We start from the raw sequence: 57,671 nt of genomic DNA, 5'->3' as shown, positions 1-57,671 counted from the left end.
GCGAAGAGATCGCGGAGTCGATGATCCCGATCATCGGGAAGCTGCACCGCGAGCGGGACGTGACGATCCTGCTGCACAGCCGCTCCCTGGTGAACAAGTCGGTGGTCAGCATCCTCAAGACCCACCGCTTCGCCCGGCAGATCGCCGGTGGGGAGCTGTCGGTCACCGAGACGCTGCCGTTCCTCCTGGCGCTCACCACGCTGGACCTGGGCCCCTCCCAGATCGACATCGGCATGCTCGCCTCGGAGTACAAGGCCGACGACCGCGGCCTGTCGGTCGAGGCCTTCACCGCCGAGGCCGTCGCCGGTGCCACCGGTGAGAACAAGATCGAGCGCGGCGCCGGCCGCGACGTCGTCCTCTACGGCTTCGGCCGCATCGGCCGCCTCGTCGCCCGCCTGCTGATCGAGAAGGCCGGCTCCGGCAACGGCCTGCGCCTGCGCGCCATCGTCGTGCGCGGCGGTGGCGAGGCGGACCTCGTCAAGCGCGCCTCGCTGCTGCGCCGCGACTCCATCCACGGCCAGTTCCAGGGCACCATCACCGTGGACGAGGCGACGAGCACGATCGTCGCCAACGGCAACACCATCAAGGTGATCTACGCCAACGACCCGTCCGAGGTCGACTACACGGCGTACGGCATCAAGGACGCCATCCTCATCGACAACACCGGCAAGTGGCGCGACCGCGAGGGGCTCTCCAAGCACCTGCGCCCCGGTATCGACAAGGTCGTCCTGACCGCTCCGGGCAAGGGCGACGTCCCGAACATCGTCCACGGCGTCAACCACGACACCATCAAGCCGGACGAGCAGATCCTGTCCTGCGCCTCCTGCACCACCAACGCGATCGTTCCGCCGCTGAAGGCCATGGACGACGAGTACGGCGTGCTGCGCGGCCACGTGGAGACCGTCCACTCGTTCACCAACGACCAGAACCTGCTGGACAACTACCACAAGGCCGACCGCCGTGGCCGCTCCGCGCCGCTGAACATGGTCATCACCGAGACCGGTGCCGCCTCGGCCGTCGCCAAGGCGCTGCCGGACCTCAAGGCGCCGATCACCGGCAGCTCGATCCGCGTCCCCGTCCCGGACGTCTCGATCGCCATCCTCAGCCTGCGCCTGGGCCGCGAGACCACCCGCGAGGAGGTCCTCGACTACCTCCGCGAGGTCTCGCTGCACTCGCCGCTCAAGCGCCAGATCGACTTCACCACGGCCCCCGACGCCGTCTCCATGGACTTCGTCGGCTCGCGCCACTCCTCGATCGTCGACGCCGGTGCCACCAAGGTCGACGGCGACAACGCCATCCTCTACCTCTGGTACGACAACGAGTTCGGCTACTCCTGCCAGGTCATCCGGGTCGTCCAGCACGTCTCGGGCGTCGAGTACCCGACCTACCCGGTCCCGGTCGTCTGATCGGATCCGCCCCGCACGAAAAAGGCGCCCGCCCGAGCTTCCCGCTCGGGCGGGCGCCCTTTCGTATGCGTGAGAACCGTTACATGTTGTCCAGAAATCACCCATTTCGGTCAATCATGAGGGTTCGGAATCGTCATCTACGGGCCGCTGCCGCGGCCCAGCGCCGACCGCCTGCCGGTCGGCGCCCCAGGGAGTGACATGGCACGCGCGGGCAACAGGACGGGCAACTGGCGGATCGCTCTGCCGCTGGTGGGCGGAGCCGCCGTACTCGGATTGGGCGGCCTCTACGTCACCGGACTCGTGACCGGCGGCGACATCGACCAGGGGACCCGGGTGCGGGGCGTGGACATCGGCGGCATGAGCCGCGCCGAGGCCCGCCAGGCGCTCGACCGTGCGCTCGGACCCGGCGCGGCGGCACCCGTGGCCATGAAGATCGGCGACCGCGTGGAGAAGGCCGACCCGGCCGCGCTGGGCCTCTCCCTCAACACCGGGGCGACCGTCGACCACGCCGCCCGCACCGGCCACGACCCGGTCGCCGTCATCGGCAGGCTCTTCACCTCGGGCGACCGCGACATCGAGCCCGTGATCCGGGTCGACGAGCCCACCGCCCGGGCCGCCCTCGGACGACTGGACGAGAGCACCCGCCAGCAGGTCCGCGACGGGTCGATCACCTTCGACAAGGGCGCGGTCAAGGCCGTCCCCGCGCGGCCGGGCATCGACCTGATCGAGGACCGGGCCCTCGACACCCTCCGCGCGGCCTACCTCGCCGGCTCCACCGACCCCGTCGTGATGCCGGTCGAGCGCCGCGAGCCGCACGTCGGGGCCGAGGAGACGGACCGGGCCCTGGAGGCCTTCGCGCGGCCCGCGATGTCCGGGCCGGTGACGGTCTCCGTCGCCGGGAAGCGGATACCCATCACCCCCGCCGTCCTCGGCGAGCACCTCACGATGAACCCGGACACCCGGGGCCGCCTCGTACCGGCCCTCGACTCCAAGGGCCTGCTCGCCGACCCGGCCGTGGCCCGGCCCGTGGAGCGGGCCGTACAGGCCCCGCGCGACGCCGTGCTCGGCCTGGACGCCGCCGGCCGCGTGGCCGTGGACGCCGACGGCCGCCCGGGCCACCAGGTCACCCAGGCGGCCCTCGGACGCGCCGTACTGCCCCTGCTGACCGCCGAGGGCGCGGGCCGCAGCGGGGAGGTCGCCACCGAGGAGGTCCAGCCCGACCTCACGAGCGCCGAGGCCCGGCGGCTCGGGATCAAGGAGAAGGTCTCCTCCTTCACCGTCCAGTTCCCCGCCGCCCCCTACCGCACCACCAACATCGGCCGCGCCGTGGAGCTCATCAACGGCTCCGTCGTCCTCCCGGGCGAGGAGTGGAGCTTCAACCGGACCGTCGGCGAGCGCACGAAGGAGAACGGCTTCGTCGACGGCATCATGATCAACGACGGCCGGTTCGTGAAATCGCCCGGCGGCGGGGTCTCCGCCGTCGCCACCACCATGTACAACGCCGCCTTCTTCGGCGGCGTCAAGCTCGTCGAACACGGCGCGCACTCGTTCTACATCGAGCGCTACCCCGAGGGCCGCGAGGCCACCGTCGCCTGGGGCACCCTCGACCTGCGCTGGGTCAACGACACCGGGCACGCCCTCTACGTGCAGGCCCACTCCACCGACACCTCGCTGACCATCACCCTGCTCGGCACGAAGAAGTACGACGAGATCAAGGCGACCAAGGGGCCGCGCACCCAGGTCACCCCGCCCACCAAGATCACGGGCAGCGGGCCGGCCTGCGAGGTCCAGACCCCCCTGGAGGGCTTCGACGTCCAGGTCGGACGCGACTTCGTCCAGGGCGGCCGCACGGTCCGGCACGAGGACTTCACGACCCACTACACCCCGCGCGACGAGGTCACCTGCGACCCGCAGACCACCCCGGCCACCCCGGCCCCGCAGACCTCGCAGGCGCCGACCGCCCCGGCCCTCGACGCCGCCTCCGCCCGGCGGTAGCGGCCCTGCCCGCCCGCACGCGCCGCGACACGGCGCGTGACCGGCGGGACGCATTTCGCGTCCGTCGGGGGCCGTGGCCATCCGGAAGTGCTACAACTGGGTTCGTGACCCTTCCTCGCCGCCACCCGCGCCGGGCACGTCGGTGCGGTCACCCGTAGGCAAGCGCTTCCGGAGCGTCGCCGGACAGGTATTCGTCCTTCAGGTGGCGATCGTGGTGTTGCTCGCGACCGGAGCGCTCATCGCCCTGCTGCTGCAGTCGCGCCACGACGTCGACCGGGAAGCGCGCAACCGCTCGGTGGCCGTCGCGGAAACCTTTGCCCACTCCCTCGGGCTCCAGGGGGCCCTGAAGACCCCCCACCCGGCCACGATCCTGCAGCCCCTCGCGGAGTCGACGCGCAAGGACGCCGGCGTCGACTTCATCGTGGTGATGGACACCAACGGCATCCGCTACTCCCACCCCAAGCCGGACCGCATCGGCAAACGTTTCGTCGGCACCATCGCGCCCTCCCTCGCCGGGCACACCTACACCGAGAGCGTCAACGGCCCGCTCGGCCGGGAGATCCAGGCGGTGGTCCCGGTCAAGGCCGCCGACGGCAAGGTCGTGGGCCTGGTGTCGGCGGGCCTGACCGTCAAGAACGTGAGCGGGGTCGTCGACCGCCAGCTCCCCGTCATCCTCCTCGCCATCGCGACCGGCCTGGCCCTGGCCACCGGCGGTACGGCCCTGATCAGCAGACGGCTGCGCCGCCAGACCCACGGCCTCGGCACGCACGAGATGACCCGGATGTACGAACACCACGACGCGGTGCTCCACGCCGTCCGCGAGGGTGTCGTCATCACCGACGGTGACGGGCGGCTGCTGTTGGCCAACGACGAGGCCAAACGGCTCCTGGGGCTGCCCGAGGGTGCCGAGGGACGCTACATCGGCGACGTCCCGGGTCTGGACCGCCGGATGTCCGACCTGCTGCTGTCCGGCCGCGTGGCCACCGACGAGGTACTGGAGGCGGGGGACCGGCTGCTCGTCGTCAACCAGCGCCCCACCCACACCCGCGGCCGGGCCGAGGGCAGCGCGGTCACCATCCGCGACTCCACCGAGATGCGGATCCTCACCAGCCGGGCCGAGACCGCCCGCAGGCGCCTCAAGCTGCTCTACGACGCGGGCGTCGACATCGGCACCACCCTCGACGTGGTCCGCACGGCCGAGGAACTCGCCGCCGTCGCCGTCCCCCGGTTCGCGGACTACGTCACGGTCGACCTCGCCGACTCCGTGCTCGACGGGGAGGAACCCGGCCCGGGGGCCGACATGCGGCGCACGGCGGTCAGCGGCATCCGCTCCGACCACCCCCTCTACCCCTGCGGCCGGCTGATCGACTTCCTGCCCTCCACCCCCCAGGCGCGCGGCTACGGCACCGGCGAGGCGGAGCTCGTGCCGGACCTCTCCGACGCGCCCGGCTGGCACGCCCAGGACCCGCCCCGCGCCCAGGCCATCGTCGACTTCGGGATCCACTCGCTGATCGCGGCCCCCCTCACCGCCCGGGGCGTCGTCCTGGGAGTGGTCAACTTCTGGCGCTCCCAGAAGCCCGAGCCCTTCGACGAGGACGAGCTGTCCCTGGCCGAGGAACTCGTCGCCCGCGCGGCCGTCAGCATGGACAACGCCCGCCGCTACACCCGCGAACACGCCCTCGCCGTGACCCTCCAGACCAGCCTGCTGCCCCGCGCCCTGCCCGAGCAGAGCGCCGTCGACGTGGCGCACTTCTACCTGCCGGCGCAGTCGGGGGTGGGCGGGGACTGGTTCGACGTGATCCCGCTGTCCGGCAGCCGGGTCGCCCTCGTCGTCGGGGACGTCGTCGGCCACGGCCTGCACGCCGCGGCCACCATGGGCCGCCTGCGCACGGCGGTCCACAACTTCTCCTCCCTCGACCTGCCGCCCGAGGAGATCCTCGCCCGCCTGGACGACCTCGTGCAGCGCATCGACCACGACGCGGACGACGCCGCCGACCCGGGCGGCGGCGTACTCGGCGCGACCTGCCTGTACGCCGTCTACGACCCGGTCTCCCGGCTGTGCACGGTGGCGCGGGCCGGGCACCTGCCGCCCCTCCTGGTCGCCCCCGACGGCCGGACCGAGTTCGTGGAGCTGCCGGCCGGGCCCCCGCTCGGCCTGGGCGGGATGCCCTTCGAGACCGCCGAGCTGCACCTCGCGGAGGGCAGCCAGCTGGTCCTGTACACCGACGGGCTCGTCGAGGAGCGGACCAGGGACATCGGCGAGGGGCTGGAGCTGCTGCGCGCCGCCCTCAGCCATCCGGACCGGGACCCGCAGGAGAGCTGCCGGGCCGTCCTCGACCGGCTGCTGCCGGCCCGCCCGACCGACGACGTGGCCCTGCTCATCGCGCGCACGCGCACCCTCGGAGCCGACCGCGTCGCCCAGTGGGAGGTGCCGCTGGAACCGAGCGAGGTCGGCACCGTACGCAACGCCGCCGCCCGCCAGCTCGACGCGTGGGGCCTGTCCGAGCTGGGCTTCGCCACGGAACTGATCCTCAGCGAGCTGATCACCAACGCCCTGCGGCACGGCTCCGGGCCGGTGCGCGTCCGGCTCCTGTACGACCACGCCCTGACCTGCGAGGTGTGGGACGGCAGCAGCACCGCCCCGCACCTGCGCTACGCCGCCACCACCGACGAGGGCGGACGAGGACTCTTCCTCGTGGCCCAGCTCAGCGAGCACTGGGGGACCCGCTACACCCCGGAGGGCAAGGTCATCTGGGCGGAACAGTCCCTCCCCGGCGCCCCTGCAAACCCGCCCGACACCGCGGAATCCGCGCTCGCCGCCTTCCTGGACGTCGAACCGCTCTGAAACCGGACGGGTCCGAAACCGGTGGGATCGCAATCGATGGGTAGACGCCGGGAGTCACACCCCGGCGGATCGCGCAGTGCGCCGCCTCCCTACCGGAAGACGAGGGACACCATGATCGTCATCGGATTGATTCTCCTGATCATCGGCTTCCTGACCGGCATCTCCATCCTGTGGACCCTGGGGATCATCCTGCTCGTGGTGGGTGCGGTGCTGTGGATCCTGGGTTCGGTCGGACACGCCGTCGGCGGTCGGCGCCACTACTGGTGACCTGCCGAGAGACCCGCCGTGTCCAGGGCCGCCCCGGCCTGCGCGGCCAGCGCGACCGCCACCAGGCGGTCCTGTTCCGCAGGCAGCCGGCGGCCCGGCGGCGGGTCGAGGAGGAAGCGCCCGTAGTAGTGGCCGCCGCCGACCACCCGCAGCTCGGTCTCGCCGTCCGGCCACTGCGCGTACTCCGTCACCCGGTTCCCGCGGCGCCACCAGACGCCGCCGTCGTGTTCCAGCCGCGGCAGGTGCCCCATCAGGGTCCCGTACTCGAAGCGGCAGCCGCGCAGCCCCAGCAGGCCGGTCAGCTCCCGGCCCACGTACTCGACCGCCGTGTCCGGGAAACCACCGAACTCGGCCAGGCGGGCGGACCTCCGCAGGCTGGACAGCTGTGCGGCGTCCGTCGCCACGGCCGAGCGCAGCCGGCGCCCGCGCACCGCAAGCTGCGAGACGATCAGGCCGACGGCCAGCAGCAGCGCCGCCGTCACGACGTCGCCGTGGCCCGTGATGACGAACCGCCCGTAGGGCGCGGTGAGGAAGAAGTCGAACCAGGCGGCCGCCGAGAGGGCGGCCACCGCCCCCGCCGCCCGCGTCCCGGCGGCGGCGACCGCGACCACCGCGACGACGAGCACCAGAGCCGCGTTCGTCGCCGACAGGTCGCTGCGGAACGGCGTGAGCGCCAGCGCGGCGAGGAAGGGGACCACGAGCGCCGCGAGCAGGGCGGCGGGGTCGCGGAGTCGGTACCGGGACATGTCGTGCCTCCTGTTCGCCCGCCCTCCCCGTCCCCCCTTCCATCCTGCCCTCCGCGGCGCGGCGGGCCACCCGCACCGCCGTCAAGGGCGCGTGAAGACGGGCGGCGCGGCCGTAAGGAACGCGCCAAGAGCCCCGGCCCCCGGTTGTCCACAGGCTCCCGCCGGTGGGGCCGGGGTGTCGGCGGCTGCCGATAGGCTTCGTGGATGGCCCTTACGGACGCTTCCCCCGAGACCTCCCCTGCACTGGAGGTGCTGCACCGCGTCTTCGGATACGGCTCCTTCCGCGGTGAGCAGCAGGAGATCATCGAGCAGGTCGTCGGCGGCGGTGACGCACTCGTGCTGATGCCGACYGGCGGCGGCAAGTCGCTCTGCTACCAGATCCCGGCGCTCGTCAGAGAAGGCACGGGCGTCGTGATCTCGCCGCTCATCGCCCTGATGCAGGACCAGGTGAACGCGCTCACCGCACTCGGGGTACGGGCCGGATTCCTCAACTCGACGCAGGACCCCTACGAGCGGCAGGCCGTCGAGCAGGCCTTCCTCGCCGACGAGCTGGACCTGCTGTACCTGGCTCCCGAGCGGCTGCGCACCGAGGGCACCCAGCGGCTCCTGGACCGGGGCAGGGTCTCCCTCTTCGCGATCGACGAGGCCCACTGCGTCGCCCAGTGGGGGCACGACTTCCGGCCCGACTACCTTGCGCTGTCGATGCTGCACGAGCGGTGGCCGAAGGTGCCCCGGATCGCGCTCACCGCGACGGCCACCCGGGCCACCCACGCCGAGATCGTGGCCCGCCTCGGCCTGGACGAGGCCCGGCACTTCGTCGCCAGCTTCGACCGGCCGAACATCCAGTACCGCATCGCCCCGAAGAACAACCCGCTCAAGCAGCTGCTGGACCTGATCAGGACGGAGCACGAGGGGGACGCGGGAGTCGTCTACTGCCTCTCCCGGGCGTCGGTGGAGAAGACGGCGGCCTTCCTGGTGGAGCAGGGCGTCGAGGCCGTCGCCTACCACGCGGGCATGGACTCCCGGGCGCGCGCCGCGAACCAGGCGCGCTTCCTGCGGGAGGACGGGATCGTGGTCGTGGCGACGATCGCCTTCGGCATGGGCATCGACAAGCCCGACGTGCGCTTCGTGGCCCACCTCGACCTGCCGAAGTCCGTCGAGGGCTACTACCAGGAGACCGGCCGCGCCGGCCGTGACGGGGAACCGGCCACGGCGTGGCTGGCGTACGGCCTCCAGGACGTGGTCCAGCAGCGCAAGCTGATCGAGGGCTCCGAGGGCGACGAGGCGCACCGCCGTTCGCTCGGCATGCACCTGGACGCCATGCTCGCCCTGTGCGAGACGGCCGACTGCCGGCGCGTGCGGCTGCTGGAGTACTTCGGGCAGCCGGGCGAGCCCTGCGGCAACTGCGACACCTGCCTGACGCCCGCAGAGTCCTGGGACGGGACGGTCGCGGCGCAGAAACTGCTGTCCACGGTGTGGCGGCTGGCGAAGGAACGGCGCCAGAAGTTCGGCGCCGGGCAGATCATCGACATCCTCCAGGGCAAGAAGACGGCCAAGGTCATCCAGTTCGACCACGACGGGCTGTCGGTGTTCGGCATCGGGGCCGACCTGAGCACCGCCGAGTGGCGCGGCGTGGTCCGCCAGCTCCTGGCGCAGCGCCTGCTGGCCGTCGAGGGCGACTACGGCACGCTGGTCCTCACGGACGAGAGCGGGGAGGTCCTGGGCGGCCGACGCAGCGTCCCGCTGCGGAAGGAGAAGGCGGCCGCAGCCCCTTCCCGCAAGGAGTCCGGCGCGCGCTCCGGGAAGGGCGCCCGCGTACCGGTCGACCTGCCCGCCGAGGCCGAACCGGTGTTCCTGGCCCTGCGGACCTGGCGGGCCGCGACGGCGCGCGAGCAGGGCGTACCGGCGTACGTGGTCTTCCACGACGCGACCCTGCGCGAGATCGCGACGCGGCTGCCCACCACCCTGGAGGAACTGGGCACCGTCGGCGGAGTCGGCGAGGCCAAGCTCACCAAGTACGCGGAGGGGGTCCTCGCCACCCTCGCGGAATGCGCCGGCGCTGGCACAGCCACAACCACAGCCCCCGCCGCGGCCCCGGCCGACCCGGCACCCGCGCCCGCACCGGCGCCGCGGTCGTCGGCACCCGAGGCCGACGAGCCGCCCTTCGACCTGGACGAGATGGACCCGCCCTGGGACGAGGACTGGCAGTAGGGGCCGGCCGACCTCGTCGGGGCCCGGCGCGACCGCCCGCCGCCCCGCCACGGACGTGCCGCGCACGGTGGCCGCCCGTACGCTGAAGTGGATCCCGCTGACGTCCGCGTCCGCGGGATACCGGCCCGCCCGGGTCGCACCGGCCGGGTATCCGGGCGGTGCGCGGCGGAGCGGTGGGAGGTAGCCCCATGAACAGGCGCTGGGCGGCCCGTCTGGCCCTGGCGGCGGGCGTGGCCGCCGTCGCGGTGCTGGTCGTCTTCGCCGGGTTCGCGAGCCTCCTGCTCATGGGGGCCGCGTGGGCGGGTCTGGTGCTGACCGCCGCCGGAGCCTGGTGGATGCTCACCCACACCGGCTGGATCAGGGCACTGGCCTTGGTGCTCATGGTCGCCGCGCCGCTCACCGTCCTGGTCCTGTACGCCTCCGCCGGACTGCTGTGGGTCGTGCCGGTCTCGCTCGGCCTGTGGGCGCTGGCCCTCCTCGCCGGCCGGACCGCGCTCACCGAGGACTCCCCGCCGGGCATGCCGGAGCGGTCCGTCGGCCCGGCCGGGCGCCCGTTCCTCATCATGAATCCGCGCTCGGGCGGCGGGAAGGTCGAGAAGTTCCGCCTCGCGGAGCGGGCCAGGGCCCTGGGCGCCGAGGTCGTCGTCCTGGATCCGGACCGGTACGAGGACGTGGCCGAGCTCGCCCGGCGGGCCGTCGCGGGCGGGGCCGACCTCCTCGGCGTCGCGGGCGGCGACGGTACGCAGGCCCTGGTCGCCGCCGTGGCCGCGGAGCACGACCTCCCCTTCGTGGTGATCAGCGCCGGCACCCGCAACCACTTCGCGATGGACCTGGGCCTGGACCGGCAGGACCCGTCCACCTGCCTGGAGGCCCTGACCGACGCAGTGGAACTGCGCATCGACCTCGGACGCCTCCACGCCGGAGAGCCCGTGGACGGGAGTCCGGGGCGCGTCTTCATCAACAACGCCTCGTTCGGCGTGTACGCGGAAGTCGTCCAGAGTCCCGCCTACCGCGACGACAAGGCCCGCACCATCCTGGAGATGCTGCCCGACCTGCTGACCCACCAGAGCGGTGCCCGGCTGAGCGTCCGTGCCGGTCCGCTGACCACGCAGGCACCCCAGGCCGTACTGGTGAGCAACAACCCCTACGAGAGGGGCGACCCGGCGGGTCTGGGACGTCGGGAGCGGCTGGACTCCGGCGAGCTCGGCGTGTTGTGCGTGGGCGTCGACAACACCGCCGAGGCCACGGAACTCCTGCTGCGCGGCGGCCAGAGCCGCGGGCTGACCGAGGCCACCGCCCGCGAGGTGGTCGTGGACGCCGACGCTCCCGTCGTCGCGGTCGGCGTCGACGGCGAGGCCCTCTCGCTGCCCACCCCCGTGCGCTGTCGCATCGAACCCGGCGCCCTGCGCGTGCGGGTGCCCCGCAACCGGCCCGGCGTGCCGCGCGCCGCACCGCCGATGGACTGGCGGCGGGTGCGGCGGCTGGCCCTGACGATGGGGCGCGCCGCGGTGGGACGGGACGGCGCCTGATCCACCCGGGGAGCGGTCACCGCCCGTCGGCGGGGGGTTCCCACTCGGCTCCGGTCTCCCGACGGAAGGCCTCGACGGCGGCCTCCACGGTGGGGAAGAAGTGCCGGGGATCGATGGTGCGGGTGAGCTCGTACCGTTCGATCTTGCGCCGTACGGGGTCCTTGAGCTCGGCGAAGACGAGGTGCACGCGGTTCGCGTTGAGCGTCTCGTCGAGCTCCTCCAGGACGTCGGCCGCGGTGGTGTCCACATCGGTCATGGGCTCCGCCGCGACCACGATCCAGCTCGGCCGCGGATCGGTCTCGGCCAGCCGCCTGATCTCGTCGCGGAAGGCCTTGGCGTTGGCGAAGAGGAGCGGCGCGTCGAAGCGGTAGATCACCAGGCCCGGCAGCCGCCGGGCCTCGGGGTAGGAGCGGATGTCGTGGAACCCCTCCAGATCCGGCACCCGGCCCAGCACGGTGTGGTACGGCCACCACGTCTGCCGGAAGACGTTCAGGACGGACAGGGCCACGGCGATCGCGATGCCGGGCAGCACACCGAGCAGGGCCACGCCGACGAACGCCGCGCAGCACAGCATGAAGTCCGTCCGGCGCTGCCGCCACAGCCTCACGGCCCCGGGGACGTCGGCCAGGGACAGCGACGCGGTGATGACCACGGCGGCCAGGGCCGGCTGGGGGAGGTTGCGGAACAGGCCCGGGGCCAGCACCAGCATGAGGACGATGAGCACCGCCCCGACGACCCCGGTGAGCTGGCTCCTGGCCCCCGCGCGCTCCGCCACCGCCGTACGGGAGCCGCTCGTGCTGACGGGGAAGCCCTGGAAGAGACCGGCCGCGAGGTTGGCGACACCGATCCCCACCATCTCCTGGTTGCCGCGGACCTCCTCGCCCGAGCGGGCCGCGAACGCCGACGCGTTGGAGATCGTGTCGGCCAGCGACACCAGGGCGATGCCCAGCGCACCGCCGAGCAGCAGCGTCAGGTCGGTGAGCCGCACGTCCGGGATCGTGAACGGGGGGAAGCCCTCGGGCAGTACCCCGACCAGACCGACGCCGCGCCCGCCCAGGTCGAGGGCGGTGGCGGCGACGATCGCCAGGACCACCATCACGAGCACCGCGGGGACCTTCGGCAGCAGACGCTGCAGGACCAGGATCACGACGATCCCGCCGCAGCCGACCGCCGCGGCGGCCGGCACCACGTCCCCGCCGACGACTCCCTGCACGAAGCCGGCGAACTCGCCGAGCAGGTCGTCCGCCTCGACCTTGAAGCCGAGCAGCTTGGGCAGTTGACCGATCAGAATGGTCAGCGCCAGTCCGTTCATGTAGCCGATCATCGTCGGCTTGGAGATCAGGTCGGCGATGAAGCCGAGCTTCGCCACCGAGGCCAGGATCATGATGGCCGCCACCATGAGCGCGAGCACCGACGCCAGGGCGACGGCCCGCGCGGGATCCCCGTCCGCCGCCACCAGGGGCAGCACGGTCGCCGCGATCATCGGCCCCAGCGAGGAGTCCGGGCCCAGCACCAGGATCCGGGACGGCCCGCACACCGCGTACCCGAGCAGGCACAGGACCGTCGTGTAGAGGCCGGTGATCGGCGGCAGGCCCGCCAGCTCCGCGTACGCCATGCCCTGCGGCACCAGCAGCGTGGTCAGGACGACCCCGGCCACCAGGTCCTTGACCAGCCACTCCCTTCGGTAGGACGCCGCCGCGCGCACCCCGGGAACGGCCCGCAGCCGACCGGCGGGCCATCCGCGCATCAGGTCCCCCGGGTCGTCCGGCGGGCCAGGAGCTTGCCCAGCTCCCACAGGAGCAGGAGCGCGAGGGCGGCCAGCAGCGCACTGCCGAACTGCCGTGCGTCGATCTCGGTCGTGCCGAGGAGGCGGCGGAAGCCGTCCATCTGCGTCACCAGCACCGCGAGCACGAACTGGGCCAGTGCCACCCAGTTCATCTGCTTGCTGTCGAAGGTGGACGGGGTCAGCACCGATTCCGTCTCGCTGCGGCACTCGAACGCCGCCACGATCAGACACAGGGCGAAGGCGGTGAACGCGACGGACTGGCCGGTCCCGGCACCGTCGGAGGCGCTCCGGCCGAGCTGGATGAGCCCGAGCAGGACGATGGTGAGCGCCAGACCGCCCAGTCCCACCGTCACCAGTACGGGCCGGGTCAGCACCGACTCCCCGCGCGGACGCGGCCTGCGGAGCATCAGCCCGGGGCTCTCCCGGTCGAAGCCCAGCGCGAAGCCGAAGGAGGCGTTGACCACGAAGTGGATCCACAGCACCTGCGGGGGAGTGAAGGGCTCACCGGCGGCGATGTTGAAGACGGTGGCCCCGAGGAAGGTCAGCACGAACGTGACCAGCAGGAGCAGCACGAACCGGATGTACTTCGTGAGGTTGTCGTAGATCCTGCGGCCCTGCTCCACGGCGTAGACGATCGTGGCGAAGTTGTCGTCGGAGAGGATCATGCGTCCGGCGTTCTTCGCCACGTCCGTGCCGCTGCCCATGGCGATGCCGATGTCGGCGGCCTTGATGGCCGGGGCGTCGTTGACCCCGTCCCCGGTCATCGCCACGACCTCGCCCTTCTTCTTGAGCGTGGCGGCGAGCAGCACCTTGTGCTCCGGGGCCACGCGCCCCACCACACCGATGCCGTCGATCCGGGCGAGCTGCTCCTCCTCGCTCATGGCCGCGAAGTCGGCGCCGAGGACCGCCTCGCCGGGGATGCCGAGCTGCCGGGCGATCGCCGCGCCGGTGGTGACGTCGTCACCGGTCACCATGCGGACCCGGATGTGCCCGGCCTGGGCGCCGGCCACGGCCGCCCTGGCCTCCTCACGGGGCGGGTCGACCATGGCGACGAGGCTGGTCATCCGCAGCTCGGTGACGTACGCGAGCAGGTCGCCCTCCGGGTCGAAGCCGGCCGGGTCCAGATCACGGGTGGCCCCGGCCATCACCCGGTACCCCTCGGCGCCCATCCGCCCGGTCTGCGCCTCGGCGCGCGCCGCCAGTTCGGCGTCCCACGGCCTGGACCCGTCCGCCGCGAGCGCGGTGGCGGCCCGTGCCACCATCGCGGGGACGGCACCCTTGACGAAGCACCGGACGACCCCCCGCCCGGAGGCGTCGACCGCCGCGTTGAAGGTGGCCATCAGTTTGTAGCCGGGGTCGAACGGCAGCGTGGCCAGCCGGGGGAGCCGCTCCCTGGTGCCCTCGATGTCCAGCCCGGCCTTGTGCGCGAGCACCAGCAGCGCGCCCTCGGTGGGGTCGCCCACCACCCGGCCATCCACCAGTTTCGCGTCGCTGGCCACCAGGTAGGGCAGGATCGCGTCCTCGATGTCCGGGGCGGAGCCCGCGGCGTGGTGGATCTTCCCGGCGAGTTCGTAGCCCGTGCCCGAGACCGTGTACCGGTCGGTGGGGGTCACCACCTCCACGGCGGTCATCTGGTTCATCGTCAGAGTGCCGGTCTTGTCCGAGTTGATCGCCGACGTGAACGCCAGCGTCTCGACCGACGGCAGTTCCCTGACGATGGCGTTCCGCTCCGCCAGGTTGAGGCTGCCGACCGACAGGATGGCCTGGGTCACGGTGGGCAGGGCCTCGGGGATGGCGGCGATGGCCAGCGAGACCGCGCTGACGAACAGGGCGTCCCAGGCCTGGTCCCGCTGCCGTCCCAGGGCGAACATCACGATCATGGTGAGGCCCGCGGCCGCCGTGATCCACAGGGTCAGGGTGTCGAGCTCCCTGGTGAGCGGCGGCACCTCCTTCTCGGTGGTGGACAGCATCCCGGAGATCTTGCCGAGCTCGGTACCGGCACCGGTCGCCGTGACCACGACCACGCCGCTGCCGTGGGTGACCGGGGTGTTCATGAAGGCCATGTTGGTCTGGTCGCCGGGCGCCGGAAGGGGGCCCGCCAGCGGACCGACGTCCTTCGCGGCGGGAACGCTCTCGCCGGTCAGCGCCGACTCGTCGATCTGCAGGGCGCTGGCCCTGATGATGCGTCCGTCCGCCGCCACCTGGTCTCCCGCGGCGATGAGCACGACGTCCCCGACGACGAGCTGCTCGGCGGGGATCTCGGCCTCCGTGCCGTCCCTGCGCACCCTCGCCGTCGCCTTCATCATCGACTGCAGCGCGTTCATCGCGCTCTCGGCCTTGCCCTCCTGGCGCAGGCCGATGACCGCGTTCAGCAGGGTCAGGAAGATCAGCAGGGCGGCGGTGGTCCACTCCTGGATGAGGAGCGAGACGACCGCGGCGGCCACGAGGACGATCTGCATGTAACTGCGGTACTGCCGCAGGAACCGGAGCCAGGCCGGGGTGCGCTTCTCCTCGGGCAGCGCGTTCGGGCCGTGGGCGGCCAGCAGGTCCGCCGCCCGTGCGCTGGAGAGACCGACCGCGGGGTCGACGTCGAACGCCGCCGCGACCTCCTCGGGGGCCCGCGTGTACCAGAGATCCCGCGGAGCGCTGGGCTCTCGTCCCACGGGATCCGACCGCACTGTCATCGTCGCCTCCGATTAGTGGCCGGGGATGCGTCGCGTCCTGGCACGTCGCGTGCCGGTCCGACGGGTCCTAGCCGCGTTTCCCCTTCTTTCCCTTCCTCCCCTTCCTCCCCTTCCTCTCCTTCTTCCGCCGCCCGCCGCTCCGCCCGCCGCTCCGGCCGGCCGGCGGGTGGCCGGCGGTGTACGGATCGGCCGGAACACCGGCCGGGGCCTCCTGCGCCAGCTCCCGTCTGGTGACGAGCAGCTCCTTGCGCGCCTCCTCCCCCACATCGGGGAACCGGGGGGCGATGTCCATCAGAGTGTGGGCGAGGACCGCCGCCGCGCAGATCCGCGCGAACCACTTCCGGTCCGCCGGTACGACGTACCAGGGCGCCCACTTCGTACTCGTGGCCGACAGCATCTCGGAGAACGCCTCCTGGTACTCGTCCCAGTGACGGCGCTCCCGCACATCCGCCGCGGAGAACTTCCAGTTCTTCTCCGGCAGGTCGATCCGCTTCAGGAAGCGGGTGCGCTGCTCCTCCTTGGACAGGTTCAGGAAGATCTTCACCACTTTGAACCCGTTGTCGGTGAGGTAGCGCTCCCACCGGTTGATCTCCCGGTAGCGCCGCTCCCACAGGTCCGGCCCGCACTGTTCGCCCGGCAGTTTCTGCCGGGCGAGGACCTCGGGGTGGACCCGGACCACGAGGACCTCCTCGTAGTGGGAACGGTTGAAGATGCCGATCTCGCCGCGACCGGGCAGCCGCCGGGCGTAGCGCCACAGGTAGTCGTGGTCGAGTTCCTCGCTGGAGGGCACCTTGAAGCTGCTGACGCTCACGCCCTGGGGGTTGACGCCGCTCATCACGTGGCGGATCGTTCCGTCCTTGCCGCCGGCGTCCAGCGCCTGGAGGCAGAGCAGTACGCCGAACGTGTCCTGGGCGGCCAGCCGCTCCTGGTACTCGGCCAGCAGCGACACGCCGGTCCGCAGCAGTTCGATCCCCTCCTGCTTCTTCAGACCGGCCTTGTACCGGGGATCGAAGTCCCGGTCCAGACGTACCTTCGATCCCGGTTTCACCCTCAGGGGCGCGATGAAACCGGCGATGCGTTCGGCTCTGTCGTCAGCCATCGGCTACCACCCCTTCGCTGGTCCTGGGCCGATCGCCCCGCCGCCGTCTGCGGGCCCGTCGGGGGCGGCGCGGCGCGCGGCGTCGAGTGCCCTCCGGGACCGGCGTTCGACCAGGATCGGGATGTAGGCCCGGACCCTGGCCCGGTGGAACGAGTCGTACGCGGCCCTGACCGCCGCCTCGACGGTGACCGCGTCCACCGTCGGGTACGAGGCCTTCAAGCGTGCCGCCAGGTTCCGTACGGCCATCGGTTCGTCCGGCGGGCCGGGCCGGGGACGACCCGGCGGGCCCCCGGGGCCGGCGCTCTCCACCGGCCCGGAAAGACGGCTCCGGTCCTCGGCGGGACGGCACGCGCCGGCTCGGGGAGCCCGTTCTTCGACCATCATGGCCGCTGCACCGCTTCCATGGCCCCTGACCTCCCGACCGCGGAAGCACGCGTCCCGCCATCGACACGAGGAGGATCCTCAGCGCTCATTGTGTGCTCCCCCCGACAAGATCGCCCCCCGGGCGGGGAGCCCCGCCCGGGGGGCGGCCACGGGTGGTCGCGGGTCACTGCTGTGCGAAGTGTTTCCTGAGCCGGGTGAGCAGGGCCGCGAACGCGGGGGTCATGGCGCCGTCCGACTGTTCGAGGGTGGTCGCGCGGTCGCCCTCCTCCACCGTGATCGTGTAGCTCATCGCGTCCCGGGCGCGGCCGTCAGGTTCCTCCGGGGGCGTCGAGATGGCCGCCGCCACCAGCCGGGCCAGCTCGGCCGCGGCGTCCTCGGGCAGGGCGACCGTGTCCAGTACCAGGGGCGGGCGGCGGAGGTTGGTCACCGCCGCCAGCCCGCCGTATGTCTCCAGGGACACCTTCACCTGGTGCTCTTCATCGCGTTTACCTCTTTCGCCAGCCCCGTGACCTTGTCGGTCAGTGCCCCGATCTGCCGGTTGAGGGATGCCAGGCCGCCGTCCCGGCCCGCTCCGCCGTGTCCGTTGCCGTTCGAGTGGCCGTAGCCGCTGACCGCGAAGCTGCGCACCCGGGCCACTCCGGTCGGGACGCCCCTGATCTGGACTTCCACTTCCTGCCATGCAGAGAGCACCGCCGACTGCTCGGGGCTGCCGGCGCCGAACAGTTCTCCGGCCTTCTGGAAGGTGGTGGTCGCGAAGTCCTCGAACTGGTCCTTGGCGCTGGACGCCTTGAGCGACTCGTACCAGATGGTTCCGGCGGACTGCCAGGCGAATCCGCCGATGCGCACGGCCGTCAGGAAGAACGCCTTGTTCGGGATGCCGGAGTTGAAGTGCACCCCGCCGTTGTCGCCGTTCCTGGTGTCGGGCAGGTGGACGAACTTGCTCATGCGGTCGGGTTGGGGGTCCTTCCCGAACTGGGGATTGTCGTACGCGTGCCCCGGGTCCTTCATCGACCGCAGGGCGTCGCCGGCGATTCCCGGGGTCCAGACTTCGGCCCCGATCAGCCAGTCCGCCTCGTCGGCCGTCTGCTTCAGCGACCACTGGCTGGCCAGTGACCCGAAGACATCCGATATCGACTCGTTCAGGGCTCCGGACTGATTGTGGTATTCCAATCTCGCGGTGCGATCGGTGACCCCGTGCGTCCATTCGTGGGCGGCCACCGTGAAGGATCCGGTGAGGTTGCCGARCTCCCTGCCGTCCCCGTCGCCGAATACCATCTGATGGCCGTCCCAGAACGCGTTGTTGAACTGGAAACCGAAGTGGACGTAGCCGTCCAGGCGCATGCCCCCGTCGTCGATCGAATCGCGGTGGAACACTTCCTTGTAGAAATCGCGTGTCAACCCGAGTGCGTCGAAAGCCTGGTTGACAGCCGGGTCCGCGGACTCCGGGCCGTCTTCCGTCCTGGCCAGGGAGGCGTTGTCGAGGATTTCCTCCTGCGCGCAGTCGAAGATGGTGCGCCGGCCGTTGGCGGGGGCCGCCGCGCCCGCGAAGGACGCCCGCACCGTTCGCTCACCGTGCAGGCGGGCACTGAGCAGCAAGGTGTCCAAGGCGGCTTGGCGTACCTCCCTGTCCTTGCTGTCCAGGAGCTTGTTGAGAATGTACGGGGGGATGATGCAGTTGATGGGTCGGGTCCTGCTCATAGGACACCTCCGAAGAGAGAGGACCGACGGTTGAGCCTTCATCAATGCGACTGCGTGCCCGGCCGATCACGGGTCGCCGGTCGTCATGGACCGGGGGTGCCGAGAGCCTCCGCCGGATTCGGGGCCACGGAAGGGATCGAGGGACGTCCCTGTCGACGTTCAACCATCAACCCGTCAACATGTGGACGGTACTTCGACGTTCAACATGGCCGGTCGCGGTCGGACCGCGGATATCCGCTGGTGCGGAAGCAGCGGGAGGAGCGTCGGCGCCGACCAACCCGGATTGCGGCGGCGCAGTCACGCTGACACCACCAGTCTCCTGCCGTCCGTAGCGACCGGCAAACGCAACCCGGGGGCCGGGCCCCGCTCCGCACGGCAGCCGGGAACGGGCGGTCGCAGGCCGGGTGGTCAGGCCGCGGGCCTGCCGGGCTGGTCGTGGGTGGAGCAGTGGATGCCGCCGCCGCCCGAGGCGATGGTGTCGATCGGGATCGGCACGACGTCCCGCCGGGGGAAGTGCTCCCGCAGGATGCCGCGGGCCCGGTCGTCGGCCCGGCGGTCACCGAACTCGGACATGAACACCGCGTCGTTGGCGATGTAGAAATTGGCGTAGGTGGAGACGAAGTCGTCGCCCCGGCCCGTGATCCGGTCCAGATCGGGCTGCACCAGGACGAGGACGCCCTCGCGGTCATCGCCTCCGCCTACCCCGGCCGCAAGGTCGTCGGGGTGCGGGCGCTCGCCATCGCGTTCGGCGGCGGCGGGGTGCACTGCATCAGGCAGCAGATCCCCGCGCCCCGGCGCCCGGCCACCGCGGCCTGACCAGGCGCCGAACGCTCCCGGCGGACCGCCCCGGGGGTCCGCCCGCTCCTCCCCCCGCCTCCCCCGCCCCCTCACGGACCAGAGAGCGTGACGATGACCACCTCCCCACCCCGCGCGAGCAGACGCCCGTACCGTCTGCCCTCACGCCGCCCGGCGGCCCTCCCCGCCGCGGCCGCCGTCCTGGCCTCCCTCGCCCTGCTCGCGGCCTGTGCGGGGCCGCCCAAGGGCGCAGGCGCCGTCACGGACGCCCACCTCTCCGCGTCCACCCCGCCGGCCCGGGGCGAGATCGACTCGTTCAGCTGGGCCGTGTACGCGGAGCCGCCCACCCTCGACCACACGGTGGCCTTCGACTACCCGCAGAACACCATCCTGTCCAACGTGTGCGAGAGCCTGATGCGCTGGACCCCGGCCCTCACCACCGAACCGGGCCTCGCCGAGAAGGCGACCAACCCCGACCCCACCACCTGGGTGTACGACCTGCGCCCCGGCGTGCGCTTCCACGACGGCCAGGAGATGACCGCCGACGACGTGGTGTTCAGCCCCGGCCGTCAGATGGACCCCGACAACGCCGCCGCCTGGGCCCAGGTCTTCCAGAACGTCTCCGCGATCACCAAGACCGGCCCGCTCCAGGTCACCGTCACCCTCAAGAAGCCCGACTCCCAGTTCCCCCAGTACATGGCCTCGGCCGCCGCAGTGGTCGCCTCCAAGGCCGGCGTCGAGGCGGCGGGCAAGGACTACGGCACCACCGGCGGCCTCGCCTGCACCGGCCCCTTCCGGCTCGGCACCTGGAACAAGGGCCAGTCGATCGAACTCGACCGCTTCGACGGGTACTGGGGCACCAAGGCCAAGGCCAAGGCGAAGAAGGCCGTCTTCCGCATCCTCACCGACCCCTCCGCCCGCACCAACGCGATGCTCAGCGGCGAGGTCGACGGCGGCTACCTGATCCCGACCGAGAGCTACGCCCGGCTGCGCGGCAGCGGCGCCGCCACCCTCTACTTCGGCGAGGGCCTCAGCACCGTCAACGTCAACATCACCCACATGAACGGCCCCCTCGGCGACGTCCGCGTACGCCAGGCGCTGTCCCTGGCACTCGACCGCACCGGGTTCGTCAAGGCCGGACTCGCCGGCGCCGGCACGGTCACCGGCTCCCTCACCACCCGGGCCGCCTGGGCCGCCGCGTCCGGGTCCACGCGGAAGACCGCCTTCGACGGACTGCCGCCGACCGGCCAGGACATCGAGCGGGCCAAGGCCCTGGTCAAGGAGGCCGGAGCCACCGGCAGGACACTGACCATGGCCACCAGCTCCATAGGCCAGGACGTCTCCCTCCTCGCCACCGCGGTCCGGGCGGCGGGCAGCCGGATCGGCCTGGACGTCCGCCTGAAGACCATCGCGCCCAACGCCTTCACCGCGCTGTTCACCGACCCCGGGGCGCGCGAGGGCATCGACATGTTCCCGCTCACCTACTACGACTCGATCACCGACCCCCTCGACCTGCTGTCGAACTTCAAGACCGGCGCCTCCATGAACTTCGCCGGCTACAGCGACCCCGAGTACGACCGGCTCGTCGAACAGGCAGTCGGCACCTACCCCGTCGAGGAGCGGATGGCCGTCGAGGCCGCTCCACCAACCGGGACTTCCTCGCCTCCTACGCCAACTACTACGTGTGCAACGGCGCCGTCATCAGCGGCCAGTTCGGCGACACCCGGGCCGACGCGGCGGCGCGGGCCACGCTGACGCGCCTGTTCCCGGGCCGCGTCGTCGAACGGCTCAACATCGACCGCCTCGGCACCGGTGGCGGCGGCATCCACTGCGTCACCCAGCAGCAGCCGGTGCCGTAACGGCCCCACCGCCCGATGACCGCCCCCGGGGGCGCCGTTCAGTGCGGGCGCGCTCCGCGGGCGGGTGGATGGGGGAGTACCCGCGCGATGACGAGGGCGACGTCGTCGGCCGCGTCACGGTGACGCAGGGCGGCCAGGAGCCGGTCGCACGTCGCCTCCGGCGGGAGATCCGGATCGGCGAGGAGGCGCAGGAGCAGGTCGAGGCGGTCGTCCAGGGCGTCGTCACGGGTTTCGACGAGACCGTCGGTGTAGAGGACCAGCCGGTCGCCGGGCAGCAGGTCGAGGACGGTGGACGTGAACCCGGCGTCGCCGAGGCCGCCCGTGCCGAGCGGCACGCCGGCCGGAAGGTCGGCCAGCGCGGGGGCCTGCCCCGACCTGACGACGACCGGGGGCGGGTGGCCGGCGAGGGCGACGCGGCAGCGCGAGCGGTGCGGGTCCCAGGTGGCGTAGACGCAGGTGGCCATGGTCCCGTCCAGTTCGGCGGTGATGTGGTCGAGGTGGCGCAGGACCTGTGCCGGGTCGAGACCGAGGTCCGCCAGGGTGCGGGTGGCCGTGCGCAGTTGACCCATGGTGGCGGCGGCGTGGAGACCGTGTCCCATCACGTCGCCGACCACGAGGGCGGTCTTGTCCCGGGGCTGAGGGATCGCGTCGAACCAGTCGCCGCCGATCCCGCTCGCGGCCGCCGCGGGCTGGTAGCGGTAGGCGATCTGGAGGCCGGCCGCCCGCGGCGGGGGGTGGGGCAGGAGGTGGCGCTGCAGGGTCAGGGCGGTGCCGGTGGCGTGCTGGTACCAGCGGGCGTTGTCGATGGCGATGGCGGCGCGGGTGGCCAGCTCGCCCGCCAGGGTGACGTCGTCGTGGTCGAAGGGGAGCGGATTGCGGGTGCGCAGGAGGCCCAGGGCGCCGAGGACCTGGCCGCGGGCGGTCAGCGGTACGGCCAGGTAGGAGTGCGCGCCCTCCCGGTGGAGGAGGTCCGCGGCGGCCTCGTCGCGCGCGATGTGCGCCAGGTCCGCGCCGGTGACCTGCGACACCAGGACGGGACGCCCGGTGCTCACGCAGCGGGTGACCAGGCGCTCGGCCGGATACCTGGTGCGCTCGCCGACCGGGTCCGAGGCTCGGACGGCGTCCGTCCCGTAGGACGCCGCCACCGCGAGGGCCATGAAGAGCGCCTGCCCCGTCCGGGGTCCGGGCGCCGTCGCCACGCTGCCCTCCAGGACGGAGTCGAGGACGTCGACCGAGGCGAGGTCGGCCAGGTCGGCCACGACGAGGTCGGCGAGCTCGCGGGCCGTGCGCTCCACGTCCAGGGTGGTGCCGACGGTCACCGACGCCCGGGCGATGAGGTCGAGGCGCCTGCGGGCCTCGGTGGCCTCCCTGGCCGCGCGGTAGCTGTCGGTGACGTCCACGACCACCAGGGCGACACCGATCACCCGCCCGCCCGGGTCCTCCAGCCGGTAGTACGACCCCGACCAGGCATGCTCGTGGTCCGGGTCCGCGGGTGTGCGCCCGGTGCCGTACTGGTCCAGCAGCGGTACGCCGGTGTCCAGGACCCGGCGCATGGAGGCTTCGATCGTGTCGGTGTCCAGGAACGGCAGGGCCTCGCGGGGCCTACGGCCCAGAAGCTCCTCGGAGGGCAGGCCGTTGATCCGCTCCAGCGTCGGATTGACCAGGACGTACCGCAGGTCCGTGTCCAGCACCGCCAGCCCGAGCGGGGACTGCGCCACCAGCGGCACCGACAGCGCCAGGTCGCGCTCCACGCCCCGCAGAACGGTCTCGTCGCAGGCGATCCCCAGCGCGTACACGTCGCCGTGTTCGTCCTGCAGCCGCATGTTGCGGAACTCCACCAGTCGCGAGGAGCCGTCCTTGTGCCGCACGGGGAAGACGCCCGCCCAGGCGCCGCCACCCGCCATGACCTTGGCGAACAGCTCCAGCACCAGGYCGACGTGCTCGTCGGCGACCAGCAGCTCGGCCGCGTGGCTGCCCAGCGCGTCCTCGGCCGACCAGCCGAAGAGGTCCTGTGCCTGGGGGCTCCACAGCGTGATCCGCCCCTGGGCGTCCAGGACCACCGCGGCCACGCTCAGCACGTCCAGCAGGCCGCCGGCCTCGGAGGGAACCACTCCCACGGGGCCGGGCTCGGCCCGCAACGCCTCGGGCGTGACCATGACCGGACCTCCTTCGCCCGCTGCGGCAGGTCTCGGACCCGACGATCCGGTCCCCACTCGCCCGTCGGCCCCATCCTCCTCCCGCCTACCCCGGACGACGGCCTTTACCGGCGGCTGCCCGGCGGTCGGGCCCCGACCTCTCGGCGAGGAGGCGGATCGCGCACGCCGGATCGCTCGTCATCGTGCGCGCGACCCCGTAACGGTATGGCCTACGTCACATCACATGGGTGTCACATTCGGCGCGACCGCCCTGTCCCCCCTGCAGAAGCCGGAGAAGGGATGGACAGGATGAAGGCAGTCATCGTGTGTGCCTCCGTGTCACACGGCAATACGCGTCGTGTCGCCGACACCATGGCCCGGGTGCTGGGCGCGAAGGTCGTCTCCCCCGAGGAGGCCGGCCCGGCCGAGCTGACGGGGGCCGACCTCGTGGGATTCGGCTCGGGCGTCTTCCGCGGCAGCCTCCACCCCCGGCTGACCGACTTCGTCGAGGCGCTTCCCGCCGGGCGGGGCCGGGCGTTCGTGTTCGCCACCAGCGGGCTCCCCGAGATGCCGTTCGCGCCCTTCACCCGCCCCCTGGTCCGGCTCCTCGAAGGCAAGGGCTTCGCGGTGGACGGGAACTTCTCCTGCCGGGCGTTCGACACGTGGACGCCCTTCAGGCTCGTCGGCGGCATCAACAAACAGCGGCCGAACGCGGAGGACCTGGCCGCCGCGCGCGCCTTCGCCGAACGGCTGCGGGGCGGGACCCGGGGGTGAGGTCCTCGATCCGGATCATCGACGTACGTCCGGACCCGTATGCGGGACGCGGACCCGGCGAGGTCACAGGTCCTTGGCGGGCCAGTCGAGGAGGCGGGCGCCGATGACAGCGGTCTGGAGCGTGTAGCGGTGGGCCGGGTCGGTCGGGTCGGCACCGGTGAACTGGTGGATCCGCTCCAGGCGGTAGGTGAACGCCCGCACGCTCAGGCTCAGCCGCCGCGCCGCTTCGCTCGCGTTGCAGCCGGAGTCGAAATAGGCGATCAGCGTGTCCAGCATCGGACCGGCCCCGCCCCGCGCCCGCGTCAACGGCCCGAGCGTGCTCAGCACCAGATCGGCCATCGCCTGCCGGTCCCGCGTCAGGACCGGGTACACCAGCAGCTCGGAGGCGCGCAGCACCGGGTCGTCGAGGTTCATGCGGCCGGCCAGTTCGAGCGCGTTCAGCGCCTCCTCGTAGGAGTGGACGACCCCGCCCGCGCCCGCGTGCGGGCGGCCGATGGCCACCCGGCCGCCGTCGGTCCCCGCGTGCGCCTGTTCGGCGAAGTACATGAGGACGTCGTCCTGGTCGGCCGGAGCCACGCAGATGAGGCGGCTTTCCTTGGTGGTGAGCAGGATGCGCCGGTTCCCGAAGCGTCCCACCAGCGCCCGCTCGACCCGCTGGACCGCCGGGTGGACGTCGTCGTACGCCTGCGGGCCTTCGGCGACCGCGACCGCGTGCGTGTGGGAGAGCAGCAGCCCGAACCGCTCCGCGCGTTCGGAGAGACGCCCGGGATCGCTGCGGCCGTACAGGAGGTCTTCGATGAACTCCCTCCGGGCCGCCTCCTCCTTCCGTACGGCCGCCAACTGCGCCCGCTCGTGCCCTTCGGCGAGCGCGTCGACCACCTGCTCGACGGCGGCGAGTACGCGGTCGACGGGTGCGCGGGGCAGGTCGGGACAGGCGGTACGGGTCGTCGAGAGGTACTGGCGGACCAGGGGCCGAAGCCCGAACCCGGCCTCGGCGGCACGCTGGCCCACCGCCCGGCGCGACTCCAGCTCTTCGCGCGTGAGCCGACGGCCGGTCCCGCAGACCTCGGTGAGGATCCCGACGAAGCCGTCGAGATAGTCCTCGGGTATGTCCCGCCCTGCCACTGGATCTCCCGCATCTTGATGCGCCGCTTGCGCCTTCTTGACGTACAGCGGTCAAGGTTGGCAGACCGTCACCGTCAGCCTGCATTCGGCATCAAGATGCCGTAAAGACTGCTGGCGTCCGGCAATGCCGGGGGCCGTGCCCTCTTGCCAGGATGAGTGCGGGGGGACACGGGGGACGGTCCCGGTGCCGGGGGCGCGAACGCGCCCGGTGCCGGGTCCCGCCCCGCACCCGGCCCGACGGGCAGCCGAGAACGAAGGGGCGGGACCAGTGGATGAGTTCATCGACGCCGCCCTGGGATTCCCCGCGGGGATCTTCACCGTCGCGCTGGCCGTCGTCGTCGTGTACTGGCTGCTCGTCCTGTTCGGGGTCGTCGAGCACGACGCGTGGGAATCCGACGCCGGGTCCTGCGCCCTGGGAACGCCGGGTGTCCCGGTCGCCGTCTCCGCCTCGGTGCTGATCACCGTCGCCTGGTTCACCGGCCTCGTCGGCACCGTCCTGGCCGACCGTCTGGGGCTCGGCGGCGGCTCCGCCCTCCTCCTGCTCGCTCTCGCCCCGCTCGTCGCCCGCGGCGCGACGGGTCTGCTGCTCCGACCGCTGCGCCGCGTGTTCCGGCCCGACGACCCGCCGCCCTCGCGCCAGGACTTCATCGGCCGGATCGCCGTGATCCGGACCGGCCGGGTGGACACCCGCTTCGGGCAGGCCGAGGTGGCCGCCGCCGACGGCTCGACCGCCATCGTGCAGGTCCGCCAATATGCCGCGGACCCGCTGACCCGCGGCAGCATCGCCCTGCTCTACGCGTACGACGAACCGGGCGAGTTCTTCTGGGCCGCGCCGTACGACACGGCACTGGACCCCCGCACCACCGGCTGAGCCCTCGTCGGCTCCTGCCCGCCACCGCACCTTCACCGCAAGGACTTCACCATGGATGCCATCTCCCTGGGCATCGGCGTGCTCATCGCCGTTGTCCTGCTCGTCGCGGTCGCGTTGCTCGTCATCGTCAGCCGGCTCTTCCGCAAGGTCGAGCAGGGCAAGGCGCTGATCGTCTCGAAGATGCGGAAGGTCGACGTGACCTTCACGGGGCAGGTCGTGCTGCCCGTGCTGCACAAGGCCGAGTACATGGACATCTCGGTGAAGACGATCGAGATCCGTCGCACCGGACGGGAGGGGCTGATCTGCCAGGACAACATCCGCGCCGACATCCACATCAACTTCTTCGTGCGGGTCAACAAGACGGTCGAGGACGTCATCAAGGTCGCCCAGGCCATCGGCACGCAGCGGGCCAGCGACAACGCGGCCATCCAGGACTTCTTCGCCGCCAAGTTCTCCGAGGCCCTCAAGACGGTCGGCAAGCAGCTCGACTTCGTCGACCTCTACACCCAGCGCGAGGAGTTCCGGGACCGCATCATCCAGGTCATCGGCACCGATCTGAACGGCTACCACCTCGACGACGCGGCCATCGACTTCCTTGAGCAGACCCCGATGACACAACTGGACGCGGCCAACATCCTGGACGCACAGGGCATCCGCAAGATCACGGAACTGACGGCCGTCGAGCACGTGCGCACGAACGAGTTCCAGCGCACGGAGGAGAAGGAGATCACCCGGCAGAACGTCGACGCCCGGGAGACCATCCTGGAGCTGGAGCGGCGGCAGTCCGAGGCGGAGATCAGGCAGCGGCGCGAGGTGGAGACCCTGCGGGCCCGGGAAGAGGCCGCCACGGCCAAGGTGCAGGAGGAGGAACGCCTCGGAGCCCAGGGCGCGTTCCTGAGGACCGAGGAGCTCCTCGGGGTGCAGCGCGAGAACCAGGCGCGCGAGATCACCGTCGCCCAGAAGAACCGCGAGCGGGTCATCGCCGTCGAGAACGAGCGGATCGAGAAGGACCGCATGCTCGAAGTCATCGCGCGCGAGCGGGAGACCGCGCTCTCGTCGATCTCCAAGGACAAGGAGGTGGAGGCGGAGCGCCGTGAGGTGGCCGACGTGGTCCGGGAGCGGATCGCGGTGGACCGTACGGTCGCCGAGCAGGAGGAGTCCATCAAGAAGCTGCGGATGGTCGAGGAGGCCGAGCGCACGCGGCAGGCGATCGTCATCGGTGCCGAGGCGGAGGCACAGGAGCGGCTGGTCAAGGACATCAAGGCGGCGGAAGCCGCGGAGGCTGCCGCCAGGCACCACGCCGCGGAACAGCTGACGCTCGCCGAGGCCCGGCTGAAGTCCGCCGACTTCGACGCCCGCGCCAAACTGCGGCTGGCCGAGGCCGTCCAGGCCGAGACGGCGGCGGCCGGGCTGGCGGCGGTGCAGGTACGGGAGAAGGAGGCCGACGCGATCGAGAAGACCGGCCGCGCGGAGGCGCACGCGACCCAGGCACGGCTGACGGCACAGGCCGAGGGGACGAAGGCGCAGGCGGGCGCCGAGGCCGCGATGATCGGGGAGAAGCTGAAGGCCGAAGCGGCCGGGCTCACCGAGAAGGCCGCCGCGATGGCCGCGCTGGACGAGGCATCGCGCGGGCACGAGGAGTACCGGCTGCGGCTGGCGGCCGAGAAGGAGATCCGGCTGGCCGGGCTCGACGTGCAGCGCCAGGTCGCCGAGGCGCAGGCCATGGTGGTCGCGGCCGGACTGGAGAAGGCGGACATCGACATCGTCGGCGGCGACTCGGTCTTCTTCGACCGTCTCGTCTCATCGATCTCCCTCGGCAAGGGCGTGGACGCCTTCGTCCGGAACTCCGACACCGCGCAGCGCCTGGCGGGGCCCTGGCTGGACGGTACGTCCGACTTCACCCAGGACATCACGCGCGTGCTCGGCTCCCTCTCGACCGCCGACGTCCAGAACCTGACCGTGTCGGCGCTGCTGATGAAGCTCATGCAGGGGGCGGGAGCGCAGTCCGGACAGCTCGGGGAGCTGCTGGAGAAGGCCAACCAGTTGGGAATCGCCGAAATGCCGCTCACGAAGCCGGGCGCCGGCCTCAACGGGACGGCCAAGGCCTGACCCGGCCCCGGCCGACGCCCCATCCGCCGCCGGGACGGGCCGATACCGCAGACACCGTACGCACCCGCAGGGAGCCAGACCATGACCAGCGCGATGTCCTCCATGGACGCGGGCACCTACGAGGTGCTGCGGGACCGCCTCGCAGCGCAGTCCGCCGAGTTGGCCCGCCGGGCGGAGGCCCTCAACACCCGCCGGACCGAAGGGCTCGGCTCCACCGAGCCCGCCCTGGCCGGCTCGGGGGGCCTGCACACGGGGCAGAGCGCCGTGCCCCGCGACATCGTGGCCGTCGGCGGCGCACTCCTCTTCGGTCACGACCCCGTTCCCGGCCTCAGGCCCGGGACCGCGGTGAGCGACGTCCTCACCCTGCACGACCGCGACCTGAACCGGCTCCCAGGCGACGCCGTCCGCGGGCTCCTCGACGATCCGGCCTTCATCCGCGAATTCGCCGCCCTGTACCGCTACTACCGCCAGACGCGCCTCCTGCGGCTCCGCCACGTCGAGGGCAGACTGCTCGCCGTCTTCCGGACCGGGGACAGCGACGAGGACATCCGCGTCCTGCGCTGGGCCCTGGGCCACGACGGAACCGTCACGTTCCTGGACGCGCGCGGCGAGCGCGACCACGTCCTGCCGCCCGCGTACGACTTCGAGTGGACCGCAGCCACCCGCGAGGACCACGTCCCGGGCCGGCACCCGCACGTGTCGATCGGGGGAGAGATCTTCGTCGCCACGGTCGGCGGCCACCTCACCGTCAAGACCGAGGACGACACCGAGACGGGGGAGGGGATCCACCGGGAGCCGGTCGACGAACCGCTCCAGTCCCTCGCCGACGCCGACATCGATCACGCCCGCGTCGGACCACTGATCCTGCTGCGGGTGCGCCCGTACAAGGAGGAGCTCCCACGGCACCTGGTCTTCAACGGCATCACCAGGACGGTGGTCCGCCTCGACGCCCTCGGACAGGGGGCCCGTCGGCTGCCCGGGGAACAGGGGATCGTCTTCCCCGGCGGCTACCACCTCACCACCGGGCTCACCAAGACCTTCGACACCACCACCGAGGGCCTGGAGTTCGAGCGCGCCGTGCGCTCGCCCAACGGCGAGGACGTGCTCCACGTCTTCCACGCACGGGCGGAGGGACGCGGCCTGCTCCTGCCGTACAACCTGATCCGCAAGGAGGTCGCCACCCCGATCCCCTGCCACGGGTACGCGCTCTTCGACGACGGCACCCTGATGGTGCTGCGCACCGGCTCCGAGGAACCGGCCCGGGTCCACCCGGTCCAGCGGTGGAGCACCCCGTACGCCTGCGACACCCACGCGGCCGGCCGCCCGGTCGCTGCCGGGGCACTGGCCCGCGTCGGCAACGCCGACCTCGTCCGCGGCATATCGGACCTGCTCTCGATCGCCGGCGCGGTCGCGGACACGACCCCCACCGCCGCCGTCTTCGAGACGCTCGTGAGCGCCTGTGTCCGGGCCGATGACCAGCACCACTGGCTCGGTGACCCCGAACTCGGCGACCTGCGCACGCCGCTCGGCGAGCTCCGGGCCACCGCCGAACAGGTGCTGACCGAGTTCGGGACGGTCCAGGCCCTGACCCGGCAGGCGGCCGACGCGCTCGACGGGGCGGCGGGCCGGATCGCCTCACTGGTCCGGCGCATCCGGGGCGAGGGCCCCCGTACCACGGGCGACTGGGTGGACCGGCTGACAGAACTGCGCCGCGCCCAGGGGCACCTGCTCACGTTGCGGGAACTGCGCTACGCGGACACCGGGCGCATCGACGGGCTCGCCGCGGAGACCACCTCCGACATCGCCTCCTTCGCCGGACGCGCGATGGTCTTCCTCTCCCGCGAGGACGCCTTCGCGCCCCACCACGAGGAGGTCGGGCAGCTCACGGAGGAAGCCGCGGCGATCACCACGGTCGCCGGAGCGGCGCCACTGGCCGACCGGCTCGATGCGCAGACCGAGGGGCTGAGCTCCGTCACCGAGATCGTCGCCGGTCTGGACACCGGGGACGCGACCGTCCGGACATCCATCCTGGAGCGGATCGCCGAAGTGCTCGGCGGCGTCAACCGGGCCCRTGCCACCCTCGACGCCCGGCGCCGCGAGCTGCTCGCACAGGAGGGCAGGGCCGCGTTCGCGGCCGAATCCGCGCTGCTCGCCCAGACGGTCACCGGGGCCCTCGCCGCCGCGGACACCCCGGACGCGTGCGACGAGCAGCTGTCCCGCCTGCTGCTGGGCCTGGAGCACCTGGAGTCGCGCTTCGCCGACCACGACCCCTTCCTCACGGAACTGGCCGCCCAGCGGAGCGAGGTGTACGAGGCGTTCTCGGCCCGCAAGCAGACCCTTCAGGACGACCGCGCCCGCCGGGCCGAGCGGCTGGCGGGCGTGGCCGCCCGGGTCCTGGAGACCGTGACCCGCCGGGCGTCGACGCTCGCCGACACCGACGCGGTCAGTACCTTCTTCGCCTCCGACCCGATGGTCGCCAAGGTCCGCCGCACCGCTGACGAACTGCGGGAACTGGGCGAGCGGACCCGTGCCGAGGAGCTCGACGGCCGGCTGAAGGCCGCCGGGCAGGAAGCCGCCCGCGCCCTGCGCGACCGCAGGGAGCTGTACGCGGACGGCGGCCGGACCGTACGCCTGGGCCGGCACCGGTTCGCCGTCAACACCCAGCCCCTGGACCTCACGCTCGTGCCGCAGGGCGACGGCCTCGCCTTCGCCCTCACCGGCACCGACTACCGCTCCCCGGTCACCGACCCGGACTTCGCGGCCACTCGCCCCTACTGGGGCCAGTCGCTGCCCTCCGAGAACGCCGACGTCTACCGCGCCGAGTACCTCGCGGTACGGCTGCTCACCGAACACGGCCCCGCCGCCCTCGCCGGGGCGGACCTGCCCGCCCTGGTGCGGCAGGCCGCCGGGGCCGCGTACGACGAGGGCTACGAACGCGGCGTCCACGACCACGACGCGACCGCGATCCTGACCGTACTGCTGCGGCTCCACGAGGGCGCGGGCCTGCTGCGCTACCCGTCCCGGGCGCGGGCCGAGGCCCAGTTGTTCTGGGCGCACCGGACGACCGGCCCCGAGCGGGAGGCCTGGACCCGGCGTGCGGGCTCCCTCGCCCGGGTCCGGACGGCCTTCGGGGCCACCCCGGCGATCACCGCGTTCACGGCGGAGCTCGCCGGAGCCATCGACGGCGGCCCGCAGGCCGCCGAGTACCTCTTCGAGGAACTGGCCGCCGGTGGCGGGTTCGTCACCAGCGCGGCCACCCGGGTCCTCCTCGACACGTTCCGCCGGACGGTGGGGACCGCCGCCTACGACGAGGACCTCGCCGCCCTCGACGTGCCGGAGGACCGGCGCCGGCTCGTCGAGGCCTGGCTCACCGCCTTCGTCGGCGCGACCGGCGAGCCGGTCGACCCCGGCGACCTCGCGGAGGCGGTCGCCGTCGAGCTCTGCCCGGACCTGCGCCGGTACGAGTCGGACGCCGCCCTGACCGGTACCGTCGCCGGTCTCCTCGGCCGGCATCCGCGCATCACCGGCCGGACGTTCACCGTGCGCATCGACGAACTGCTCGGCCGGGTGCACGACTTCACGGCGGACACCGCTGCCGGGTTCAGGGCCTACCAGCGACGGCGCACGGAACTGGTGGCGAGGGAAAGGAGCCGGCTGAGGCCGGACGAGTACCGGCCCAAGGTCATGTCCTCCTTCGTCCGCAGCCGCCTCCTCGACGAGGTCTGCCTGCCGCTCATCGGCGACAACCTGGCCAAGCAGCTCGGCACCACGGGCGAGACCAAGCGCACCGACAGCAACGGCCTCCTCCTGCTGGTCTCCCCGCCCGGTTACGGCAAGACGACCCTCGTGGAGTACGTCGCCGACCGCCTCGGTCTGGTCCTGGTGAAGGTCAACGGCCCGGCCCTGGGCCACGACGTCACCTCCCTCGACCCCGCCGAGGCCCCGAACGCGACCGCCCGCCAGGAGATCGAGAAGGTCAACTTCGCCCTGGAGGCGGGCAACAACACCCTGCTCTACCTGGACGACATCCAGCACACCTCACCCGAACTGCTCCAGCGGTTCATCCCCCTCTGTGACGCCACCCGCCGGATGGAGGGAGTCTGGAACGGCCGGGCGCGCACCTACGACCTGCGCGGCAAGCGGTTCGCGGTCTGCATGGCCGGCAACCCCTACACCGAGTCCGGGCAGGCCTTCCGCATCCCCGACATGCTCGCGAACCGCGCCGACGTGTGGAACCTCGGCGACGTCCTGACCGGCAAGGAAGAGGCCTTCGCCGCCAGCTTCATCGAGAACGCGCTCACCTCCAACCCGGTGCTGGCGCCCCTCGCGGGCCGTGAGCGCACGGACCTGGACCTGCTCCTGCGGCTGGCGGCGGGCGACCCGTCCGCCCGCGCGGACCGCCTCGTTCACCCGTACCTCCCGGCGGAACGGGACCGCGTCCTCGCCGTCCTGCGCCACCTGCTCACCGCCCGGACGACGGTCCTCGCGGTCAACGCCGCGTACATCGCCTCCGCGGCGCAGAGCGACACCACGCGCACCGAGCCCCCGTTCCGCCTCCAGGGCTCGTACCGCAACATGAACAAGATCGCCGCCCGTATCGATCCCGTCATGAACGCCGCCGAGCTGGCCGCGCTCCTCGACGACCATTACGCCGCCGAAGCCCAGACCCTCAGGTCCGACGCCGAGGCCAACCTGCTGCGGCTCGCCGAACTCCGCGGCACCCTCACCCCGGAGCAGGCCGAGCGGTGGGCGGTGGTCAAGGCGGGGTACGTACGCGGCCACGGTCTCGGGGACCCGCGAGCGGATCCCCTCTCCCGGGCCGTGTCCGCCCTCGGGCTGCTCGCCGACCGCGTGGCATCGGTCGAAGCCGCCATCACGAGGGCCTCGACCTGCCCTCCGCCCGACCGCCCCTGACGACCCGCCCCGACCCCGCGGCGATCAGTGCTCGCAGAGGGAGAACTCCCGCTCGTAGAGCTGGTCGTTGTGTTCGTCCACGAAGAACTTGCGCTCCCGCATGAGCTCTTCCCGGTACTCCTTGGCCTGCTCCAGCGTCATCGTGGAGCTCTCGGACCAGGGCTGCTGGGGCGGGACATCGGAGGTCGAGGCGATCGTCGTCGAAGGGTCGACCAGGAAGAACGCGAGGATCTTGCGGTGTCCCGGCCGGGTGGGGTCCGCGAGGCGGAACGGGCCGACCCGGTGTTGCAGGATGTTCGGGAACGCCAGGCAGCGGCCCGCCGGGGTCGCCGCCGATCCCAGCACCTGGTTCAGCGCGTCCTCGTCCTCCAGGCCGTAGACCTCGCGCACCCCGTCGTCGTCGTTCTGCTCGTAGTCCGGGTCGTCGAGCGCCGCGCGGAAGCTCAGCCGGCTCTCGGTGACGTTCTCGCTGTCCCAGTAGTAGATGCCGGTCGAGACGATCCGCTCGTTCAGCATTCCCTCGACGTGCCAGGAGCCGCCCGTGTACTCGGGCCCGTCCGGGGTGAGGTGGATGGTGGCGAGCTTGACGATGACCTGCAGCCGCCGGCCGCGCAGGTCGACCCGGGCGTCCTCGGCGGGCGGCTCGGGCGGGGTGAAGTCCGGGGCGTCCGGGACGGCCGGGCGGCGGGTCTCCCGCCAAGCGTCGTAGGCGTCCCCCCAGGCGCTGCGGGCTTCCCGGTAGGCCGCGTCTTCGCTGAAGGAGGACCTGACCGGGTACACCGGCTCCGAGTCGTACCACCCGCGGGGATCGGCCTCGATGCGCGGCGGCCGCGGGTGGCGGAGGTCGGTGAGCACGTTCTCCCAGAGCGGCCGCATGCGCGCGAACACGTCCGGGAGGACGGCGGCGAGTTCGTGATGGGTCTCGGGGTGGACGTTGTTGACGTACGAACGGAAGGAGACCTCGCCCCCGTCACTGACGTCCACGTCCGTCGGCAGCCACTGGAACTTCTCCGAGAACTCGTGCTTCGAATAGTGGTCCGTCGGATTCCGCCAGGCCTCCTCGGGCCCGCCGCTCACGTCCCGCACCAGGCAGAACAGCGAGGGATGCACGAGGTCCAGCACCTGCCCGTCCGAGCCCGGATGCCAGTCCCGCTCGGCCTCGGGGACCTCTTCCAGCGCTCGGACCGCCTCGCGGAGCCGGGCGGCGAGCCCGGCGTCGATCAGCGCGTCCGACTGCCACACCCCGTCGACGCCCGACACCTCGATGCCGGTCCGCCCGTCCCGCAGGGCGGCGTAGTGCGCGAGTTCGGCGAGCACGTACCGCACCTGCGCTTCGGTGAGCCCCTGGGCGACGGCCTCCTGCGTCCACCGCGCGACGATGCCGGCATCGTTCATCTTGTCGGACCACCCCGGCTTCGCGCGGATGTGCGCGCTGCACTCCATCATCTCCAGCTCGCGCAGCGTCCGGGGTTGAGCGAACGCTATGGAACGTGACGCTTGGAAGGGCAGCGGAAAGGCAGACAGGCCGGTCAACTCTCAAGATCCCTACGGTCGGCGAACGGTGCCGGAAGAATAGCCGAGCGCTCTGACAGCGTCTTGGGCGTCCGGCAGAGCCCAAGTGGTGGTCCGGGAACGGCCGATCTCGGCCGGGTCCCCTCCGCAATGGCCGGGGGCGGGAGGGAGCGCGCGCAGCACAGCCCTCCCGCACGGGGCCCGGTCCTCAGGCGAATTCGGCCACGAGTACGGCGGTCGGGCCCGGCCGGGTGGAGTCCCCGGCCGCCCACGCGGTGAGGTGCTTCGGCTGAGTCGTGGACGGTTCCGTGTCCGTCAGTAGGGCGATGAGGGTGGTGCGGGCGCGGGCCACGCGGGAGCGGACCGTGCCGATGGGGCAGCCGACGGCTACGGCGGCCTCGGCGTAGGGGAGACCCAGGAGCTGGGTGAGGACGAAGGCCTCGCGGCGTTCGGCCGGGATCGCGGCGAGGAGTTCTGCCAAGGCGATGCCATCCTCGAAGCCGGGGAGGTCGTACGCCTGGTTCTGCTCGGCGGCGGTCTGCCAGTCGTGGCGGTCCGACAGCCGGGGGCGGGCGGCGGCGTGGCGCACGCTGTCGACGACGGTGCGGCGCGCGATGGACAGCAGCCAGGTGCGGGCGGAGGAGCGGCCTTCGAATCGCGGGAGCGCGGCGAGGGCCCGCAGGAACACGTCCTGGGTGAGGTCTTCGGCCGACTGGGGATCGGCACTGAGGTATGCCACGTAACGCCATACGTCGCGGTGCAGGGCCCGGACGAACCGGTCTGTCTTCGCGGGGTCGCCGTCGCGGGCGGCGAGGGCCAGTCGGGTCACCGCCGCGTCGGAGTCCGGCGTGTGCCGGGCCGGCCTTTCGCCGGCGGGACAGGGCTGGGTGGGCAGGGCAGGAGTCATCGCCACAGGTCCTTAGGGGCAAGGTGTCCGGCGCCGCACGCGGCGGGGCCGGTGAAGGGGTACGGCCGGCCGGAGGGCATGGCCGATGCCCGAGGCGCGACGGGCAGGAGAAGAGCCGTCAGCGCGCACTCGGGGAACCAGCTGTCACAGGACAGCGGTTCCCGTCGGGGGACCCCGTGAGGTGATGGCGTGGACGAGGAACAGCTGCGGGAGCGCGCGGCCGTGCCGTACCAGGCGCACGCGCACGCGCGGCGGGAGAGGTGCCGGGCCGAGGCCGAAGAGCAGACGCAGCGGCGTCCAGAGCCGGCCTGCGACGGCGCGCAGGATGCGGAAGGCGCCCTGTTCGCCGTAGGCCAGCCACAGGCCGCAGAGGAGTGCGGCCAGCAGGTGGGCGGCGAGCATTCCGGCCGATGACATGCCGGCCATGTCGTGACCGCCTGGCGGCATGAGTGCGCCGGTCGCATCGGATGCGGTGCCGGCCATGCCGGTCATGCCGTGCATGCCGTGCATGGCGTGGTGGGCGTGGGAGCCGGCGTCCGGGATGACGGTGCCGGGTGGTGGCTGGGACGTGAGGCCGGCGAGCCCCGCGTCATGGACGACCTTCAGGGCGTCCTGGGGGGACAGCGTCGACGCCGTGCCCTCCCCGCACATCAGGTACTCGGCCCATTGGCGGGCGAACGAGGTGCCGGACGGCAGGGAAGGGTGCAGGACCGACTGGGCCAAGGAGAAGCCCGAGTGGAGCGCGGCCTGGACGGCGACCGTCGCCGCGATCACGGTGAGCGGCCCGCGTTCACGGCTTGCGAGGGACCAAGCCGCAGCCGCCGTGCCCACGAACGCTGCGGACATCGCCCACCAGGGCACGCCCATGCCGGACATGAGTACGTGGCCGAGGGCCGCGAGCAGCACGCAGACGGCTGCGAACATCGCAGCCCGTACGGCTCGGAAACGGTGGCCTGGCGTCATGGCGGGTTCATCCTTGCACCAGCCTTCCGGGCTGCGCAGGGGGGTACGCACTTCCCGACAAGTTCTCGACCGAACCTGTGGTGCGCCGTGGCGGTCGTTCGCCCGGTGTGGTGCAGGGCACAGAAGGGAGAGGGAACTGCGGTGCCGGTCCATCCGACTGCCTTCCCAGTCGGTCGTGCTGTTCAACCTTTCGGGAATGGGGATTTCTGTGGCGCCAGAGGGCACGGCGGAAGCGACGGCGTCGGGACCAGCGCACGGCCGGGAGGTCCGGAGCCTGACCGCGCTGCTCACCTGCGCCATGGCGTTCTCGATGCTGCAGCTGTTCCTGCTCGGTGCGCTGGGACCGCGGTTGGTGGAGGAATTGAACATCTCGCCCGCGGTGTTGGGGCTGACGACCACCGTCGGATTCGGAACGGCCGCCGCGTTGTCCCCGAGCGGCGGCCGGATGGTGGACCGGATCGGGCCCCGGCGCTCACTGGTCCTCCTGCTCGCCGTCTCCGCCCTGGCGCTCGCGCTGATCGGGGCCACCCCCGGCGCAGGTCTGCTGCTGGGTGCGGTCGCGCTGGGCGGCATACCGCAGGCTCTGGCCAACCCCGCCACCAACAAGGCGATCCTGGCCGTGGTTCCGCCCGCCCGGCGGGGTGCGGTGACCGGCCTCAAGCAGTCGGGTGTGCAGTGGGGGGCGTTCGCCGCCGGGCTGCCGCTCGCCGCCCTCGCGGGCGGTCTCGGTTGGCGGGGAGCGGTGTGGACTGCCTCCGGGGCGGCGCTCCTCGCCGCGGTGTGGGCACTGCGCGCGCTGCCCGCCGACCCGCCCCCGCTATCGGCTCCGGCTGCCCGCACGTCGTTCGTTCCGCGGGGGATGGTGGCTTGGCTGGCGGGCTTCTCGCTGTTTCTGGGAGCCGGTATCGCTTCTGTGAACACCTACCTCGCCCTGTACGGGGTGCAGCGTCTGGGGATGGGCCCCACCGTGGCCGGTGGTCTGCTCGCCGTCCTCGGGGTTGCCGGCGTTCTCGGCCGGGTCGGGTGGTCGAAGGCAGCCCGCCCGGGCCGGGCCGAGTGGCTGCCGGGCCTGCTGGCCTGCGGTGCCGTGGGCGCGGCGGCTCTCCTGGCCGGCGGGCTGCTGGCCAGTCCGCTGGTGTGGCTGGGCGCCGTGGCAGTCGGGGTGTTCGCGGTCTCCGGCAACGCCGTGTCGATGGTGCTGGTCATGCAGCGCGCCGCCCCCGGCCGGGCCGGACAGGACTCGGCGCTCGTCGCGGCCGGGTTCTTCGCCGGATTCGCGGTGGGCCCGCCCCTGTTCGGCCTGCTCGCGCAGAGCGGACGGTACGGGACGGGCTGGATGCTGGTGGCGGTGGAGTTCACGGCGGCGGGAGCGGTCGCCTGCCTCTGGGCCGTACGGGACGGGCGACCGGGGACGGGGAGCGCAGCATGACCTCCGGCGACTGGGCCGGCCGGGCGCTCGCAGCCGTCATCGACCGGGTGAACGTGACCGAGGCCGAAGTGGGCGCCCGCTTTCCGCTGTACGCCGAGCCTTCCGACGGGCGGTGGAAGACGACCGGCCGCGGCTCGTGGACCGGCGGCTTCTGGGCCGGACTGCTGTGGCTGCGAGCCCGCTACACCGGGAAGGAGACGCACCGGCTGGCTGCGGCGGACTGCACGGCCCGGCTCGCACCCTGGGCGGATGCGGACACGGCCACCCGGGGATTGATCTTCTGGTACGCGACGGCACAGTCCTTCGCCTCCGCCGAGGCTGCCGCGCTGCAAGCGAAGGCGGCCCGGGCCTGCCTGGACTCCTTCGACCCCGAGGCGGGGGTCGTGCCCTGGGGTGCGGCGCTCGGCGGCCCCCGGCTCCTGGCCCGCGCGGACGCCGTACCGGGGCTGGTGCCCCTCCTGGCCGGAGCCGGTGACGAGGGGTCGGCCGTGGCGGCGGCACATCTGCACCGGCACCTGGATCTCTGCCTCGGGGTGGAGGGAGCGGGCAGTGGCGGCCGGCCGCGGCCCGCCTGGCAGTTCGACGCGGCCACGGGGTGGTACCCCTGCGAAGACCCGGCGCCGGGCTGGAGCCGCGGCGAGGCATGGCTGCTCCTGGCCGTGGCCGATGCGCTGCTGCGTCCGGAAGTTGCCGAACACCGGCCGGAGCGGCTCGTCTTCGCCGCCGAGCAGCTGCTGGTGCAGGCGGAGGCGCTGACCGGGCGGATCGTCCCGCCCAACGAGGCGTCCCGGCCGCGGGGGCCCGTCGACACCTCGGCCGCGGCGATCACCGCCGTAGCGCTGCTCAAACTGTCGCGTGCGCGGGYGCCCCGGGCCGCGGTGTGTTCGTACCGGGCCGTGACGATTCTGAACAGGCTGGCCGAGGCCCACCTCACCGGACCGAGCTCGGTCCGTCCCGCGGGAATGCTGCTGGACGGTTGTTACGACGCGGCCAAGGGCCTGGCGGTGCGCCACGAACTGATCTGGGGCGACTTCTTCCTGGCCCTCGGACTGGCCGCACTCGACGACCTCGTCGACATCACCCGCGTGTAGCGGACTCCTGGCCGTATCCGCGCAGGACCCGGCGGGCCACCGAGGTGATGTGCAGCTCGTCCGGGCCGTCGAGGATGCGGGCGGCGCGCCCGCCGCGGAACAGGGACGGCAGCGCCGTGTCGGGGCCGAGGCCGGCGGCGCCGTGGACCTGGATGGCGGAGTCGGTGACCTGCTGGAGCATCCGGGCGGCGGCGACCTTGGCCAGCCCCACTTCGGTACGGGCGTCCTGTCCGGCCGCGATCAGCGTGACCGCCTCGTGGACCAGGGGTCGGGTGGTGCGCAGCGCGAGGAGGGCGTCGAAGACGTGCTGCTGGACCAGCTGGTGGTCGGCGAGCGGGCCGCGCGATCCGCTGCGGGTGGCGGCGCGTTCACACATGAGGTCGAAGGCGCGCTGGGCTTGGCCGAGCCAGCGCAGGCACCGCAGGGTGCGGCCGAGTGCGAGGCGTTCGCCCGCGATGGCCAGGGCGTCGCCGCCTGCGCCGAGGAGGTGGTCGGCGGGCACGAGCACCCGGTCGAGTTCGATCTCGTACTGGCCCGCCGCCCCGAGCACGGGGAGTTCGCGCACGACGCGGAATCCGGGCGAGCCGGTCGGTACGAGCAGCAGGGACAGCCCCTCCCGGTCGCCTGCGGTCCCGCCCGTACGGGCCATGACGGTGACGAGGTCGGCGCCGGCGGCGCCGGAAGTGAACCACTTGCGGCCGCTGACGCACCAGCTGCCGTCGGCCCGGGCCTCGGCCCGGGCTCCGGTGAGGAGCGGGTCGGTGCCCGGCACGTCCGGTTCGGTCATGGCGTAGCAGGTACGAATCTCTCCCGCGACGAGCCGCTTCAGGTACTCCTCCCGCACCTGGGCGCTGCCGTGACGGTCCAGCATGGTGACGTCGAGCAGCGGGGCGGAACCCAGCGCGGCGGGCCCGTGATCGCTCGCGCCCTCGGCCTCGGCCAGCACCGCGTACTCACGAAAGGCGAGGCCGCCGCCGCCCAGCTCCGCCGGGAGCGGCAGGGCCCACAGCCCGGCGGCACGCGCCTCGGCCCGCAATTCCGCCAGGGCGGCGGCCGCACCTTCTCCGCCCGCGTCGAGCACCGTCTCGGCCGGGATCACCTTCGTACGGACGAAGTGGTCGACCCTCCCTCTCAACTCGTTGATCCGCGGATCGGGTTGACCCGCTCCGTCGTGTTCGGTGCCTGAATCCGTCACTGCATTCCTCCTCATTGCCGGGAACCCGTGGGAACTGCTGTCCGACTCTCTGTCCGAGGAACTGGTCGGGTGCGCACCCCTGCGAGTTCCCGCGTTCCGTTCGACCCGGGCGTCGGCCACCGCCGCGCCGGGAGAGGAGAGGCATGGCGTCCCCCACTACCACGCAGACGGTCCGGCCGCTCGACACACTGCGCTTCGCCACTTCGGGGCCGGCCCAGATCACCGGCGTCGTCGCCGAACACCTGCGGCTGCTCGGCGCGCGATCCGACGAGCGTGCCGACGAAGACCCGTCGGGCCGCATCACGCTCTTCGGAGCGGGCTTCGCGCCCGGTCACGCGACCGTGACCTGGGCGAACCTCGGGAGCGGGCTCGTCGACGAGGCGACCGTGCAGGCCGCGACCGGCATGATGGCGGTCCACGGCAGACGCGACGGCAGCCCGCGCGGACTGGCCGCCGACTATGCGGCGACGGCCACTGCCGTCCTCTCCGTACAGGGATTGCTCGCCGGACTGGTCGGCCAGGCCCGCGGGGGCGAGGCCTCCCACGTCACCGTGGGCGCCGACCGGGCCGGGCTGCTCGCCGTGTCCCAGTACCTCGCCGCGGCCGGGGCCGACGAGGGCGAGGCCGCGGAACTCGCGCCAGGAGGGCCGCCCTTCACCTCGTCCGAAGGCGTGCTGTTCGAGCTGGAGACCCTCGACCCGGGAGCCTGGGCCGCGTTCTGGCGAGCCCTGGACGCTCCGGCCGACGCGATACGCGTCGGCTGGCGGCCGTTCCAGTTCCGCTACGCCACTGCCTGCGCCCCCGTCCCGCAGGCCCTCCACGCCGTGACCCGCTCCCATCCCCTCCCACGCATCCGGGAGGCAGCAGTGGTCTCCGGTGCCGAGGTGTGCGTGCTGCGCACCCTGGCCGAATGCGCTCTGGAGGCCGACGGCGCCGCGCCCTGGTCGCTGCGGACACTGACCGATGGACACGCCCCAGTGAGCCCCCGTACGGCAGTTGCCCCTTCCGCAAGCCGACCGCTGGCCGGGCTGACGGTGCTCGAAGCGGGCCGCCGCATCCAGGCGCCCCTCGCCGCACACCTGCTCGGCCTGCTGGGGGCCGAGGTCATCCGGATCGAGCCGCCGGGCGGCGACCCCCTGCGCGGCATGCCGCCCGCCTGCTCCGGCGTGTCCGCCCGCTGGCTCGCCCTCAACCGGGGCAAGAAGGCCGTCGAGATCGACATCAAGGCCGAGGCCGACCGCCGCCGACTGCGGGAGATGGCCGCCGAGGCCGACGTCTTCCTGCACAACTGGGCCCCGGGCAAGGCCGCCGAGCTCGGGCTCGACGCCGAAGACCTCGCCCGCGTCAATCCCGCCCTGGTGTACGCGTACACGAGCGGCTGGGCCGACCGGCTCGACGACGCCCCCATGGGCACCGACTTCATGGTGCAGGCCCGCACGGGGGTGGGCGAGGCGGTCCGTCCCGAGGGCGAGCCCCCTGCCCCTTCGCTGATGACCCTGCTCGACGTGCTCGGGGGTCTGCACGGTGCCGAAGCCGTGCTCGCCGGACTGCTGCTCAGGGAACGCACCGGCCACGGCGTACGGGTGGACTCCTCACTCCTCGGGGCCGCCGACACCCTGACCGCCCCCGCCCTGCGGCGAGTGGCGCGAGGCCAGGACCCCAGGCGGCCGGCGGGTTTCCGGCAGCCGCTGCCGACGGCCGACGGCTGGATCGCCCCTGCCGACGAGAGCGCCGGCGCCGCGGCCGCGTACGACGTGCGCGACCTCTCCACCGGCGACGCCCTGGCGCAGCTGAGTGCTCACGGCCTCACCGCCACCGCCGTCACCACCGACCTCTCCGACCTGCACCACGACGCGCGCTTCGCCGGCTCGATCAGCCGCGACGCGCACGGTGCCCCCGCCGTTCCCGACCCCTGGAGCTTCGCATGACCGCCAACAGGCTCGCACTGCACGACCTGCTGCCCGCCGAACTCCGCCGCTCCTGGGTGGTCGACGGCACCTGCCCCGACCTCGACCTCTACAGCCTGTTCCGGGCCCGCCAGATCGCCGACCTGCACCACACGGCCATCCTGGACGCCAAGGGCAAACTCTGTTACACCGCCCTGGACCGCAAGGTGCGATGTCTGGCCACCGGCCTCAGAGACCTCGGCATACGCGAGGGCGACGTGGTCGGCGTGCAACTCCCCAACAACCGGGGCGCCGTCATCGCCGACCTGGCCCTGGCCGCGCTCGGCGCCGTCGCCCTCCCCTTCCCCGTCGGCCGCGGCACCCTAGAGGCCGAGTGCCTGCTCCGCCGGGCCGAAGCCGTCGCGGTCATCGCCGCGATCGAACACCGCGACTTCCACCACGCGGCCGACCTGCACACGCTCTCGCGGGCACTGCCCGCCCTGCGCCACGTCATCGCGGTGGGCCCCGGCACCGCACCCGAGGGAACGGCGTCGTGGTCAGACCTCATGCGCTCCGACCCCAGCGGCTTCGTCCCCGCCCGCCCGGATCCCGACAGCGCGGCGCGGATCCTGGTCTCCTCGGGCTCCGAGGCCGAGCCGAAGATGATCGCCTACTCGCACAACGCGCTGGCGGGCGGGCGCGGGAACTTCCTTGCCTCCCTCCTTCCCGACGGGACCCCGCCGCGCTGCCTGTTCCTCGTACCGCTGGCTTCCGCCTTCGGGTCCAACGGCACCGCCGTCACCCTCGCCCGGCACGGAGGCACCCTGGTCCTGCTCGACCACTTCTCGCCCGAGGCCGCCATCGCGGCGATGCGCGAGCACGAACCGACCCACGTCCTCGGCGTGCCCACCATGGTCCGCATGATGCTCGAGCGCCTCGACGCGACGAGCGAACAGGTGCCGCCCCCCACCGCGCTGGTCCTGGGCGGCGCTCCGCTCGACGAGACCACCGCTGCCGCCGCGGCGAAGGCGTTCGGCTGCCCGGTGGTCAACCTCTACGGCTCCGCCGACGGCGTCAACTGCCACACGGGGCTGGCCAACACCGTGCCGCCGACCGACGCATCGGGCGTAGTGGCGGGCCACCCCGACCCCCGGGTCGCCGAGATCCGCATCGCCGACCCCGACACCCACGCACCGCTGCCCGACGGCGACATCGGGGAGATCATCTCCCGGGGCCCCATGACACCCCTGTGCTACGTGGGCGCCCCCGATCTGGACGCCCGCTACCGCACCCCCGACGGCTGGGTCCGCACCGGCGACCTCGGCTACCTCGACGCCGACAGCGTCCTGCACGTCGTCGGACGTCTGAAGGACATCGTGATCCGTGGCGGCGCCAACATCAGCCCGGCCGAGGTCGAACGGGAAATCCGGACGCACCCACAGGTCCGGGACGTGGTGTGCGTCGGCGTTCCCGATCCGCTGATGGGGGAGCGGCTGGCGGCCTGTGTGGTGGCACGGGGCCCACAGGCTCCGACCCTGGACAGCCTGGGAGATCACCTGACCGCGCGGGGGCTGGAACGGCGCAAGCACCCCGAGCGGCTGCTCGTGGCAGAGGAGATACCCCTGACGGCAGCGGGCAAGCCGGACCGGTCGGCCCTGCGGGAACGCCTCACCGAGAGCCTGCCTCCGGCACACGGCGTGCCGGACGCGCCGCCTCTCGCCCAGGCCGGATGACCGATGAGCCCGGCAGCCGAGGGCTGCCGGGCTCATGAGACGGGGAGGGCACGCGCGGACGCGCCCTCCCCGTCCGGTCAGGCCGCCCGGCCTCGCCGCACGAGGCCCACGGCCACCTTTTCCCGGTTCAGGAGGAGCCCATGGCCTTCTTCAGTTCGGCCGCCGCGTTGCGGTACACCGGCAGCAGGTCGAGGTCCTCGCCCGGGTAATTGACGATCTTCACTTGCTTGGCCCCCGAGTCGGGCAGGACGGTCCCGGTCGACATGTGGGCGTTGTCGAGGACGAGCGCCGGCTTCTTCGCGGAGAGCTCGGCGAGCTGCGCCGGGGTGACGGCCTCGGGGCCGAACGTGCCCACAGGGGTGGCGCCCGCGAGCTTGGCGGCCCAGGCGGTGAAGACCTGGGTGACGACGGAGGGACTCTTGCCGCCGGGCCACGCGGCCTGGACGTCCTTGTTCAGCTTGCCGTACTCGGTGTCGAAGCCGGTCTTCCACTTCGTGGCCGCGTCCTGCGTGCCGAACAGAGCGCCCAGCTTGTCGACCTCGGCCTTGACCTTGTCGGGGTCGTTGTCGAGGTTGACCTCGACGAGCTTCGCCTTGGAGCCGGCGGCCTCCTTGATCTTCGCGGCGTACGGTTCGAAGGGCGCGTACAGCACGAAGTCGGCCTTGGCGACGGCGGCGAGGTCCGAGGGCTTGGGGTCGTAGTCGGGGGCGTGGTGGACCGACTGCGGCACGATGACCTTGACGTCCTCGGCCCCGGCGGCCTTGGCGAACGCGCCCTCCCAGGTGGTGGTCACGACCACCACGGGCTTGTCCTTCCCGGCAGCCGGAGCGCCGGCCTTCGCGGAGGTGCCGTCGGCGGCCTTCGGGTCGGTGCTGTTGCCGCAGCCGGTGACGAGGGCGAGTGCCGCGCTCAGTGCGAGGAGGGAAGAGATACGGACGCGGGTGCGCGCCATGAGCTGATTCTCCGTTCGGGTATGAAATGCACGGCGAGGACGAGTGCCCCCGCGGTCAGGACGAGTACGGGGCCGGGCGGCCAGTCAAGCCACAGGGCCAGCAGGAACCCGGTCGCGTTGACGGTCACGCCGATTCCGACCGCCCAGAGGGTGATCGACTTCAGCGAGCTGCCCAGGCGGCGCGCGGCGAGTGCGGGCAGCAGGGTCAGGGCGTCGACGAGGAGGGCGCCGGTGAGCTTGATCGCCCCGGCGACGGCGATCGCGACGAGCACCAGGAGGACGGCGGTCAGCGCCCGCACCGGGACCCCGGAGCACTGGGCGAGCTCGCGGTCGTAGAGGAGCAGGCCGACATCGCGCCGCCGCCACCGGAACAGGCCCGGTACGACGGCGGCCAGTACCCCGAGCACGATGAGATCGGGCGTGCCGACCGAGAGGATCGACCCCCACAGAAGGGCGAAGGCCCCGGACGCGTTCACCCCCGACACGGCGAGCAGCAGCAGCGCGGCGGCGATGGCCAGGCTCATCAGCAGACCCATGGCTCCGGACAGGCCGTCGGGCGTGCGGGCGAGCGGGGCGACTCCCGCTCCGGCCAGGGCGCAGGCGACGAGCGCGCACAGCATCGGGTCGAGGCCGGTCAGCAGCCCGATCGCGATGCCGAGCAGGGCCACGTGCATCATCGCGAACCGGACCGGCATGATGTCGAGCCCGACGATGACCACCCCGATGACGGGCAGGCCGATGGCCGCGAGCAGCAGCGCGAGACCGGCCCGCTGGACGGGCAGCAGCTGGAGGAGCGCACCGAGGTCGGCGGTGGCGAGGTTCACCGAGGTCACCGGACCTCCCGCAGCCGGCCCGCGGCCATCTCCAGCACCCGGTCGCACCGGTCTGCCAGGGCCCGGTCGTGCGTGACGACGACCAGGGTCACCGGGAGGGACGTCAAAACGTCTGCGGCCTCCGCCTGCCCGTCGAAGTCGAGGGCGGCGGTGGGCTCATCGGCGAGCAGGACCTGGGCGCCCGCGGCGACGCAGCCGATCGCGCGAGCCAGGTACATCCGCTGCAACTGGCCGCCGGAGAGGGTGTGCAGCGGGCGTTCGATCAGCGTCCCGACTCCCAGCCGGGCGGCGGCTTCACCGGCGTCCTTGGGCGCGGTACTGCTGGCCAGCAACTCGGCGCCGAGCAGTGGGAAACGGCCGGCTGCGGGCTTCTGGGGGATCCAGGCGCAGGCCCGGCGCCGCCAGGCCCACTCGGCGGGGGAGCCGGTGTCGCGGCCGCCGACCGAGATCGAGCCCGTCACCTGGCGGTGCAGGCCGAGCACAGCACGCAGCAGGGTGGTCTTGCCGGAGCCGTTGGTGCCGGTCAGCGCAACGCGCTCACCGGCGGCGATCTCCAGATTCACATCGGAGACCGCCTCCACCCGGCCGTGCCGGCAGGCGACCGCCCTCATGCGCACATCCAGCCCGCCCATCCCACACCTTTCGTCGTTCCGGCCACGTGGAGCGACGGGTGCCCGCCGCCCACTGTTCCAGTAGTCGGACGACGTATGACCGGAGTTCCCGTGAGGGGGAAGCCTTTTGTGCGCACGGGCCGGCTCCCCGCCGCCGCGGCGTTCGTCACCCTGCGCTCAGATCGCCGCGGCGACTTCGTAGCCGGCTTCGACGATGGCGGCGCGGATCAGACGGTCGTCGAGCGGAGCGCCGCTCACCGTGACGGAGTGGGTGTCGAGGTCGACAACGACGCCGCTGACCCCGGATACCTGCTCGACCTCCTCGGTGATGTGGGTTTCCGCGAGTTCGGGGCGGTTGGAAGCAGTCGAAGCACGGGTTCCATCCGCTGTGCTCCTACGGGGCCGCGAAGGCGTGCTTGCGCCCGCTACCGAACGGGCATTCCCTTCCCGTCCGGTGACGGGAGGCCGTTCCGTGGGCGGACGTGAAAAGGGAAGGTGCGCGTGATGACCGATATCAATTCATTGACGCCCGTAGCGACGTTCTGTGGCAAGTGTGACTGCGGGTGCCCCCAGTTGTACGTTGACGAGTCCGCGCCGGTCGAACGGCGGATCGTCATCACCGACGACTTCGGGCAGCGCGTGGAGATGAGCGCCGACCAGTTCGGCTCCCTCGTCGAGGACGCCAAGGCGGGCAAGCTCGACGCGGTCGCCGCCGTCTGAGCCGGCCGTCGCCTCCGGCCCCACCCAGGACAGGGCCCGCTCGGCGCTGTCCTGGGTCGGGCATCCTCCCCGGTGCACGTTGAGGGTGCCGGAGGCTGCGAACCGGGCGGTGTGCACGTGTTGACCGGACGGGGCGTGTGGAGGGGTTAGGGCCGACGCGGGTCGGTTGCGGTCTCGGCCTGGTCCCACACCGTCTCGAACGCCAGCCTCAAGCAGGCGGCCAGCGCCGGGTGTTCGATGTAGAGCGCGGTGGTGGTCCGGGTGTCGGCGACGGGGTCGGGCATGTCGCACAGGACTTGTGTGGCGTCGGCGATGATCAGCTTCAGCGGGAGTGCCGGTGCGAACCGGGCTTCCTCGCCCGCTTCGCCGAACCGGCGTACGTTCTCCAGGACTTCCGTGTCGCCGAGCCCGTCATGGGCGTAGACGGCGCGGGCGGTACCCCCGGCACGGCGCAGTCTGCGGACGGCCTTGATGCCCTCGTTGTTGGCCGTGGGCGCCACGAAGGGCGGCTTGCAGAAGCTGAGGAGTTCGTGCGTGGCCTGCCGTTGGATGCTCGCGAAGCGTTCGGCGATCGCCTTGGGATCGCGCAGTACCTCGATGTAGTCGAGGGGGTCGGTGTGTGTCCGTCCGTCGGACCAGATCGGCGCCAAGGCGGCGGCGAGCGCCGTCGACGCCTGGTTCAGCCGTTCCAGTGACTCCCTTTGAAGGGCCATCAGGCGGGCAAGAGCCAGCTCGGGGGCCACGGCGGAGAAGGTGGCGACCCGTCCGGGACGCAGGATGGTGAGGCGCCGCCGGACGAGCGCGTCCAGTACGTCGTACACGCGCTGGCGGGGGACGTCAGCAGCGCGGGCCACCTCGGCCGCCGTGAAGGACGCGCGCCTGACCAAAGTGAGGTAGACCCGCGCCTCGTACCGGGACAGCCCGAGCTCGACGAGGTCGTTGACCGCGCTGTCATCCAACTCCATGGCAGAGCACGGTATACCCGGAGATCACCCACCGAAAGAAAGCCTTTGCCCTAAGGGGGTATTCCCTTGGGCCCGTTCGTCACTACGTTCTGCCGTGGCCACCACTCCACGTGGTGACAGCTCGTACCAATGAACCCGTGCCACTCGCCATCCCGCGTCGACGCCGTCGCACCTGGCATGTCATGGACCTGCCAGTCAAACGGCCATCCCGCGTCGCGGGGAGTCAACCCCCCATGGAGGGCCGTTCATTGCAATCGACCATGCCCCAGCGCGTCAGACGGCTGACCCGTAGCGGCGCCACCGCCTTGCTCTCGACGGTGGCCCTCATATCCGGCGGCACGCTGGCAGTCGCCTCCCCGTCCGTCGCCCCGACCGCCCCCGCGGGCGCTTCGGACGCCACGGCCGCGCACGCCCAGCGGCTCTGCTCGGAGCCGACGAAGGCCGGCTACATGGCCTGCCACGCTCTGGCCCGCACCGACATCAAGCAGCAACTCAGCCTCGGTCCGAACCTGGTTCCGTCCGGCTACGGGCCCACCGACCTGCAGAGCGCGTACGCCCTGTCGGCCTCGGCCGGCGCCGGCGCGACGGTCGCCATCATCGACGCCTACGACGACCCGAACGCCGAGTCGGACCTGGCGGCCTACCGCTCCCAGTACGGACTGCCGGCCTGTACCACGGCCAACGGCTGCTTCAAGAAGGTCGACCAGAACGGCGGCACCAGCTACCCCACCGCCGACGCCGGCTGGGCGGGCGAGATCTCCCTCGACGTGGACATGGTCAGCGCCGTCTGCCCGCAGTGCCACATCCTGCTCGTCGAGGCGAACCAGCCCTCGATGGCCGACCTCGGCGCCGCCGTGAACCGCGCGGTGACCATGGGCGCCAAGTACGTCTCCAACAGCTACGGCGGCGGCGAGGACTCCACCGACCCCGCCTCCGACGCCTCGTACTTCAACCACCCGGGCGTCGCCATCACCGTCAGCTCCGGTGACAGCGGCTACGGAGTCGAGTACCCGGCGGCCTCCCAGTACGTCACCGCCGTCGGCGGCACCTCGCTCAGCCGCGCCGGAGGTACCACCCGCGGCTGGTCCGAAAGCGTCTGGGGCACCAGCTCCGGTGGCAACGGGGCCGGTTCGGGTTGCTCGGGCTACACCACCAAGCCGTCCTGGCAGACCGACAGCGGCTGCGCCAAGCGCACCGTCGCCGACGTCTCCGCCGTCGCCGACCCGGCCACCGGCCTCGCCGTCTACGACAGCTACCAGGCCAGCGGCTGGAACGTCTACGGCGGCACCAGCGCCTCGGCGCCGATCATCGCCTCCGTCTACGCCCTGGCGGGCACCCCGGCCGCCGGCAGCTACCCGTCGTCGTACCCGTACGCCCACACCGCGTCGCTCAACGACGTGACCAGCGGCGCCAACGGCTCCTGCTCCGGCGGCTACCTCTGCACCGCCAAGGCCGGCTACGACGGCCCGACCGGCCTCGGCACACCCAACGGCACCGCTGCCTTCGCGGGCGGCTCCACCGGGGGCAACACCGTCACGGTGGCCAACCCCGGCAGCCGGTCCACCACCGTCAACACGGCCGCCTCCCTCCAGATCCAGGCCACCGACTCGGCGAGCGGGCAGACCCTCACCTACAGCGCCACCGGACTCCCGCCCGGCCTGTCGATCAACGCCTCCACCGGCCTGATCAGCGGCACGCCGACCGCCGCCGGCACCTACAACGTGACGGTCACCGCCAAGGACACCACCAACGCGAGCGGCACCACCTCCTTCACCTGGACCGTCACCCCGGTGGGCGGCGGCTGCGCCCCGGTACAGCTCCTCGGCAACCAGGGCTTCGAGACCGGCAGCGCCAGTCCGTGGACCGCCTCCGCGGGCGTGGTCGACAACGGCAGCGGGGAGGCGGCGCACTCCGGCTCCTGGAAGGCCTGGCTGGACGGCTACGGCTCCACGCACACCGACTCGCTGTCCCAGTCGGTGACCATTCCCACGGGGTGCCACGCGACCCTCAGCTACTACGTGCACATCGACACCGCGGAGACGACCACCACCACCGCCTACGACAAGCTGACGGTGACGGCCAACTCCACCACCCTGGCCTCCTACTCCAACCTCGACAAGAACACCGGCTACGCGCAGAAGTCCTTCGACCTGTCCTCGTTCGCGGGGCAGTCGGTGACCCTCAAGTTCACCGGAACCGAGGACTCCAGCCTCCAGAGCTCGTTCGTGATCGACGACACCGCGCTCACCGTCGGCTGACCGCTCCGTGAACGACGGGCCCGGACCGCAGGCATCGGTCCGGGCCCGTCCGCCTGTGCGACGCCGCCCGCGCCCCTCAGCCGACTACCACGGTCACCTGCCGGAGCAGCCCGGTCGACGCTTGGACGCAGCCGACAGGGTCCGGGTTCCATCGACCGGGCGTCGTGCTGCGTCCCGGTGAGGCAGCCGCTCTCCACACCGGCTTGACGAACGTGCCGAGGAGCCATCGGCCCCGGGCGGGGCCGGGCTGGACGGTGCCGTGGCTGCGACCACCGCCCAGCCCGAAGTCTGCCGATGAAGACCAGTTCCTGGCCCTGGGCGGTGTCCGGGCCGCGGGCCCCCGAGGGCCCGAACCGGGCCACCGCGCCGGCCTGGGACCACAGGCCGGTCACCCGGGGGCGGCTGGCGAGCCAGAAGAAGCCCTTGGAGCGCAGGATTCGCCCGAAGGTGCCGCTGTCGAGGCCCTTGGTGACGAACGTCCACAGCCTGCCGGGGTGGAAGGCAGCGTCGGCGCGGAACACCAGTGAGGAGATGCCGTACTCCTCGGTCTCCGGGACGTGGTCGCCGTTGAGCTCCTTGACCCAGCCCGGGGCTCCTCGACTCCTGCCTGCTGACGGACGCGGAGTACGGGTCGGGGCGCGAAGCCTGGAAGCACCTGCCCGCCGCCTTCGACTCCCTCCTCGACGCCGCCTGACACCCGCACCCACCTGATCACGGCCCGGCGAGGCCGTAACCGAATCGTTCCTGCAAGGAGAAGCTGCCCCATGGCCCGACGCCCGCACCCCGGCAAGCCCGTGAAGTCCCGGCCCAACCCGCTCGACGCGGCCGAGATCACCTACATCGACTACAAGGACACCGACCTGCTGCGGAAGTTCATCTCCGACCGAGGGAAGATCCGCAGCCGGCGCGTCACCCGAGTGACGGCCCAGCAGCAGCGTGCCCTCGCCACGGCCATCAAGAACGCGCGGGAGATGGCGCTACTGCCGTACGCCGGCCGCTGACGGCACCTGGGCTCATCACCCGGGACACCGTCAGCCGGTCCCCTGGGTCGCTTCGACGAACGTGTACGGCGACGTCGTCCGGAGGCGGCGCCCCCGTCCTGCTGTGCGGCACGGCTTCGAGCTCATCGGGGCCGCCCGGGGCCGGCCCGGCCGTCTTCGCCGCAGCGGCGGGAAGGCGTCCCCGAGGAGGCTCCCGGGCGATCTGCTCGGGTTCTGGCACCAGCTTCTGTGGTGGGCCGCTTCCGGCAGGGGGACTTGCTCGTGTCTGCCCCTCACATCCGGACTCGTCAGGCGTGGGTGTCGGGGACCACCGTCGATGGCTTGTGGCCCTCGGCGATCCATTGGGCCAGGGAGGCCAGGGTGGCTTCCGCGCTGTCCGCCATGTAGGCGCGCAGGGCGTCCAGGTCGGTGTGGGTGGTGCCCAGGACCGGGTCGAGGCGCAGGAGTCGCCAGGACTGCTGGACGATCGTGCCGCGTCCGCGGGGCCGGAAGGTCCAGTCCCATCCGACGATGCCCTCCTCGGCGCCGCCGACGACGAAGCCGAACGCGTGCGCCGGGTCGGCGCGTACGACCTGGGAGCGGGTGGTCCACTCCTTGTCGTCCTTGCGGTTGTGGCCGCTGAACCACGCGCCGGGCCGGGGGCCGGCGCCGTGGTCGTAGTCGGCGCGGGTCGCGTTGGGGCTCCAGCGGCTGATCGCGGAAACGTCGGCAACCAGTTCGTACACCCGGGCGGGCGGGGCGTCGACCCAGGCCCGTCTGGTGAACGCGTAGGCGGCCGGGTCGAGGGTCTCGAAGGCAGTGTGGGGGGCGGGTGCGCCGGGCGTGGAGCTCACGGTGTCCTCCTGGTGGGTGGGGCGGCCGGACCGGCCGTGTCCATGGGACCGGTCGTCGCGCCGTGGGGACCAGACCCGCTCCTGGCTACCCACAGCTGGGGCAGGCTGACTGTTCGCGGGACGACTGATACTCGGAGCCATGAACCGGAAATCGCAGCTAGGGGAGTTCTTGCAGACGCGGCGTTCCCAACTGCGTCCCGAGGACCTCCACCTGCCCACCTACAACGAGCGCCGGCGGGTGCCGGGGCTCCGGCGCGAGGAGCTGGCTCTGCTGGCGGGGGTGAGCTCCTCCTACTACACGCGGCTGGAGCAGGGGCAGTCGCAGAGCGCCTCACCGGAGGTGCTGGACGCGATCGCCCGGGCCCTGCGGCTGGACGAGTTCGAGCGCCGCCACCTGCACGACCTGGCCGAGGTCGACAGGGACCGGCCCCGGCACCGGGCCCGGCGGCCCGCGCCGGAGCGCGTGAGCGAGGCGACACGCCAGTTGCTGGACGTCCTGACGGACGTACCGGCGATCGTGCTCGGCCTGCGCGGTGACGTGCTGGCGTGGAACCGCCTGGGACACGCCCTGTTCGCGGGGCATCTGGACTTCGGCGCCCCGCAGGCGGCGGCGCAGCCTCCCAACATGGCCCGCCTGGTGTTCCTCGACAGCCACACCCGTGCGCTGTACGCGGACTGGCCGGGCAAGGCCAGGGCGGTGGTGGGCAACCTGCGGCTGGTGGCCGGCCGTCACCCCGAGGACGCGATGCTGCACGCCCTGGTGGGTGAACTCAGCTCGCGGAGCCGGGAGTTCGCCACGATGTGGGCCGACCACCGGGTCAGGGCGTGCACCGCCGCATCCTATGAGATGCGGCACCCGCTGGTCGGCGCGCTCACCGTCATCCAACAGACCCTGAGCCATGGGCCGGGGCCCAACGTCGTCGTGGCCACCACGGAGGAAGGTTCACCCTCTCGTGCCGCGGTGACCTTGCTGGCGCAGGCCACCGCCGAAGCCACGGTCCTGGGCTCCGGATCCCGTACGGCGCGGCAAGTCACCGCGGCCACGGGCGGGACCGCCTCGGGGGAGGCCGGACCGGCCGTTCCGGGCCGGTCCGGCCCCCCGGCGACAGCCGGCTGACCCCGCGCACCACCACCTCACCGCCTCACCACCTCACCGGGCCCTCGACGCCCGCCCGTCTCTCCCCGGCAGGCCGACCACCGGCCGCCGCCGGGAGCGGCCTTGTGCCCATTCGGACTCGGCCGGCACCCCCGCCTCCCTGTGCGCGTCGGCATGCCGCTTCCGCATGCCCGAAATCGAGTGAAGGAACCATGGTCAAGAAGAACCTCTCCCGGTCCGTCGTCATGATGGCCGCCCTGGCCACCGCGGCCGGTGTCGCGCTCGGCCCGGCCCAGGCGTCGGCCTACGCTCCGCCGCTGAGCGGCGCCCGGATCTCCGTGCACTTCGACCCGGCCCAGGGCCGGACACCGGAGAACATCGCCCTCGCACCGGGAGGCGACGCGTACGTCACCTTCGCGGCCGGCCGGCAGGTCGCCAAGGTCACCCCGGGCGGCAGCACGCAGGTCCTGGCCACCCTGCCCGCTCCCGCCGACGGCGGCGTCCACACCCCGGTCCTGGGCTTCGCGCTCACCACCGGCATCGTCCGTGCCCCCGACGCCACCCTGTACTTCCTGTACGCGACGGGCACCCCCGACCTGACCGGCCTGTGGCGCCTGCGGCCCGGCGGCCGGCCGCAGCGCATCGCCGCGCTCCCGGCGGACGGCCTGCCCAACGGCCTGGCCCTGGACGCGCGCACCCGCACCCTGTACGTCACCGACTCCGTACGGGGCACCATCTGGCGCGTGCCCACCCGGGGCGGCACCCCCGTCGCCTGGTCCACCGCGCCCGAACTGGCTCCGGCCGGTTTCCTCGGCGCCAACGGCCTGAAGTTCCGCAACGGTGAGCTGTGGGCCACCAACCTCGACAAGGGCACCGTACTGCGCATCCCCGTCCAGCGAGACGGGCGTGCCGGCCGGGTCCGCACCGAAGCCACCGGGCTGCCGGGGATCGACGACTTCGCCTTCACCGGCCGCGGCGAGCAGCTGCTGGCCGCTCTCAACCGCTCCAGCCAGGTCGCGCTCGTCCAGCCCGACGGCAGCCACAGCATCGTGCTGAGCGGGGCCGACGGCCTGCAGAACCCCACCTCCATCGCCCTGAGCGGAACGCGCGTCTACGTGATGAGCGCCGCCTACCTCACCGCCAAGGACCCCAACATGCTGCTCGCCCGCATGACCAAGTAAGGCCCCCCGCGCAGTTCGGCGGGGCCTACCGGGCAAGACACCCGGGCGGCCCCGCCGGACTGCCCACCCTGATCCTCGGCGGCGCCTGTTCACGGCCGGCACCCGGCGGATGGCTGCCGCACACGCCGCCGCCGCATCCGGGCGGACCTACCGCTACGCATTCGCGTGGCGCTCCGACGCACTCAGCGGGCAACTCGGCGCGAGCCACGTCATGGAAACGCCCTTCGTGTTCGACCGCCTGACGCTGGCTTCCCTGCCCGGCCACCCCACCTACGGGCGCCGGCGTCCCGAGCGCAGGTCGGTGATCGCGACCAGGCGACCGCCGGTGACGGCCTCGTCCCCGACGCGGAGTTCGGCCGGTGCCGTCTCCACCGGCACCCGTCCCGCCGGAACCGCCACCCCGCCCACCCGCCCGCGCCCGCAGCGCAGCGCTTCAGCAAGGCCCGGGGATTGCTAAACGGACCGACAGTCCGTATGTTTTCGCGTATGCGGACTGTCGGTCCGATTCGGTTTGCCACGCCCTTCGATCGGAACGGAAGCCTCGATCATGAACATGTCCATGACGGCTGCGGATCTGTACCGCCACGGCCTGCAACTGCTGCTGGAGAAGGACATCCCTGGCTGGGTGGAACTGTGGGACGAGGATGGTGTCCTCGAATTCCCCTTCGCGCCCGAGGGCTGGCCCGGAAAGCTGGAGGGCAAGACCGCGGTCGGCGCGTACATGCGCCACTACCCCGACCACGTGGACCTCCACGACTTCCCCGACGTGCGGATCCACCAGACCACCGCCCCCGAGACGATCGTGGTCGAGATGCGCGGGGTCGGCCGCCTGGTGGAGAGCGACAGCCCCTTCGACATGACCTATATCGCCGTGGTCACGGTCAAGGACGGGCTCATCACCTCCTACCGCGACTACTGGAACCCCCTCGCCGTGTCGCAGCCCGGCGCCGACTTCGTGGGAGTGGACCGATGAAGCCCATCAGCGCAACCTTGGTCATCGGTGCCACCGGAACCACCGGCCGCCGCGTCACCGCCCAACTGAACGCCGAAGGCCACAGGGTCAAGGCCGCCAGCCGCAGGGCCACCCCGGTCGACGGCGCGCAGGCCGTGCGCTTCGACTGGAACGAGCCCGCGACCTGGGACGATGCCCTGGCCGGCGTCGACCGCGTCTACCTCGTGCCGCCCATCGGTTCCTCCGACCCGGCCGCGGTGATGCTGCCCTTCCTCCGTAAGGCCCGCGCGGGCGGCGTCCGCCGCGCGGTGCTGCTCAGCTCCTCCGCGATCCCTGCGGGCGGTCCGGCGGTGGGGCAGGTCCATGAGGCGCTGCCAGGGCTGTTCGAGGAGTGGGCGGTGCTGCGTCCGTCCTGGTTCATGCAGAACTTCGCCGGCCACACCCCGCACGCACGCAGCATCCGGGAAGAGGGCGCCATCCGGACGGCCTCAGGTGACGGTCGTGTCGGGTTCGTCGATGCGTCCGACATCGCCGCCGTCGCCGTACGCGCCCTGACCGACGACCAGGCCCCCAACGCCGATCTGCTCCTCACCGGGCCGCAGGCACTGAGCTACGACGAGGTCGCCGCGATCATCACCGAGGTCACCGCCCGACCCGTCGCGCACCGGCAGCTGACCTTCGAGCAGCTGCGCGACCGCTGGGCGGCCGAGATCCCGCTGGAGTTCGCCACCATGCTGGCCGGCATGGACCGCGCCATCGCAGAGGGCGCGGAGGACCGCACCACCGACACCGTCCAGCGCCTCACCGGCCGCCCCCCGGGCACGCTGCACGCCTTCGCCGAGCGGGAGCTGCGGTCAAGCAGCTGATGTTCCACGACGACCCGGCATTCCGGTTCGAGACCACCCTCGACGGCGTCTTCGAGCTGTCGGTGCCCTGACCGCGCGCCTTCCGCTGCCAGCCGGGCGCCCTCCGCCTCGCGACAGCGCGTATCTTCGACTGGCTCGACGACATGCTCCCACCCGTCGCGCGCACGCCCCGGACAGGACGACGACCAAGGAGTATCCGTGACCCAGCGGACGGAGCGGGCGGACGCCCAGCGCAACCGGGAGGCCGTCCTCGCTGCCGCCGACACGCTGTTCGCCGCCAGCAGCAGCCCCCACAGCGTGTCGATGGACGACATCGCCGCGGCGGCCGGGGTGGGCAAGGGCACCCTCTTCCGCCGATTCGGCGACCGCGCCGGCCTGATCGCCGCCGTGATCGCCTCCCGCATCGAACCCCTGCAGCAGGCCGTACGGCAGTCTCAGGACGCGGCCGGCTCCTCTCCGCGACAGCAGGTGCTGGACCTCCTCGACGCCGCACTCCTCTTCAAGATCAAGAACCGGAACCTGATGGCGGCCGCGGAGGACGCCGGGCTCAGCAGCCCTTACCAGGCCGAGCACTACGGCCGCTGGCACGACACCCTGCGCGGGGTGCTGGATCTCCTACCCGGCGTCCGCGACGCGGACTTCACCGCCCACGCACTGCTGGCCGCCATCCGCGCCGACCTCGTCACACACCTGATCGACGACCGGAAGATGCCCCCCGAACAACTGCGGGCCTCACTCGCAGCCCACGTCGAAAACGTTCTCGGCCCCAACCCCCCACCGGGCGACGGCCATACCGTGGCATGAACAGGCCGCTGCCCGGCTACAGTCCGGAGATCGCGGACAGGGTGCCGGCGGCGAGATCCTCCGCGCGCTCGCCCATGCCGAACCTCTGGTCGGGTTGGCGCAGGCTCAGCACGGCCAGGCCGTGCAGGCTACTTCGTGGGCCAGTACGCGCAGGCACGCTCGACTCCCTGGCACACCAGCACGTCGGGCTCGTGGACGACTAGGCCGCCCGCGCACTGCCGATCCACGTGGCCTTCTACCTGCACATCGGCTTCGCCGGGCTGTCGTCGGCGCTGGGCCCGTGGCAGTTCTCCAAGCGACTGCGCAGCCGCCGTCCGCGCGTCCACCGCGGCGTCGGCCGCGCGTACCTGGTCAGCGTCGCGCTCGGCGCGGTCTCCGCGCTCGTGATGTCGATGTTCAGCTCGGTGGGCCTGCTCGGCTTCTGCGGCTTCGGTTCACTTGCGGGGCTGTGGGGCTGGACGGCCTGGCGCGGCTACCGCGCCATCCGTGAACGCGACCTGCCCGGCCACCAGGCCTGGATGATCCGGAACTTCGCGCTCACCTATACGGCGGTCACCCTGCGGGCCTGGTTCGGCGTGCTCGTCCTCGCCCAGGTTCCGTTCGCCCAAGGGGCAGACCCGTTCCCCGCCGTTCTCGCGCAGGCGTACGCCC

General features: G+C 72.3%; 44 protein-coding genes and 4 pseudogenes (2 of these 48 running past the window's edge). 26 read left to right on the top strand and 22 right to left on the bottom strand.

Annotated features, from left to right (window positions below):
* From AB4039_RS01855 to AB4039_RS01840, 4 genes are all read left to right on the top strand, one after another.
* Positions 1-1,406 carry the 3' portion of a glyceraldehyde-3-phosphate dehydrogenase gene (locus tag AB4039_RS01855; RefSeq protein ID WP_266837365.1) on the top strand. Its footprint begins 40 nt before the window's first position, so only the last 1,406 of its 1,446 coding nucleotides appear in the window; the start codon falls outside the window, past its left edge; the stop codon is at positions 1,404-1,406.
* A gap of 198 nt (positions 1,407-1,604) precedes the next feature.
* Positions 1,605-3,401 carry a VanW family protein gene (locus AB4039_RS01850; RefSeq protein ID WP_266837363.1) on the top strand — a complete coding sequence of 599 codons (1,797 nt, stop codon included), beginning with the start codon at positions 1,605-1,607 and terminating at the stop codon, positions 3,399-3,401.
* Positions 3,402-3,543: 142 nt separating this feature from the next.
* Complete coding sequence (locus AB4039_RS01845; RefSeq protein WP_442269825.1) at positions 3,544-6,246, top strand: SpoIIE family protein phosphatase; 2,703 nt, start codon at positions 3,544-3,546, stop codon at positions 6,244-6,246.
* 111 nt (positions 6,247-6,357) lie between these two features.
* Entirely contained in the window at positions 6,358-6,513 is a 156-nt protein-coding gene (locus AB4039_RS01840) for a DUF6131 family protein (RefSeq protein ID WP_266837359.1), read from the top strand.
* Here the strand turns inward: AB4039_RS01840 and AB4039_RS01835 are convergent.
* A complete protein-coding gene (locus tag AB4039_RS01835) occupies positions 6,504-7,259 on the bottom strand; it encodes a DUF4118 domain-containing protein (protein ID WP_442269824.1) in 756 nt (251 codons plus the stop codon). The genes AB4039_RS01840 and AB4039_RS01835 overlap by 10 nt on opposite strands.
* Positions 7,260-7,463: 204 nt before the next feature.
* Here AB4039_RS01835 and recQ point away from each other — a divergent pair, with 204 nt between their 5' ends.
* Together recQ and AB4039_RS01825 are read left to right on the top strand one after the other, a co-directional pair.
* Entirely contained in the window at positions 7,464-9,470 is a 2,007-nt protein-coding gene (recQ, locus tag AB4039_RS01830; protein WP_442269823.1) for a DNA helicase RecQ, read from the top strand.
* Between the two features lie 188 nt (positions 9,471-9,658).
* Complete coding sequence (locus tag AB4039_RS01825) at positions 9,659-10,999, top strand: diacylglycerol/lipid kinase family protein (RefSeq protein ID WP_442269822.1); 1,341 nt, start codon at positions 9,659-9,661, stop codon at positions 10,997-10,999.
* 16 nt (positions 11,000-11,015) lie between these two features.
* On the opposite strand, the gene AB4039_RS01820 is transcribed toward AB4039_RS01825, so the two are convergent.
* The 7 genes and pseudogenes from AB4039_RS01820 to AB4039_RS01790 form a co-directional block, all read right to left on the bottom strand.
* The gene (locus AB4039_RS01820) at positions 11,016-12,746 is read right to left on the bottom strand and encodes a SulP family inorganic anion transporter (RefSeq protein ID WP_442269821.1); all 1,731 of its coding nucleotides are present in this window, start codon (positions 12,744-12,746) and stop codon (positions 11,016-11,018) included.
* Positions 12,746-15,469, bottom strand: coding sequence for a cation-translocating P-type ATPase (locus AB4039_RS01815; protein WP_442269820.1), 2,724 nt, complete (start codon positions 15,467-15,469; stop codon positions 12,746-12,748). The genes AB4039_RS01820 and AB4039_RS01815 overlap by 1 nt, the downstream gene beginning before the upstream one ends.
* A 67-nt stretch (positions 15,470-15,536) precedes the next feature.
* Positions 15,537-16,568, bottom strand: coding sequence for a polyphosphate kinase 2 family protein (locus AB4039_RS01810; RefSeq protein ID WP_442269819.1), 1,032 nt, complete (start codon positions 16,566-16,568; stop codon positions 15,537-15,539).
* A 3-nt stretch (positions 16,569-16,571) separates the two neighbouring features.
* Complete coding sequence (locus AB4039_RS01805) at positions 16,572-16,814, bottom strand: three-helix bundle dimerization domain-containing protein (protein ID WP_266837345.1); 243 nt, start codon at positions 16,812-16,814, stop codon at positions 16,572-16,574.
* A gap of 301 nt (positions 16,815-17,115) precedes the next feature.
* Entirely contained in the window at positions 17,116-17,412 is a 297-nt protein-coding gene (locus tag AB4039_RS01800; RefSeq protein ID WP_266837343.1) for a protealysin inhibitor emfourin, read from the bottom strand.
* Positions 17,413-17,414: 2 nt separating this feature from the next.
* Positions 17,415-18,650 (bottom strand): M4 family metallopeptidase, encoded by a 1,236-nt coding sequence (locus tag AB4039_RS01795; protein WP_442269818.1) that lies wholly within the window; start codon positions 18,648-18,650, stop codon positions 17,415-17,417.
* Positions 18,651-19,058: 408 nt separating this feature from the next.
* Positions 19,059-19,325, bottom strand: a pseudogene (locus AB4039_RS01790) (agmatine deiminase family protein); the annotation flags it as partial.
* Between AB4039_RS01790 and AB4039_RS01785 the strand changes: the two are divergent.
* From AB4039_RS01785 to AB4039_RS01775, 3 genes and pseudogenes are all read left to right on the top strand, one after another.
* Entirely contained in the window at positions 19,251-19,466 is a 216-nt protein-coding gene (locus AB4039_RS01785) for an agmatine deiminase family protein (RefSeq protein WP_266841465.1), read from the top strand. The pseudogene AB4039_RS01790 and the gene AB4039_RS01785 overlap by 75 nt on opposite strands.
* Before the next feature lie 93 nt (positions 19,467-19,559).
* Positions 19,560-20,978 (top strand): annotated as a pseudogene (locus AB4039_RS01780) (ABC transporter substrate-binding protein); the annotation flags it as partial.
* Positions 20,979-21,070: 92 nt separating this feature from the next.
* A pseudogene (locus tag AB4039_RS01775) lies at positions 21,071-21,304 on the top strand (agmatine deiminase family protein); the annotation flags it as partial.
* A gap of 38 nt (positions 21,305-21,342) precedes the next feature.
* Here the strand turns inward: AB4039_RS01775 and AB4039_RS01770 are convergent.
* Complete coding sequence (locus tag AB4039_RS01770; RefSeq protein WP_442269817.1) at positions 21,343-23,460, bottom strand: SpoIIE family protein phosphatase; 2,118 nt, start codon at positions 23,458-23,460, stop codon at positions 21,343-21,345.
* 288 nt (positions 23,461-23,748) lie between these two features.
* Between AB4039_RS01770 and AB4039_RS01765 the strand changes: the two genes are divergently transcribed.
* Positions 23,749-24,213 (top strand): flavodoxin family protein, encoded by a 465-nt coding sequence (locus tag AB4039_RS01765; RefSeq protein ID WP_442269816.1) that lies wholly within the window; start codon positions 23,749-23,751, stop codon positions 24,211-24,213.
* A gap of 63 nt (positions 24,214-24,276) precedes the next feature.
* Here the strand turns inward: AB4039_RS01765 and AB4039_RS01760 are convergent, their stop codons facing one another.
* Positions 24,277-25,338 carry a PucR family transcriptional regulator gene (locus AB4039_RS01760; RefSeq protein WP_442269815.1) on the bottom strand — a complete coding sequence of 354 codons (1,062 nt, stop codon included), beginning with the start codon at positions 25,336-25,338 and terminating at the stop codon, positions 24,277-24,279.
* Positions 25,339-25,606: 268 nt separating this feature from the next.
* On the opposite strand from AB4039_RS01760, the gene AB4039_RS01755 reads away from it, so the two are divergent.
* The 3 genes from AB4039_RS01755 to AB4039_RS01745 all read left to right on the top strand — a co-directional run bounded on the left by AB4039_RS01755 (position 25,607) and on the right by AB4039_RS01745 (position 33,232).
* The gene (locus tag AB4039_RS01755) at positions 25,607-26,209 is read left to right on the top strand and encodes a hypothetical protein (protein WP_266837335.1); all 603 of its coding nucleotides are present in this window, start codon (positions 25,607-25,609) and stop codon (positions 26,207-26,209) included.
* Between the two features lie 51 nt (positions 26,210-26,260).
* Entirely contained in the window at positions 26,261-28,318 is a 2,058-nt protein-coding gene (locus AB4039_RS01750; protein ID WP_266837333.1) for a flotillin family protein, read from the top strand.
* A gap of 81 nt (positions 28,319-28,399) precedes the next feature.
* Entirely contained in the window at positions 28,400-33,232 is a 4,833-nt protein-coding gene (locus AB4039_RS01745) for a DNA repair ATPase (RefSeq protein ID WP_442269814.1), read from the top strand.
* 24 nt (positions 33,233-33,256) lie between these two features.
* Here the strand turns inward: AB4039_RS01745 and AB4039_RS01740 are convergent, their stop codons facing one another.
* From AB4039_RS01740 to AB4039_RS01730, 3 genes are all read right to left on the bottom strand, one after another.
* Entirely contained in the window at positions 33,257-34,765 is a 1,509-nt protein-coding gene (locus AB4039_RS01740) for a DUF4246 domain-containing protein (protein WP_442269813.1), read from the bottom strand.
* Positions 34,766-34,952: 187 nt separating this feature from the next.
* Positions 34,953-35,651: a sigma-70 family RNA polymerase sigma factor gene (locus tag AB4039_RS01735; protein WP_442269812.1), complete on the bottom strand. Its 699-nt coding sequence runs from the start codon at positions 35,649-35,651 to the stop codon at positions 34,953-34,955.
* 144 nt (positions 35,652-35,795) lie between these two features.
* Positions 35,796-36,614, bottom strand: coding sequence for a hypothetical protein (locus AB4039_RS01730; protein ID WP_442269811.1), 819 nt, complete (start codon positions 36,612-36,614; stop codon positions 35,796-35,798).
* Between the two features lie 196 nt (positions 36,615-36,810).
* Between AB4039_RS01730 and AB4039_RS01725 the strand changes: the two genes are divergently transcribed.
* Together AB4039_RS01725 and AB4039_RS01720 are read left to right on the top strand one after the other, a co-directional pair.
* The gene (locus tag AB4039_RS01725) at positions 36,811-38,043 is read left to right on the top strand and encodes an MFS transporter (protein ID WP_266837323.1); all 1,233 of its coding nucleotides are present in this window, start codon (positions 36,811-36,813) and stop codon (positions 38,041-38,043) included.
* Complete coding sequence (locus AB4039_RS01720) at positions 38,040-39,134, top strand: sugar ABC transporter permease (RefSeq protein ID WP_442269810.1); 1,095 nt, start codon at positions 38,040-38,042, stop codon at positions 39,132-39,134. The genes AB4039_RS01725 and AB4039_RS01720 overlap by 4 nt, the downstream gene beginning before the upstream one ends.
* Here AB4039_RS01720 and AB4039_RS01715 read toward each other — a convergent pair.
* Positions 39,121-40,329 (bottom strand): acyl-CoA dehydrogenase family protein, encoded by a 1,209-nt coding sequence (locus AB4039_RS01715; protein ID WP_442269809.1) that lies wholly within the window; start codon positions 40,327-40,329, stop codon positions 39,121-39,123. The genes AB4039_RS01720 and AB4039_RS01715 overlap by 14 nt on opposite strands.
* A gap of 143 nt (positions 40,330-40,472) precedes the next feature.
* On the opposite strand from AB4039_RS01715, the gene AB4039_RS01710 reads away from it, so the two are divergent.
* On the top strand, positions 40,473-42,257 hold the full coding sequence (locus tag AB4039_RS01710; RefSeq protein WP_442269808.1) for a CoA transferase: 1,785 nt from the start codon (positions 40,473-40,475) through the stop codon (positions 42,255-42,257).
* Positions 42,254-43,948, top strand: coding sequence for a class I adenylate-forming enzyme family protein (locus AB4039_RS01705; RefSeq protein ID WP_442269807.1), 1,695 nt, complete (start codon positions 42,254-42,256; stop codon positions 43,946-43,948). Before AB4039_RS01710 ends, AB4039_RS01705 begins: the two co-directional genes overlap by 4 nt.
* A gap of 127 nt (positions 43,949-44,075) precedes the next feature.
* On the opposite strand, the gene AB4039_RS01700 is transcribed toward AB4039_RS01705, so the two are convergent.
* From AB4039_RS01700 to AB4039_RS01685, 4 genes are all read right to left on the bottom strand, one after another.
* Entirely contained in the window at positions 44,076-44,900 is an 825-nt protein-coding gene (locus tag AB4039_RS01700; RefSeq protein WP_266837313.1) for a metal ABC transporter solute-binding protein, Zn/Mn family, read from the bottom strand.
* A complete protein-coding gene (locus tag AB4039_RS01695; RefSeq protein ID WP_442269806.1) occupies positions 44,858-45,733 on the bottom strand; it encodes a metal ABC transporter permease in 876 nt (291 codons plus the stop codon). Before AB4039_RS01695 ends, AB4039_RS01700 begins: the two co-directional genes overlap by 43 nt.
* Positions 45,730-46,365 carry a metal ABC transporter ATP-binding protein gene (locus AB4039_RS01690; RefSeq protein WP_442269805.1) on the bottom strand — a complete coding sequence of 212 codons (636 nt, stop codon included), beginning with the start codon at positions 46,363-46,365 and terminating at the stop codon, positions 45,730-45,732. Before AB4039_RS01690 ends, AB4039_RS01695 begins: the two co-directional genes overlap by 4 nt.
* A 156-nt stretch (positions 46,366-46,521) precedes the next feature.
* Positions 46,522-46,674: a cation transporter gene (locus AB4039_RS01685; RefSeq protein WP_266841461.1), complete on the bottom strand. Its 153-nt coding sequence runs from the start codon at positions 46,672-46,674 to the stop codon at positions 46,522-46,524.
* A gap of 174 nt (positions 46,675-46,848) precedes the next feature.
* On the opposite strand from AB4039_RS01685, the gene AB4039_RS01680 reads away from it, so the two are divergent.
* Positions 46,849-47,064, top strand: coding sequence for a hypothetical protein (locus AB4039_RS01680; RefSeq protein ID WP_266837309.1), 216 nt, complete (start codon positions 46,849-46,851; stop codon positions 47,062-47,064).
* A 146-nt stretch (positions 47,065-47,210) separates the two neighbouring features.
* Here the strand turns inward: AB4039_RS01680 and AB4039_RS01675 are convergent, their stop codons facing one another.
* Positions 47,211-48,029, bottom strand: coding sequence for a TrmB family transcriptional regulator (locus AB4039_RS01675; RefSeq protein ID WP_442269804.1), 819 nt, complete (start codon positions 48,027-48,029; stop codon positions 47,211-47,213).
* A 260-nt stretch (positions 48,030-48,289) separates the two neighbouring features.
* On the opposite strand from AB4039_RS01675, the gene AB4039_RS01670 reads away from it, so the two are divergent.
* Positions 48,290-50,287 carry a putative Ig domain-containing protein gene (locus AB4039_RS01670; protein ID WP_442269803.1) on the top strand — a complete coding sequence of 666 codons (1,998 nt, stop codon included), beginning with the start codon at positions 48,290-48,292 and terminating at the stop codon, positions 50,285-50,287.
* Between the two features lie 290 nt (positions 50,288-50,577).
* On the opposite strand, the pseudogene AB4039_RS01665 reads toward AB4039_RS01670, so the two are convergent.
* A pseudogene (locus AB4039_RS01665) lies at positions 50,578-50,892 on the bottom strand (GTP-binding protein); the annotation flags it as partial.
* 159 nt (positions 50,893-51,051) lie between these two features.
* Between AB4039_RS01665 and rpsR the strand changes: the two are divergent.
* Positions 51,052-51,288 (top strand): 30S ribosomal protein S18, encoded by a 237-nt coding sequence (rpsR, locus tag AB4039_RS01660; RefSeq protein ID WP_427705810.1) that lies wholly within the window; start codon positions 51,052-51,054, stop codon positions 51,286-51,288.
* Between the two features lie 287 nt (positions 51,289-51,575).
* Here rpsR and AB4039_RS01655 read toward each other — a convergent pair whose 3' ends face one another.
* Positions 51,576-52,121 carry an SRPBCC family protein gene (locus tag AB4039_RS01655; protein ID WP_266837301.1) on the bottom strand — a complete coding sequence of 182 codons (546 nt, stop codon included), beginning with the start codon at positions 52,119-52,121 and terminating at the stop codon, positions 51,576-51,578.
* A 139-nt stretch (positions 52,122-52,260) separates the two neighbouring features.
* Between AB4039_RS01655 and AB4039_RS01650 the strand changes: the two genes are divergently transcribed.
* The 5 genes from AB4039_RS01650 to AB4039_RS01630 all read left to right on the top strand — a co-directional run bounded on the left by AB4039_RS01650 (position 52,261) and on the right by AB4039_RS01630 (position 57,020).
* Positions 52,261-53,238, top strand: coding sequence for a helix-turn-helix domain-containing protein (locus tag AB4039_RS01650; protein ID WP_442269802.1), 978 nt, complete (start codon positions 52,261-52,263; stop codon positions 53,236-53,238).
* A gap of 191 nt (positions 53,239-53,429) precedes the next feature.
* Complete coding sequence (locus AB4039_RS01645) at positions 53,430-54,398, top strand: SMP-30/gluconolactonase/LRE family protein (protein ID WP_442269801.1); 969 nt, start codon at positions 53,430-53,432, stop codon at positions 54,396-54,398.
* Positions 54,399-54,957: 559 nt separating this feature from the next.
* Positions 54,958-55,371: a nuclear transport factor 2 family protein gene (locus AB4039_RS01640; RefSeq protein ID WP_442269800.1), complete on the top strand. Its 414-nt coding sequence runs from the start codon at positions 54,958-54,960 to the stop codon at positions 55,369-55,371.
* Complete coding sequence (locus tag AB4039_RS01635) at positions 55,368-56,216, top strand: NmrA family NAD(P)-binding protein (protein ID WP_266837293.1); 849 nt, start codon at positions 55,368-55,370, stop codon at positions 56,214-56,216. The genes AB4039_RS01640 and AB4039_RS01635 overlap by 4 nt, the downstream gene beginning before the upstream one ends.
* Before the next feature lie 198 nt (positions 56,217-56,414).
* Positions 56,415-57,020, top strand: coding sequence for a TetR/AcrR family transcriptional regulator (locus AB4039_RS01630; RefSeq protein WP_442269799.1), 606 nt, complete (start codon positions 56,415-56,417; stop codon positions 57,018-57,020).
* A gap of 16 nt (positions 57,021-57,036) precedes the next feature.
* Here AB4039_RS01630 and AB4039_RS01625 read toward each other — a convergent pair whose 3' ends face one another.
* The gene (locus AB4039_RS01625; protein ID WP_442269798.1) at positions 57,037-57,177 is read right to left on the bottom strand and encodes a hypothetical protein; all 141 of its coding nucleotides are present in this window, start codon (positions 57,175-57,177) and stop codon (positions 57,037-57,039) included.
* 70 nt (positions 57,178-57,247) lie between these two features.
* On the opposite strand from AB4039_RS01625, the gene AB4039_RS01620 reads away from it, so the two are divergent.
* Positions 57,248-57,671, top strand: partial view of a DUF2306 domain-containing protein gene (locus AB4039_RS01620; protein ID WP_442269797.1) — the 5' portion only. Its footprint extends 92 nt past the window's final position; the window shows 424 of its 516 coding nt (coding positions 1-424); the start codon lies at positions 57,248-57,250; its stop codon lies off the right edge, out of view.

The sequence above is a fragment of the Streptomyces sp. M-16 genome, from assembly GCF_052114405.1.
GTDB lineage: Bacteria > Actinomycetota > Actinomycetes > Streptomycetales > Streptomycetaceae > Streptomyces.
Note: the sequence above shows the minus strand (reverse complement) of the source record. Positions and strands in the feature narration are given on the sequence as shown.

Bases quoted from the DNA above. Each gene is read 5' to 3' on its own strand.
- AB4039_RS01765 (WP_442269816.1), top strand. From the start codon at position 23,749: ATGAAGGCAGTCATCGTGTGTGCCTCCGTGTCACACGGCAATACGCGT.
- AB4039_RS01730 (WP_442269811.1), bottom strand. From the start codon at position 36,614: ATGACGCCAGGCCACCGTTTCCGAGCCGTACGGGCTGCGATGTTCGCA.
- AB4039_RS01805 (WP_266837345.1), bottom strand. From the start codon at position 16,814: ATGGCCGTACGGAACCTGGCGGCACGCTTGAAGGCCTCGTACCCGACG.
- AB4039_RS01735 (WP_442269812.1), bottom strand. From the start codon at position 35,651: ATGACTCCTGCCCTGCCCACCCAGCCCTGTCCCGCCGGCGAAAGGCCG.
- AB4039_RS01750 (WP_266837333.1), top strand. From the start codon at position 26,261: ATGGATGCCATCTCCCTGGGCATCGGCGTGCTCATCGCCGTTGTCCTG.
- rpsR (WP_427705810.1), top strand. From the start codon at position 51,052: ATGGCCCGACGCCCGCACCCCGGCAAGCCCGTGAAGTCCCGGCCCAAC.
- AB4039_RS01670 (WP_442269803.1), top strand. From the start codon at position 48,290: ATGCCCCAGCGCGTCAGACGGCTGACCCGTAGCGGCGCCACCGCCTTG.
- AB4039_RS01700 (WP_266837313.1), bottom strand. From the start codon at position 44,900: ATGGCGCGCACCCGCGTCCGTATCTCTTCCCTCCTCGCACTGAGCGCG.
- AB4039_RS01815 (WP_442269820.1), bottom strand. From the start codon at position 15,469: ATGACAGTGCGGTCGGATCCCGTGGGACGAGAGCCCAGCGCTCCGCGG.
- AB4039_RS01820 (WP_442269821.1), bottom strand. From the start codon at position 12,746: ATGCGCGGATGGCCCGCCGGTCGGCTGCGGGCCGTTCCCGGGGTGCGC.
- AB4039_RS01680 (WP_266837309.1), top strand. From the start codon at position 46,849: ATGACCGATATCAATTCATTGACGCCCGTAGCGACGTTCTGTGGCAAG.
- AB4039_RS01650 (WP_442269802.1), top strand. From the start codon at position 52,261: ATGAACCGGAAATCGCAGCTAGGGGAGTTCTTGCAGACGCGGCGTTCC.
- AB4039_RS01645 (WP_442269801.1), top strand. From the start codon at position 53,430: ATGGTCAAGAAGAACCTCTCCCGGTCCGTCGTCATGATGGCCGCCCTG.
- AB4039_RS01690 (WP_442269805.1), bottom strand. From the start codon at position 46,365: ATGGGCGGGCTGGATGTGCGCATGAGGGCGGTCGCCTGCCGGCACGGC.
- AB4039_RS01825 (WP_442269822.1), top strand. From the start codon at position 9,659: ATGAACAGGCGCTGGGCGGCCCGTCTGGCCCTGGCGGCGGGCGTGGCC.
- AB4039_RS01810 (WP_442269819.1), bottom strand. From the start codon at position 16,568: ATGGCTGACGACAGAGCCGAACGCATCGCCGGTTTCATCGCGCCCCTG.
- AB4039_RS01840 (WP_266837359.1), top strand. From the start codon at position 6,358: ATGATCGTCATCGGATTGATTCTCCTGATCATCGGCTTCCTGACCGGC.
- AB4039_RS01835 (WP_442269824.1), bottom strand. From the start codon at position 7,259: ATGTCCCGGTACCGACTCCGCGACCCCGCCGCCCTGCTCGCGGCGCTC.
- AB4039_RS01635 (WP_266837293.1), top strand. From the start codon at position 55,368: ATGAAGCCCATCAGCGCAACCTTGGTCATCGGTGCCACCGGAACCACC.
- AB4039_RS01725 (WP_266837323.1), top strand. From the start codon at position 36,811: ATGGGGATTTCTGTGGCGCCAGAGGGCACGGCGGAAGCGACGGCGTCG.
- AB4039_RS01850 (WP_266837363.1), top strand. From the start codon at position 1,605: ATGGCACGCGCGGGCAACAGGACGGGCAACTGGCGGATCGCTCTGCCG.
- AB4039_RS01675 (WP_442269804.1), bottom strand. From the start codon at position 48,029: ATGGAGTTGGATGACAGCGCGGTCAACGACCTCGTCGAGCTCGGGCTG.
- AB4039_RS01640 (WP_442269800.1), top strand. From the start codon at position 54,958: ATGACGGCTGCGGATCTGTACCGCCACGGCCTGCAACTGCTGCTGGAG.
- AB4039_RS01710 (WP_442269808.1), top strand. From the start codon at position 40,473: ATGGCGTCCCCCACTACCACGCAGACGGTCCGGCCGCTCGACACACTG.
- AB4039_RS01705 (WP_442269807.1), top strand. From the start codon at position 42,254: ATGACCGCCAACAGGCTCGCACTGCACGACCTGCTGCCCGCCGAACTC.